At 60.8% G+C, this 55,768-nt stretch carries 55 protein-coding genes, 2 tRNA genes and 3 pseudogenes (1 of these 60 cut by a window edge); 29 read left to right on the plus strand and 31 right to left on the minus strand.

What is annotated here, in order from left to right:
- Positions 1-17: 17 nt before the first annotated feature.
- Entirely contained in the window at positions 18-182 is a 165-nt protein-coding gene (locus UB43_RS29305; RefSeq protein ID WP_082085925.1) for a phage integrase Arm DNA-binding domain-containing protein, read from the minus strand.
- A gap of 40 nt (positions 183-222) precedes the next feature.
- Here UB43_RS29305 and UB43_RS30135 point away from each other — a divergent pair.
- Positions 223-375, plus strand: a pseudogene (locus tag UB43_RS30135) (integrase); the annotation flags it as partial.
- 288 nt (positions 376-663) lie between these two features.
- Here the strand turns inward: UB43_RS30135 and UB43_RS29900 are convergent.
- The gene (locus UB43_RS29900) at positions 664-1,035 is read right to left on the minus strand and encodes a hypothetical protein (protein ID WP_177329826.1); all 372 of its coding nucleotides are present in this window, start codon (positions 1,033-1,035) and stop codon (positions 664-666) included.
- A 355-nt stretch (positions 1,036-1,390) separates the two neighbouring features.
- Between UB43_RS29900 and UB43_RS29315 the strand changes: the two genes are divergently transcribed.
- Positions 1,391-2,179 carry an HNH endonuclease gene (locus tag UB43_RS29315; protein WP_082085926.1) on the plus strand — a complete coding sequence of 263 codons (789 nt, stop codon included), beginning with the start codon at positions 1,391-1,393 and terminating at the stop codon, positions 2,177-2,179.
- Positions 2,180-2,249: 70 nt separating this feature from the next.
- On the plus strand, positions 2,250-3,320 hold the full coding sequence (locus tag UB43_RS27410; protein WP_045217768.1) for a DNA cytosine methyltransferase: 1,071 nt from the start codon (positions 2,250-2,252) through the stop codon (positions 3,318-3,320).
- On the opposite strand, the gene UB43_RS29320 is transcribed toward UB43_RS27410, so the two are convergent.
- The 5 genes from UB43_RS29320 to UB43_RS29700 all read right to left on the minus strand — a co-directional run bounded on the left by UB43_RS29320 (position 3,256) and on the right by UB43_RS29700 (position 8,363).
- Positions 3,256-3,669 (minus strand): very short patch repair endonuclease, encoded by a 414-nt coding sequence (locus tag UB43_RS29320; RefSeq protein ID WP_082085927.1) that lies wholly within the window; start codon positions 3,667-3,669, stop codon positions 3,256-3,258. The genes UB43_RS27410 and UB43_RS29320 overlap by 65 nt on opposite strands.
- 34 nt (positions 3,670-3,703) lie before the next feature.
- Positions 3,704-4,381, minus strand: a complete 678-nt coding sequence (locus tag UB43_RS29690; protein ID WP_156160512.1) for a hypothetical protein — start codon at positions 4,379-4,381, stop codon at positions 3,704-3,706.
- Between the two features lie 13 nt (positions 4,382-4,394).
- Positions 4,395-5,624, minus strand: a complete 1,230-nt coding sequence (locus UB43_RS29695; protein WP_156160513.1) for a hypothetical protein — start codon at positions 5,622-5,624, stop codon at positions 4,395-4,397.
- Positions 5,621-7,804 carry an ATP-binding protein gene (locus UB43_RS29325; RefSeq protein WP_082085928.1) on the minus strand — a complete coding sequence of 728 codons (2,184 nt, stop codon included), beginning with the start codon at positions 7,802-7,804 and terminating at the stop codon, positions 5,621-5,623. Before UB43_RS29325 ends, UB43_RS29695 begins: the two co-directional genes overlap by 4 nt.
- A 418-nt stretch (positions 7,805-8,222) precedes the next feature.
- Positions 8,223-8,363: a hypothetical protein gene (locus UB43_RS29700; RefSeq protein ID WP_156160514.1), complete on the minus strand. Its 141-nt coding sequence runs from the start codon at positions 8,361-8,363 to the stop codon at positions 8,223-8,225.
- Between the two features lie 754 nt (positions 8,364-9,117).
- On the opposite strand from UB43_RS29700, the gene UB43_RS29705 reads away from it, so the two are divergent.
- The gene (locus tag UB43_RS29705) at positions 9,118-9,912 is read left to right on the plus strand and encodes a hypothetical protein (protein ID WP_156160515.1); all 795 of its coding nucleotides are present in this window, start codon (positions 9,118-9,120) and stop codon (positions 9,910-9,912) included.
- Positions 9,913-10,080: 168 nt separating this feature from the next.
- Here the strand turns inward: UB43_RS29705 and UB43_RS29710 are convergent, their stop codons facing one another.
- On the minus strand, positions 10,081-10,446 hold the full coding sequence (locus UB43_RS29710) for a hypothetical protein (protein WP_156160516.1): 366 nt from the start codon (positions 10,444-10,446) through the stop codon (positions 10,081-10,083).
- 1,052 nt (positions 10,447-11,498) lie between these two features.
- Here UB43_RS29710 and UB43_RS27440 point away from each other — a divergent pair.
- The 4 genes and pseudogenes from UB43_RS27440 to UB43_RS27450 all read left to right on the plus strand — a co-directional run.
- Positions 11,499-11,771, plus strand: a complete 273-nt coding sequence (locus UB43_RS27440) for a hypothetical protein (protein WP_045217776.1) — start codon at positions 11,499-11,501, stop codon at positions 11,769-11,771.
- A pseudogene (locus tag UB43_RS30145) lies at positions 11,764-11,895 on the plus strand (Arc family DNA-binding protein); the annotation flags it as partial. The gene UB43_RS27440 and the pseudogene UB43_RS30145, both read left to right, overlap by 8 nt.
- A 22-nt stretch (positions 11,896-11,917) precedes the next feature.
- A complete protein-coding gene (locus tag UB43_RS30390) occupies positions 11,918-12,679 on the plus strand; it encodes a DUF5447 family protein (protein ID WP_373420699.1) in 762 nt (253 codons plus the stop codon).
- Positions 12,630-13,028, plus strand: a pseudogene (locus UB43_RS27450) (integrase); the annotation flags it as partial. The gene UB43_RS30390 and the pseudogene UB43_RS27450, both read left to right, overlap by 50 nt.
- A gap of 86 nt (positions 13,029-13,114) precedes the next feature.
- Here UB43_RS27450 and UB43_RS27455 read toward each other — a convergent pair.
- The 10 genes from UB43_RS27455 to UB43_RS27500 form a co-directional block, all read right to left on the minus strand.
- Positions 13,115-13,191 (minus strand) — tRNA-Pro (locus UB43_RS27455).
- A gap of 85 nt (positions 13,192-13,276) precedes the next feature.
- Positions 13,277-13,633: a MerR family transcriptional regulator gene (locus tag UB43_RS27460; protein ID WP_045217778.1), complete on the minus strand. Its 357-nt coding sequence runs from the start codon at positions 13,631-13,633 to the stop codon at positions 13,277-13,279.
- Positions 13,614-13,916: an integration host factor subunit alpha gene (gene ihfA, locus UB43_RS27465; RefSeq protein WP_003090661.1), complete on the minus strand. Its 303-nt coding sequence runs from the start codon at positions 13,914-13,916 to the stop codon at positions 13,614-13,616. The genes UB43_RS27460 and ihfA overlap by 20 nt, the downstream gene beginning before the upstream one ends.
- Positions 13,917-13,919: 3 nt before the next feature.
- A complete protein-coding gene (pheT, locus tag UB43_RS27470; protein ID WP_045217783.1) occupies positions 13,920-16,298 on the minus strand; it encodes a phenylalanine--tRNA ligase subunit beta in 2,379 nt (792 codons plus the stop codon).
- Between the two features lie 34 nt (positions 16,299-16,332).
- Complete coding sequence (gene pheS / locus UB43_RS27475) at positions 16,333-17,349, minus strand: phenylalanine--tRNA ligase subunit alpha (RefSeq protein ID WP_045217785.1); 1,017 nt, start codon at positions 17,347-17,349, stop codon at positions 16,333-16,335.
- A 97-nt stretch (positions 17,350-17,446) separates the two neighbouring features.
- On the minus strand, positions 17,447-17,803 hold the full coding sequence (gene rplT / locus UB43_RS27480) for a 50S ribosomal protein L20 (RefSeq protein ID WP_045217787.1): 357 nt from the start codon (positions 17,801-17,803) through the stop codon (positions 17,447-17,449).
- A 21-nt stretch (positions 17,804-17,824) separates the two neighbouring features.
- Positions 17,825-18,019, minus strand: coding sequence for a 50S ribosomal protein L35 (gene rpmI / locus UB43_RS27485; RefSeq protein WP_017516491.1), 195 nt, complete (start codon positions 18,017-18,019; stop codon positions 17,825-17,827).
- 60 nt (positions 18,020-18,079) lie between these two features.
- Positions 18,080-18,631 (minus strand): translation initiation factor IF-3, encoded by a 552-nt coding sequence (gene infC / locus UB43_RS27490; RefSeq protein WP_171039364.1) that lies wholly within the window; start codon positions 18,629-18,631, stop codon positions 18,080-18,082.
- The gene (gene thrS / locus UB43_RS27495; RefSeq protein WP_045217789.1) at positions 18,631-20,553 is read right to left on the minus strand and encodes a threonine--tRNA ligase; all 1,923 of its coding nucleotides are present in this window, start codon (positions 20,551-20,553) and stop codon (positions 18,631-18,633) included. The genes infC and thrS overlap by 1 nt, the downstream gene beginning before the upstream one ends.
- Positions 20,554-20,794: 241 nt before the next feature.
- Positions 20,795-21,628: an alpha/beta fold hydrolase gene (locus tag UB43_RS27500; protein WP_045217790.1), complete on the minus strand. Its 834-nt coding sequence runs from the start codon at positions 21,626-21,628 to the stop codon at positions 20,795-20,797.
- Between the two features lie 255 nt (positions 21,629-21,883).
- Here UB43_RS27500 and UB43_RS27505 point away from each other — a divergent pair, with 255 nt between their 5' ends.
- Positions 21,884-22,237, plus strand: coding sequence for a histone-like nucleoid-structuring protein, MvaT/MvaU family (locus UB43_RS27505; protein ID WP_045217791.1), 354 nt, complete (start codon positions 21,884-21,886; stop codon positions 22,235-22,237).
- A gap of 444 nt (positions 22,238-22,681) precedes the next feature.
- The gene (locus UB43_RS27510) at positions 22,682-22,906 is read left to right on the plus strand and encodes a hypothetical protein (protein WP_045217792.1); all 225 of its coding nucleotides are present in this window, start codon (positions 22,682-22,684) and stop codon (positions 22,904-22,906) included.
- Between the two features lie 69 nt (positions 22,907-22,975).
- On the opposite strand, the gene UB43_RS27515 is transcribed toward UB43_RS27510, so the two are convergent.
- A complete protein-coding gene (locus UB43_RS27515; RefSeq protein WP_256205369.1) occupies positions 22,976-23,530 on the minus strand; it encodes a DUF4946 domain-containing protein in 555 nt (184 codons plus the stop codon).
- A gap of 364 nt (positions 23,531-23,894) precedes the next feature.
- Between UB43_RS27515 and UB43_RS29340 the strand changes: the two genes are divergently transcribed.
- Together UB43_RS29340 and UB43_RS27520 are read left to right on the plus strand one after the other, a co-directional pair.
- Positions 23,895-24,083, plus strand: a complete 189-nt coding sequence (locus tag UB43_RS29340) for a hypothetical protein (protein ID WP_082085930.1) — start codon at positions 23,895-23,897, stop codon at positions 24,081-24,083.
- A 184-nt stretch (positions 24,084-24,267) separates the two neighbouring features.
- Positions 24,268-24,582, plus strand: a complete 315-nt coding sequence (locus tag UB43_RS27520) for a hypothetical protein (RefSeq protein ID WP_045217793.1) — start codon at positions 24,268-24,270, stop codon at positions 24,580-24,582.
- Positions 24,583-24,961: 379 nt separating this feature from the next.
- On the opposite strand, the gene UB43_RS27525 is transcribed toward UB43_RS27520, so the two are convergent.
- Positions 24,962-25,038: transfer RNA gene (locus UB43_RS27525), tRNA-Val, on the minus strand.
- A 186-nt stretch (positions 25,039-25,224) separates the two neighbouring features.
- Between UB43_RS27525 and UB43_RS27530 the strand changes: the two genes are divergently transcribed.
- Positions 25,225-26,508, plus strand: a complete 1,284-nt coding sequence (locus tag UB43_RS27530) for an FAD-binding oxidoreductase (protein ID WP_045217794.1) — start codon at positions 25,225-25,227, stop codon at positions 26,506-26,508.
- Between the two features lie 34 nt (positions 26,509-26,542).
- On the opposite strand, the gene UB43_RS27535 is transcribed toward UB43_RS27530, so the two are convergent.
- The 5 genes from UB43_RS27535 to UB43_RS27555 form a co-directional block, all read right to left on the minus strand.
- Positions 26,543-27,502: a formate/nitrite transporter family protein gene (locus UB43_RS27535; protein WP_045217795.1), complete on the minus strand. Its 960-nt coding sequence runs from the start codon at positions 27,500-27,502 to the stop codon at positions 26,543-26,545.
- Between the two features lie 73 nt (positions 27,503-27,575).
- The gene (locus tag UB43_RS27540) at positions 27,576-28,520 is read right to left on the minus strand and encodes a PA2778 family cysteine peptidase (protein WP_045217796.1); all 945 of its coding nucleotides are present in this window, start codon (positions 28,518-28,520) and stop codon (positions 27,576-27,578) included.
- An 11-nt stretch (positions 28,521-28,531) separates the two neighbouring features.
- Positions 28,532-28,927, minus strand: a complete 396-nt coding sequence (locus tag UB43_RS27545; RefSeq protein WP_026078724.1) for a PA2779 family protein — start codon at positions 28,925-28,927, stop codon at positions 28,532-28,534.
- Positions 28,928-29,058: 131 nt separating this feature from the next.
- Positions 29,059-29,544, minus strand: coding sequence for a hypothetical protein (locus tag UB43_RS27550; RefSeq protein ID WP_045217797.1), 486 nt, complete (start codon positions 29,542-29,544; stop codon positions 29,059-29,061).
- Between the two features lie 109 nt (positions 29,545-29,653).
- A complete protein-coding gene (locus UB43_RS27555) occupies positions 29,654-30,418 on the minus strand; it encodes an ABC transporter substrate-binding protein (RefSeq protein ID WP_045217840.1) in 765 nt (254 codons plus the stop codon).
- Here UB43_RS27555 and UB43_RS29715 point away from each other — a divergent pair.
- Positions 30,417-30,572, plus strand: a complete 156-nt coding sequence (locus UB43_RS29715; protein WP_156160517.1) for a hypothetical protein — start codon at positions 30,417-30,419, stop codon at positions 30,570-30,572. The genes UB43_RS27555 and UB43_RS29715 overlap by 2 nt on opposite strands.
- Here UB43_RS29715 and moaA read toward each other — a convergent pair.
- Positions 30,550-31,545, minus strand: coding sequence for a GTP 3',8-cyclase MoaA (moaA, locus tag UB43_RS27560; RefSeq protein ID WP_045217798.1), 996 nt, complete (start codon positions 31,543-31,545; stop codon positions 30,550-30,552). The two genes, UB43_RS29715 and moaA, sit on opposite strands and share 23 nt — an antisense overlap.
- A gap of 212 nt (positions 31,546-31,757) precedes the next feature.
- On the opposite strand from moaA, the gene UB43_RS27565 reads away from it, so the two are divergent.
- Positions 31,758-32,411, plus strand: a complete 654-nt coding sequence (locus tag UB43_RS27565; protein ID WP_045217799.1) for a TetR/AcrR family transcriptional regulator — start codon at positions 31,758-31,760, stop codon at positions 32,409-32,411.
- A 140-nt stretch (positions 32,412-32,551) separates the two neighbouring features.
- Here UB43_RS27565 and UB43_RS27570 read toward each other — a convergent pair whose 3' ends face one another.
- A complete protein-coding gene (locus UB43_RS27570; protein WP_045217800.1) occupies positions 32,552-32,983 on the minus strand; it encodes a heme-binding protein in 432 nt (143 codons plus the stop codon).
- Positions 32,984-33,340: 357 nt separating this feature from the next.
- Between UB43_RS27570 and gcl the strand changes: the two genes are divergently transcribed.
- From gcl to UB43_RS27625, 11 genes are all read left to right on the plus strand, one after another.
- The gene (gcl, locus tag UB43_RS27575; protein ID WP_045217801.1) at positions 33,341-35,116 is read left to right on the plus strand and encodes a glyoxylate carboligase; all 1,776 of its coding nucleotides are present in this window, start codon (positions 33,341-33,343) and stop codon (positions 35,114-35,116) included.
- A gap of 132 nt (positions 35,117-35,248) precedes the next feature.
- Positions 35,249-36,031, plus strand: a complete 783-nt coding sequence (hyi, locus tag UB43_RS27580) for a hydroxypyruvate isomerase (RefSeq protein WP_045217802.1) — start codon at positions 35,249-35,251, stop codon at positions 36,029-36,031.
- Between the two features lie 69 nt (positions 36,032-36,100).
- Positions 36,101-36,991, plus strand: coding sequence for a 2-hydroxy-3-oxopropionate reductase (locus UB43_RS27585; protein WP_045217803.1), 891 nt, complete (start codon positions 36,101-36,103; stop codon positions 36,989-36,991).
- A gap of 196 nt (positions 36,992-37,187) precedes the next feature.
- Complete coding sequence (locus UB43_RS27590) at positions 37,188-38,459, plus strand: glycerate kinase (protein ID WP_045217804.1); 1,272 nt, start codon at positions 37,188-37,190, stop codon at positions 38,457-38,459.
- Positions 38,456-39,886 (plus strand): pyruvate kinase, encoded by a 1,431-nt coding sequence (pyk, locus tag UB43_RS27595; protein WP_045217805.1) that lies wholly within the window; start codon positions 38,456-38,458, stop codon positions 39,884-39,886. Before UB43_RS27590 ends, pyk begins: the two co-directional genes overlap by 4 nt.
- A gap of 513 nt (positions 39,887-40,399) precedes the next feature.
- On the plus strand, positions 40,400-41,317 hold the full coding sequence (locus tag UB43_RS27600) for an urea transporter (RefSeq protein WP_045217806.1): 918 nt from the start codon (positions 40,400-40,402) through the stop codon (positions 41,315-41,317).
- Between the two features lie 33 nt (positions 41,318-41,350).
- Positions 41,351-42,187, plus strand: coding sequence for a diaminopimelate epimerase (gene dapF / locus UB43_RS27605; RefSeq protein WP_045217807.1), 837 nt, complete (start codon positions 41,351-41,353; stop codon positions 42,185-42,187).
- Positions 42,188-42,391: 204 nt separating this feature from the next.
- Complete coding sequence (gene sstT, locus UB43_RS27610) at positions 42,392-43,636, plus strand: serine/threonine transporter SstT (RefSeq protein ID WP_045217808.1); 1,245 nt, start codon at positions 42,392-42,394, stop codon at positions 43,634-43,636.
- A 76-nt stretch (positions 43,637-43,712) separates the two neighbouring features.
- On the plus strand, positions 43,713-44,564 hold the full coding sequence (locus tag UB43_RS27615) for an ion transporter (RefSeq protein WP_045217809.1): 852 nt from the start codon (positions 43,713-43,715) through the stop codon (positions 44,562-44,564).
- A gap of 147 nt (positions 44,565-44,711) precedes the next feature.
- Positions 44,712-46,370, plus strand: coding sequence for a mucoidy inhibitor MuiA family protein (locus UB43_RS27620; RefSeq protein WP_256205370.1), 1,659 nt, complete (start codon positions 44,712-44,714; stop codon positions 46,368-46,370).
- A gap of 201 nt (positions 46,371-46,571) precedes the next feature.
- Positions 46,572-47,570, plus strand: coding sequence for a sulfate ABC transporter substrate-binding protein (locus UB43_RS27625; RefSeq protein ID WP_045217811.1), 999 nt, complete (start codon positions 46,572-46,574; stop codon positions 47,568-47,570).
- Between the two features lie 286 nt (positions 47,571-47,856).
- Here the strand turns inward: UB43_RS27625 and UB43_RS27630 are convergent, their stop codons facing one another.
- Both UB43_RS27630 and UB43_RS27635 read right to left on the minus strand, forming a co-directional pair.
- Entirely contained in the window at positions 47,857-48,960 is a 1,104-nt protein-coding gene (locus UB43_RS27630) for a P1 family peptidase (protein WP_045217812.1), read from the minus strand.
- A gap of 28 nt (positions 48,961-48,988) precedes the next feature.
- Complete coding sequence (locus UB43_RS27635) at positions 48,989-50,353, minus strand: APC family permease (protein WP_045217813.1); 1,365 nt, start codon at positions 50,351-50,353, stop codon at positions 48,989-48,991.
- Positions 50,354-50,562: 209 nt separating this feature from the next.
- Between UB43_RS27635 and UB43_RS27640 the strand changes: the two genes are divergently transcribed.
- Positions 50,563-51,366 carry a helix-turn-helix transcriptional regulator gene (locus UB43_RS27640; protein WP_045217814.1) on the plus strand — a complete coding sequence of 268 codons (804 nt, stop codon included), beginning with the start codon at positions 50,563-50,565 and terminating at the stop codon, positions 51,364-51,366.
- Between the two features lie 96 nt (positions 51,367-51,462).
- On the opposite strand, the gene UB43_RS27645 is transcribed toward UB43_RS27640, so the two are convergent.
- Complete coding sequence (locus UB43_RS27645; protein ID WP_045217815.1) at positions 51,463-52,446, minus strand: FkbM family methyltransferase; 984 nt, start codon at positions 52,444-52,446, stop codon at positions 51,463-51,465.
- A 290-nt stretch (positions 52,447-52,736) separates the two neighbouring features.
- Here UB43_RS27645 and UB43_RS27650 point away from each other — a divergent pair, with 290 nt between their 5' ends.
- Together UB43_RS27650 and UB43_RS27655 are read left to right on the plus strand one after the other, a co-directional pair.
- Positions 52,737-53,321, plus strand: a complete 585-nt coding sequence (locus UB43_RS27650) for an HD domain-containing protein (protein WP_045217816.1) — start codon at positions 52,737-52,739, stop codon at positions 53,319-53,321.
- A gap of 141 nt (positions 53,322-53,462) precedes the next feature.
- Positions 53,463-54,854: an adenylate/guanylate cyclase domain-containing protein gene (locus UB43_RS27655; RefSeq protein WP_045217817.1), complete on the plus strand. Its 1,392-nt coding sequence runs from the start codon at positions 53,463-53,465 to the stop codon at positions 54,852-54,854.
- Positions 54,855-55,191: 337 nt separating this feature from the next.
- Here the strand turns inward: UB43_RS27655 and UB43_RS27660 are convergent, their stop codons facing one another.
- Positions 55,192-55,768, minus strand: partial view of a dicarboxylate/amino acid:cation symporter gene (locus UB43_RS27660; protein ID WP_017516453.1) — the final stretch only. It continues 725 nt past the right edge of the window; the window shows 577 of its 1,302 coding nt (coding positions 726-1,302); its start codon lies beyond the right edge, outside the window — the gene reads right to left on this strand; it ends in the stop codon at positions 55,192-55,194.

Here is a 55,768-nt window from a genome sequence, read left to right on the forward strand (position 1 = left end):
ACGAAACTAGGGGCGATTCAGTCGGCACCCTCCATGAAGGTGGGATTCAGTTGCTTGGCAGCGCCAACTGCCTTGAGGCGATCCTTGCCAAACTGAAACCGCATTCCATCAGCGGCCCGCCTGTATCTATAGGACCCGCGACGGCTATCAAAATAGAGGCTCTGCGGAAGGGATCTATTCACTTTGCTCCTGGAGAGGTGGCATCAGGCGAGATGTATCGGATCGCTGCATCTGTATAAGAAAGCCGGGAAAGACGGCCGGAAGATCGCTGGGCATGCCAGCGCAGAGATGACGAAGAACTATCAGCGGGACCATGCCGAAGTGGTCTGGTCAGATGCGATTCCGGATCTCGATATCAGCGCATTTGCCCGCTAGTTTTGCGTGCATTTTGCGGGAGTTTTGCGAGTGGCCAGAAACGAAAACGACCCAAGCACCGTAAGCACTTGAGCCGCTTAAGAAAATTTGGTCGGGACGGAGTGATTCGAACACTCTACCCCTTGCACCCCATGCAGGGCATGAGACCAAGGCAAGTTATTGATCTACCTAGTGAAATTCACATTTCAACTCTAGACAATATCGCGAATTTTAGACCACTCGCAAACGTGAGACCGGGACTTGTAGAGAGCGTTTTGCGCGCCCTGGAAACTTATGAGGAGTCGCTCTCTAAGCCCCCTCACCCCTTGAGAGGTCGGCCATCATAAGAATTCGTAGGAGATCATCTGCCACATTTCGATACCACTCACTGGGCATATTCCTCCAGATCTCATGCGCCTTCCTGAGCTGACTCATGCATGAGGATTCGGCAAAGACCTCATAGCCCTGCCAGCCATTAAAGAACGCAAGCATTTCGTCACTAATGAAATAGAACTCATCCTGATCCAGACCGTTTTTTTTCGCATCGTCGACGAGAAGCCCATACAGAAATGCAATTTCATCCTGATCATCTCCCCCTCGAGCATTGAGCGACTCTCCCTCCACCGGCTTTCCATTGAATTTTTCATGGAGATACCAGTGGCACTTTCTGCAAAGTGCCACCCCATTTCCGAGCTCGAATCGGCCAGCCGGGTATATCGTCTTACGAAAAATATGATGCGCCTCGACTTGCTGGCCACTTCCACAATTCAAACAGACTCCGCGGTCCCGCATGCGAATGAAGCGACTCCAAAGCGTGAAGCACCAACGCTCAGAACGCCTCATAGTGATCGCATGAAGCAGCCGCGACTTCGCCCGTCTAAGCGACGCGTCGCATGCAGATGATGAGCTCATCTTCCCCCCATAAGGCATCCTTCAACTCCAACCTTCTTGCACCCATTCCGCACCTCGCCGATCCATATTCGACGAGTGCAAACTGCTATTATCGGAGCAGTCAACCTTCCTGCGTACAGCCCCCATGCCCCAAGATGCTCATATCGACCAATCTCACTCAAACAGCTCTCAAGCCAATCCATCCTGGTCTCGTGATGAGCTCATTCTCGCTCTAGACCTATATCTACGTCATCGCAAATCACTACCATCCAAGCAACATGCGGAAGTACAAGAACTATCACAGTTTCTCGGCAAGATGGGATTAGCTCTCGGTATTAGCTCCTCGGCTAGCTTTCGAAACCCGAACGGCGTCTATATGAAGCTGGGGAATTTTTGCCGCTGGGACCCTGACTACACCAGCGAAGGAAAGACGGGGCTCGCCAAAGGAAACAAGGATGAGGAGGTGGTCTGGAAAGAGTTTGCGGGATCACCGGAAAAGCTAGCAGCGGTAGTCGTAGGAATTCGCAGTGCGGTCGATATGGACGACCAATTCGATCATCCGCTGCAAGGTTTCGACGAACCTGAAATTCACGAAGCAGCAGAAGGAAAGGTGCTCACGCGCCTGCATCGCGTGCGAGAACGCTGCCGGAAGCTCGTCGAGCGCAAGAAGAAGCAAGCCCTAGCCAAGCATGGGAAGCTCGCATGCGAAGCCTGTGAGTTCGATTTTCAGACGCAGTACGGAAAGGCAGGCGCTGGCGTGATCGACGTTCACCATATCCAGCCGCTCCATACCTTGCAGCCAGGCCAGAAAACCCGCCTCAATGACCTCGCCCTTTTATGCGCGAACTGTCACCGCATCGTCCATGCCACTAGGCATTGGTTAAGCCTTGAGGAGCTCAAGGCCACCCTTGCGGCAGCCAAAAAGCATGTATAAATTTTCAGTACTCGACCTCGATCTTTTGTCCTGAACCGGATAGAATGACCTCCGTTAGGAGGCTATTCCCATGCATGACATTGACGCCGTTGATCTTTTCTGCGGTGCCGGCGGGCTGACCGCAGGCCTGCTCAAGACCGGCATAAGCGTACGCGCAGGCTACGACATTGATCTCAACTGCGAATACGCCTACAAAACGAACAATGGCGCAGAGTTCGTAGCTGAAAGCGTAGAGATCGCCAAGATTGAGGACGTAGCTGCCTGGTATCGTCCCAACCGAATCAAGCTTCTTGCTGGCTGTGCTCCTTGTCAGCCGTTTTCGACCTACAATCAAGGTCGTGACACAAGCACCGATCGTAAATGGCCTCTCCTATATTCCTTCGAAAAGCTCATCAAAGGCATCAAGCCTGAGCTAGTAACGATGGAAAATGTGCCTGACGTGACCAAACACAAGGTCTACCACGACTTCGTAAAAGCCCTCGAAAACGAGGACTACAGCATCTGGGCGGGAACGATTCACTGCGTGGATTATGGGCTTCCCCAACAGCGTCGCCGGCATGTACTGCTTGCGTCGAAGCTGGGCCCTATCAGCATGATTCCGAAAACCCATGTCGGTGAGCCTGTGACCGTCGAAACAGCGATTGGTCACTTCCCCAGACTTGCGGCGGGAGAGTGCGACCCACGCGATCCGCTACACCGCGCAGCTACACTCAATCCGACCAACCTCGAGCGCATCAAACGCTCGAAACCGGGTGGCACTTGGAAGGATTGGCCGGAGTGGCTGCGAGCCGATTGTCACCGCAAGGCGTCTGGCAAGACCTATCCAAGCGTTTACGGTCGGATGCGCCATGACGAACCGGGACCGACCATGACGACACTGTGCTATGGGTTTGGTAATGGTCGCTTCGGGCACTATGACACCAAGCAGAATCGCGCCATCTCCCTGAGAGAGGCTGCGACCTTGCAATCGTTCCCGGAAACCTATCAATTCATGCCCCCCGAGCAAATTACCTTCAAGGCCGTTGGTCGCATGATTGGAAACGCAGTTCCCGTCCGACTGGGAGAAATTATCGGTCTCAGTATTCAGCGCCATCTCGAAGAGATAGATTCGCTGAAGAAGGCAGAGAAAAGTCCTGCCTGAGCCGTCCCTCAAGACGATTCAAATCCCGCGTCTCACACTCCCAAACGACAAGCACTCTCCAGCCCAGCGCTTCAAGCTGGGCCGTTTTTCTCAAATCTCTTTCGACATTGGCGTAGAACTTTGGCAACCAATAATGCTGCCGAGTCTTGGGCGTGCTTGCGTACCTACAATTAGCATGACGATGCCAAAAACACCCATGAACGAAAATAACCGTTCGATGCCGAGGAAGGACTATATCTGGAGTACCCGGCAAGTCCTTTCCGTGCAAACGAAAGCGCACTCCTAGGCGGTGAAGCAACCTCCGAGTTAACAACTCCGGGCGCGTATTTTTTTGCTTTACAGACTTCATCTTTTGAATGGTGCAGCTAAAAAGCCATCAGCACTCATATAGATGCAGAATACTCTAGAAATGCATCATCCGATCTCAGCAAAAATCTTCGATGAGCAAAACTTTCAACTCTAAGATCTTCCAACGGCTCCCAACCACATGCTGAATGTATCGCATATAGAATCAACTCATGATCGCAATTCGCAAGCATGAAAAACGTAGGAGTACTGGTAGGGAACCACTCAATCGAACCAGGGAGCTCTATATCCACCCCGTTTATGGTCGTCCTTTTTATCTGCTGGACATGAAAGAAAGCGTGTTTATCATAACCCGGAGTACCCTTTGGAAAAACTTCCGGATGCTCGTAGCGAAATCCAAAAGATTTGTCTCCTCCCTCATCAGACTTTAAATATACAACCTCCGCATTTATATGCTCATGCTTCGTAACCACCAAGCGAAGCAATTTTATCCACCCTTCACTGGGCTCCAGATCAACAAGATAATACGGCGTCTCAGAACCCTTTTTCTTTTTTGTCAGAAAATTTATAAGCTTTGCATTCAGAGCGTATGTATGCTCTCCGGAGAAAAATATCTGACTATCATGCGCCTCTGCGTAGTCCTCCATAAATTTTCTGCAACCACTAAGACTTGCATGTAATGCAAATGCTTTAGAGCTCGCTTCGTGCAACTTCCCCAAAAGTTTCACTATTACCTGCGCGACATCCTTATTCATGAGGCACCACTTATTACATTAGCAGATAGGCTTGAGGCTCATAATTAACTTTTTCACCTCCAGCTGATAATTCATCGACAACCCAACGCTCTCTATCGAATGACTGCAGGTCGCTGGGGTAGCTTTTGCAGCTCGACTTATCGACAAAACGCGAAGCATCTTCGCAAAATGCGAGGTTGGGGATGTCTCGTATCGAAAAGTCAACCGGACGCTTGATGCTACCTTTAACCTCTTGCCCCCAATAGGCCGGCCGGCTCACTAGGCATTCTGGGTATACTCGAAACTTCTCTAAATCAGGCACTAAACCATGCACTTCGTGCAAGTCGCATATTTTGCGCCAGGCCGATTCATCCTTGTAATTTTCCAAGACCCAAGGATATCGGGATACTAAATGTGGAGCATCACAGATAAGCTCCTGATTCGGAAGAATTAGCCTCTCTATCCAGTGAGAAAGCACGGCAGCTGCCAAATTCGCAAGATTTCTATTCGGTAACTTTTCAATAATTTTTGCATCTTTCTCTAAGATATTAAAAACACTAATAGGGTTTGGCTGAAGTTTTCCCTCCCCCCGACGTCCTGTGAGGAGGCTTCTGAAGGTTATGCTCTTGTCTGGAAGAAGGCCTAACCTAGCAAGAAGTTCATGGGGGATATATCGAGGAGAATCAAAATCCTCGATATTAAGCTGGAGCGTTTCTATAATGGACTTATCAATATTAGCTTCTATGAAGTTGGAAAGATCTTTAAATCTTACCGGCTCAACAAGAAGATTTGGCCAATGCCAAGGCCTGAACTCAGTGAAGTCAGAAGATCTCCATAGCTCAGCGCTAGTAACATGCTTACTTCCAAGATCTAAATCAGCATATGACGGAGAAGTCCTACGCATTGTCAGATCAAATGAATTTGTACCATACTGATTGACAACGACTATCGGACCGACCAAGGACATCAATCGAGCTGCATACGCGACCTCTGCTCCAGTTGACCAGGCCGATGTTCCCTCTGTATCCAACCCCAGAAGATCATAATCCACGATCAAAAGATCGACTTCATCTAGCTGCGCGACCGTTTTATATTCTCCCTCGCGGGCACTATATCTGCTCTTGTGCAGAGATGAAATGACCTCACTTACCTCGGGAACACTTAACGCTGTAACACTGTGTCCATCGCCACCAATACTTGTGCGCATAGAATCAACCCAAGATTCTGCTCGAGGGGTGTCATCATCCAGTATTACAATATTCATTCGTCACTCCACTCAATTTTAAACGCGGTCTTAAATGGGGGGGCTGGCTCTACAAAGGAGACATGACACTCCAATGAATCAGCCACCATTTTCACTATGGTCAACCCAATTCCCATACCGCCTAACCCTAAGCTTTTCCGTTCTTCTGGTATTTCTAGTCTACGAACAAATGGCTTAAACAGATCAGAGCTATCGTGAAGCCTGACACCAGCGCCCGTATCTTGAATATAAATGGCATGATGTTGCCGCTCAGAAACACTTGTGCATTCAATCTTCCGAACCTTAGACCCAATCATTGCATTAACCGCATTGATGAGGACGTTCTGAAAAATTGCGTTCCATGCAGCAAATGTTGCCTCTGGGAGTTTCAAATCTGCTGGAACCTGAACCTCTACAGAAACGTCTCGCATGACCGCTTCAGAGTTCTTAACAATCTGATCTATAACCTTACATGCGCGATATTTATTTCTTTTTTCGCGATCGTACTCGTTCATCAGCGGGGAGAATAATTTTCTCGCTCTTGTCGTGCGCTCAGCCCACTTATCAAGCGCCTCAACAATTTTCGCTTCATTTATAGACGCGCGCTTTAATTTTAGCTGATCGCGAATGCCATTCAATATAACCAACTCTTTTTGGAGCTCATGCTCCATTGCCAATGCTGCCATACCTGTAGTAGCGAGCGCCGCAAGCAGAACACGCTCTGCATTAAGAGCGTTTTTTCGTTGTTCTTCGAGATCCTGAAGCTCTTGAAAGCGCTCGGATACTATTTCAATTTGCCTTGCAACTGGAGGCGGAGCACTCAAAGCAATCTGAAAGAGTTGTTCTTTAATTTCTGACGTTTTTTCTTCGGTCTCAGGAACCTCTAGAAGCTTTGTAAGCTTCTCCTGCTGTCGTCGCTCGTAAGAGCGCATGGCGTAAAAATCTATTGCCCACCGGACAGTATCGACAAGCTGTTTAAATGCGCCATTGTCGATAAGTCTATCCCGGGTGACCTGGACATTCAGGTAGCTCCCGCGACGAACTTCTCTCTGCGCAGCAACACTTCGCTCATGCGAAGTTGATATTTGGACAAGACCAAATATGCGTCCATTAGTGGGAAGGTCGTTTAACCCACTGGAAACCTGAAATTCCGCGGGAAGCAATGTGGACTTATTTAATCGATGCGAGTGATCGTACTCTAGCCCAAGCCAATCTTGCTCTTCGCCACCATAGAACGGGAGCCTAAAATTGTTATCGTATACGTGAACCCCACCATACCTTCTAAAGTATTTTCTTGCCGCAGTAACCTCTACACCGCCAGACTGTTTTCCAGAAAGCTTAAATACATATATCTTAAATTTTGCAGCATCAAGAAAATTTCCATCTACCTTATATGAAGCCGGGTACGCATCCCCATTCTTGAAAGTAACAGTTACACTAGCCTTATTTCCACTCCTACCGCCTTTCAACTCCCCTTCAATCACTGCTATCCAGTTTTCGAAAGCCTGTTCCATTTGCTCCGAGAAAGTCTCTTCAATCTCCTCCGGAACACCTTGAAGAGATATATTAAATTTATCTTTAGCAGATAAGGAGCGTACAAGCATACTCGGCGGCTGTAGGAACCAGAGCTCTCTAGCTAGATCACGTAACTCCTGACGCCCCCAGACCTGCTTGAGTCCCGTTATTGTTACGCTAGTCCCATGGCGGAACTTCCCACCGATAAGGATATCTGGATCAGCATCACCTACATGCGCACCAGCTTTTATCAGATCACCTGCATCTATATTTTTTGGCCAATCTACAGCTGCATAAAAAGCATTTGATTTTTGCTTTCTTGACACTAGCTCTAGCTGCTCACCTAGAAATTGCACAGATAAACGGCCGATTCCTTTAGAGCCTGTAACGGTACGCCCCCTACTCGTAGTAGTGTTTTGTTGCTTATGTATAGTTCCCACTCTAAGCCAGTAGTCAATAAAGTCCGACGAGCTCATCCCTGTGCCATTGTCTGTCACAGTTATGCTGTCTTCTCCAAATGTAATTACTACTTCAGTGGCATCGGCGTCATAGCTATTCTTCACCAGTTCTGAAAGCGCGACGTGGGGCTTTCCAACTAGGCGTTCGCCTAATTCACGTAGGAGCGCCGCGTCGACCGTGAATTCCTTGAATTCACTTAGATGAGAGCGCAATCGAGGAGTTGCCATTTATCTCAACCTTTTCAATTGGCATGGAACCGTATTTCTAAAATACAGGAGGCCGACGGGGAAAGAAATTCTGAGGCGTAAAGTGGGCTCGTTGCACGTACGCTCCACCTGGCTTTCTGCCTGCTCCTTTGCTTGCAGCAAAGAGTTGCCGGAGGCCAAAAGTCTTTGAGCGCTCGGAAAATGGACCAAGTGAGGTATTGGGCACAGGCTGAGGAGAGTAACGGGGGCAGCCTGGATCGGCATTGCCAAAATACTACTCGGGACCGCCAGTCTTTGCGTCTAGCGTCATCGGTAGGAGCACCCCAGTTGGCTTTCATCTGCACACAGTCCTTTGAGTCGTATCGCACCATCATTGTGCCAGCAGATAGTCCTACTTTCTGAAGGGATGTGGAAGAGGGATTTCATCGACTGCGAGATTTTAGGGCGGACAATCATTGATGGTGGCCTGCTCTTCACGCAGCAAGCGGATTCCATCCGCTGCCTCGACTGCGACTTTTTCCTGACGGCCTTGGACGCCAGCGATGGATACATTGAGTCCTTGCGTGCGCAGCTGGTGCATGAGTTCTTCACCGAGACGCTCGGGTCGATGAGGGTCTCGAAGCCTTCATATACGTTGCGGAACAGATGAACGTTGGCCATGGGAGTGCTCTCGGTGTGTGGTTTGCTCTGAGACTAACTAGCTGCCACGTAGGAAGAGCTTACCCGATGCGGTAGACGCTTCCGGGAAGGATAAGCGGTGTTTTATGTCACGCGGCATCGAAGTCTGCACGCCCCAGGGAGTTGCGATAGCGCTGCATTCGGTAGATATCAAATGCATGGCTAATGCACTGTACAAGTATACAACTCACCCTTCTCAACATCCCGAGACAGCAATCGTCATTGGTCGCAAGGTGAGGCGGGCGGCCAGGGTATTCCGCTATAGCAGCCGCTCAATGATGAGGTGCTGTTACCCCTTCTGAATCAACGCCGTGCTGCCTTCCCTGCCAGCACTATCCGGCGTTGGGTTTGGGCAAATTTTCATTGGCGTCGTTGTACTCGGGACCGGATTGTCCTGCATCGGGCACGATCTTGCCGGTGGCCATCCACAGAGGGTACTCAGGTGCGATCTCGACGCGAACCGTTATATCGTCCTCATTAACGCGCCTCAATCCACACCTAAGCGCGCACCAGAGTTCTCGATTGATGCCGCTTAGCTGCTCCAGCCCCTTGGCTTTGAGGCTCTTCCTCGCAAGGATGCTGAGTAGTCGCTCTCTCATTCCACGCCGAGCCGAAATGTAGTATTTATTGGTAAAAGAACAGGAGCGGAACAAGCAATGGATCATGATTTTGATGTAGTAGAGCAAAAAATTGCCGAGGCCGAATTTTTCCTCAGCAAGATGGCAAAGGCCGGTAGCAGCAAATTTGAATTTGAATGTTACCTCAGCGCCTTTTTGGCTTCGTCGCGAACTTCAACACTTGCTCTGCAACAATTCAAGCATGTAGAGGGCTTCGAGGATTGGTATTCGAAGCATCGGAAAGCTCTAAAAGACAGTTCTATAGCAAAATTCTTCCTGGATCTGCGCAATGCTCATCTGCATGGCGGTCAATACCCCGTTAGAGGGGGTGTCTTCCATCGAGGAACTGCCAGATATGAATTTCGAACAACCGAGTCCCGAGAGCCAGTTCCAAGTTCGGATATCGTTTCCGCTTGCCGGAATTTTTTCATCCTCATTTTGGAAATCGTACACAACAGCTATGTGGATCTTGGCGTTAGAATTGATTCACAGCAGTATTATACTAAAGAGCACTTCTCAACACTGGGACGATCAATTGATGATGCCGAGATCGAAATTTATGGCTGGGTTTGTGAGTCGCTGATTGAGGAGGATTTCGATGAGGATGCTCGCTGGAGTGAGCTTCGCGGAAAAGTGTATGAGTGCTCTATCAACCACCTTTTCTACAGCTACTTAGGAAAGATCACGCCCCAGCCGATCGAACCGGACCACTATGCCGACTTTGCTTATACACCTGAAGAGCGAGGATGGATTCATCCACCGGCTGGCTATTCTTCAGTAGAGGCATATTGGGAAGATTCAGGAATAACAAAGCCAGACTATTACGGCCTATAATTTTTATCGTATCCACCTGATCTACCGAAAGCATAAGCCAGGCCGCGCTCTCGAAAGTACTTCATTGAGCAAATGCATATTTCCATCTCGACATTCGGAATCGATTTTATTGTTAGGCAACCATTGGGGGGGCAACTCAATAACAGCCCCCACAAAAGACATACAACATCACTTCGCCAAAAAAGGACTTGACAGTGCTCCCTGCAATGCAATAAATGTGACTACCACTATTGCAATCTCAGCAACAAAACTCATAAGCACAACATTAAAAAGCACTAGCTTGTGATTCTTCCACACATCCACCCACATCTCCATTACTCCAGCAAATCCTTTCTTTTTACTCCTAGATGGCTGCATTCCCTTCGTGTACGCCTCAAGCGTGTCTTCAATTAATGTTGAAAAATTTGCGCAAAGGGCGGCGATGAAAACAAATAAACAGGCTGCAAACGGAAGCGTTCGCACAACCCCATAGATACTGAGATCAAATTTATTAAAGTTCAATTTACTGCCTGCCACCAGGGCGACAGTCAACATGAGAATTTGCGGAGTCAGATTACGTAGAAAATCTAGAAGTGGCTTCCGCCCCAAACCAAAAAACATATGCACTCCTTCAGTTTATATTATCGGCTACAGCTTCATATCGCCATTATACGGCCACTTTTAAAGTACCTAAAGAAATTACCTCCCTGGACCTCCCTAGGGCATGCCAGCATGAGATAAAAGATGTACTAAGCTTATAAACCAAACACAGAGACCTCAGACAAGCTTCGCACAAAGTTCGACTGGATAGAGCACCTCACAGCTGAGCTCGGCGCTCTATCTACTGTCATGAAAAAGTGAGTCTCGCTTGATCTAGCGTATAAACTCCAGAGTTCGAAATTTTCCTTTGCGCACGAACAAACCCGGCCATCTATCAACAGGTTATTTATTGATTGCGCCTGCAAGTTAATGGCGTGAACTTATTTAGAGCAATATGGTGCTTTCTATTCGAGGCCGTGTTGGTAGGCAAATAAACTTTGAGCCAGACCTTATGCATGGTGCATCCAGCGCCAATAAGAAAATCCTGAAAGTAGAGATCTGCATCTATTCTCTGCGCATCCCCATCACCTTATGCATGTTGTTACAAGCCGTAATCCGTCATTTCGACGTCACTTCTTCCTGGCGGATTTCTCTCGGGCAAACCAACGCCTAGCGACTTTCTCGGTAATCTCTATCCCGCGTCTTGTCCGGCCAAGTTTCGGTGGGCCTCATCGTATGAGGGGCTAGTTTGGCCGCTTTCGGGCGCGACCTCTCCAGTCACCAGCCATAGAGCGTACTGGGGGAAAAGGGCTATCACGGCCTCAATCTCGGCATCTGTAATCCGTGCCTTTCCATTGCGCACGTTTCCCCACCGGTAACGATCAATACCGGTTTCCTTCTCGAACCAGACGCTTGTCCGCTCCTTGTTGAACAAGGTTATAAGGCGATCTTTTATCATGCCCAAATATTCTACTTAGTAGATTGTACTCAGCAGCAATCTAGATGTATGGTTACCTTACTTAGTAGATATTACTCAGTAAGTGTGATTTTTATTATAGGGCAAAACCATGGAAGAGTCTGGAATAGTGGGGTTCACCGTCACAGGTGCGATGGAGAAAGTCACGGACTTCCGCACTGCTCCGTTCTGCTCCCAGGCGGTCTTCGCGCAGATGCTCGGCCTGGAGGACATAACGGAAGACGTGGTGCGTGGCTGGGTTGAAACCAAGACCGTGCCGACCGCCAAGATCGGCCGCCGCCGCGTCATCAACCTCCACAAAATCCGCCGCGACCTCGACCGGGGTAAGTCGATCTTCTGCCAAGGGGATTACGACGATGAATGACGCCCGGTCCTTCTCCCAGTTCAAGCTGCGTATGCCTCCAGCCCTGCGCTCCCAGGTCGAGCAAGCCGCCGAAGCTTCCCTGCGCTCCCTGAACGCCGAACTGGTCTTCCGCCTTCAACAGAGCTTCGAAGGGGAGGTGCCCGCCGATGCTTCCGAGCAAATACCTGCACCGGCCGCATCCATTGGACTGCGACTGCTCTGTCTGCTGGTCCCGTCGCGAGCTGGGGAAAATCAGTCTCTGCCAATCCACACCGTGCACCGAATGCCGCCCTACCGGCTACATACCGTCGAAATCCAATGCTGACCTTTTGCTTGAAGCCGAGCGCAAGGGCTGGATGGGCGGCTCTGCTGCGAAGACCCCCGTCACCGTCAAACCCAAGGTCACCATCCCGGTCAGCGAGATCGGCTCGAAACTGAAGGCCGGCCTTAAGACCAACGCCGGCCAGCTGGCGATGAGCGCCGCCATTTCGGGAGCCATCGCGGGCGTCGGTTGGGTGATGTCGGACGACAACACCAAGATTCAAAAGAAGGACCCCGGCACCGCACCAGAGACCGTCAACACAACGGACGGGACTTACTACTGGAAATACGCGCCCGTCTCGAACTCCGCCGCGTCCACCCCACTGGCCTCATGCGTCATCGTGGGTACTTCGACACTTCATCCTTACCACGGTCACTTCGTCTCGAAGGTCAACGACACGCGGTACACCTGCGCCTACTACGACCAGTTCGACCGGCTGATGGGGCCGTTTAGCTATATCGACCGCTCTGGCACCCATTGTGCGACTGGCTACACCTGGGATGCGGTTACGGCCTCTTGCCTTTCACCGGAGCAGAAAAAGGACCTGAGTGAGTCTGATCCGCTTCCGCGTTACCCGCGAATTGCAGGATGTATTGGATCGCTGTAACGATGGCGTCCCCTCCCCTTTTCTGATTCATCGGCGACCGGATCGGAAGATAGGCCTTGCTGACCGAAAGGAGCATTGGACGAAGATCGATGAGCGCTATCTGTCCAGGGCATTCAAGGAAGCGCGAGACGCTGCAGCCTGCTATTCAGGATGGAAAGACGAAGAGATGCCGGGGTTCCATGAGATCAGGGCCCTGTCGCTGCATTTGTATAAGAAGGCCGGGAAAGATGGCCAGAAGATCGCTGGGCATGCCAGCGCAGAGATGACGAAGAACTATCAGCGGGACCATGCCGAAGTGGTCTGGTCAGATGCGATTCCGGACTTGGATATCAGCGAATTTGCCCGCTAGTTTTGCGCGCATATTGCGCCGGTTTTGCGCAGTCCAGAAATGAAAACGGCCCAAACACTGTAAGTATTTGAGCCGCCTCAAGAATTTGGTCGGGACGGAGTGATTCGAACACTCGACCCCTTGCACCCCATGCAAGTGCGCTACCAGGCTGCGCTACGCCCCGACGTTGCTTTTGAGTTCCCTCAGAAGCGGATCGCACTATACCCCAAGCATTTGCTTTGGAGAAGTGCTTTTTTCATTTTTTTCAGTTACTTGCGCAGCACATGCAGCACATCTTCCAATTCGGCGATCATCTGCCGGATCAGTTGTTTGTACTGGGTGGCGTCATCGCGGGCTTCGTCGCCGGTGAGACGCTGACGGGCGCCGCCGATGGTGAAGCCCTGGTCGTAGAGCAGCGCGCGGATCTGGCGAATCATGAGCACGTCCTGGCGCTGGTAGTAGCGCCGGTTGCCCCTTCGCTTGACCGGGTTGAGTTGCGGGAACTCCTGTTCCCAGTACCGCAGCACGTGCGGCTTGACCGCGCAAAGGTCGCTCACTTCACCGATAGTGAAGTAGCGCTTGCCCGGAATGGGGGGCAGCTCGTCGTTATGACTTGGTTCCAGCATAAGCCTCAACCCTGGCCTTCAGTTTCTGCCCTGGACGAAAGGTGACGACGCGCCGGGCTGTGATCGGGATTTCCTCTCCCGTCTTGGGGTTGCGTCCGGGACGCTGGCGCTTGTCGCGCAGATCGAAGTTGCCGAAACCCGACAACTTCACCTGTTCGTTATGCTCCAGCGCCTGGCGGATCTCTTCAAAGAAGAGCTCCACCAGCTCCTTGGCTTCCCGCTTATTCAGGCCCAGCTCTTCGTACAGACGTTCAGCAATTTCAGCTTTCGTCAGAGCCCCCATACGCTACTTCCTTAACGTGGCGTTGAACCTTTGTTCCAGCGAGGCGACGATATTCTGCGTAGTCGCGTTCACCTCGTCATCATTAAGAGTGCGTGATGGATGCTGCCAGGTCAAGCCAACGGCCAAGCTTTTTCTAAGCGGATCAATACCTTTACCGTGGTAGACGTCAAACAACCTGAGATCTGTCAGCCATTCGCCCGCCGTTTCGCGAATATTTGCCAGCACGAACTCGGCCGGAGTATCCAGATCGACGATCAGGGCCAGGTCACGGCGCACTTCGGGGAAGCGCGACAGTTCGCTGAATTTCGGCAGGCGGCCCTTGGCCACTTCGGCCAGTACCAGCTCGAAGACGTAGACCGGTCGATCCAAGTCTAGCGCCTTGGCCAGTTCCGGGTGCAGAGCGCCCAGGTAGCCTACCAGCACGCCATCACGCTCGATCTTGGCAGTCTGGCCCGGGTGAAGCGCCGGGTGTTCCGCCGGGGAGAAGGTGAAGGCCTCGATGGCGCCGGCGTTACCCAGCAGCGCTTCGACGTCGGCTTTGACGTCGAAGAAGTCGACATTCTCACGACCGTTGGCCCAGCCTTCCGGCTGACGGGCACCGCAAACGACACCGGCGAGCATGTTTTCCTGCACCAGGCCTTCCAGCTGACCGACGAAGCGCAGGCCGCTTTCGAACAGGCGTACGCGGGTCTGCTGACGGTTGAGGTTGTGCTGCAGGGACTTCACCAGACCCGGCCAGAGCGAGGCGCGCATGGCGGCCATGTCGGCGGAGATCGGGTTGGCCAGCATCAGCGGCTCGACACCGGGGTGGAACAACTGGAACAGCTTGGGATCGATGAAGCTGTAGGTGATGGCTTCCTGGTAGTCGCGGGCGACCAGCAGGCGGCGCAGCGCCGGCAGTTCGGCCTGCGACTCGGACTTGGTGTTTGGCGCCAGGCGTGCCTGCGGGTAGCGCACCGGCAGACGGTTGTAGCCGTACAGGCGACCCAGTTCTTCGATCAGGTCAACTTCAATGGAGACGTCGAAGCGATGGCTCGGTACGCCAACGGTCCAGGTATCGGCACCGGCTTTCTGGACGTCGAACTCCAGGGCGGTGAGCAGACGCTCGATCTCGACGTTTTCCAGCGTCATGCCCAGCATCTGGGTAACGCGCTCGGCACGCAGACTGACCGGGGCGACCTTGGGCAGGTCGGCCTCACTGACGGCCTCCACGATCGGGCCAGCTTCGCCGCCGACGATCTGCAACAGCAGTTCGGTGGCACGCTCCATGGCGCGGCGAGCCAGCTGCGAGTCCACGCCACGCTCGAAGCGGTGCGAGGCATCGGTGTGCAGGCCGTAAGAGCGAGCCTTGCCAGCGACGGCGATGTTGTCGAAGAAGGCGCTTTCCAGGAACAGATCACGGGTCTTGGCGCTGACGCCGCTGTGCTCGCCACCCATCACGCCGGCAATGGCCAGAGCGCGCTCGTGGTCGGCAATCACCAGGGTATCGGCACGCAGAGTGACTTCCTGGCCGTCGAGCAGGACGAGCTTCTCGCCCTCCTCCGCCATGCGTACGCGTACGCCGCCTTTGATCTCGTCGAGATCGAAGGCATGCATTGGTTGGCCCAGCTCGATCATCACGTAGTTGGTGATGTCGACGGCGGCGTCAATGCTGCGGATGTCGGAACGGCGCAGGCGCTCGACCATCCACAGAGGGGTCGGCTTGCTCAGGTCGACGTTGCGGACGACGCGACCGAGGTAGCGCGGGCAGGCCTTGGGAGCCAGCAGCTCAACACTGCGCACTTCATCGATCTGCGAAGCAACGGCGCTGACCACGACCGGCTTGACCTCGGCGCCATAAAGCGCGCCGACTTCGCGAGCCAGGCCGGTCAGGGACAGGCAGTCGCCCCGGTTCGGGGTCAGACCAATCTCGATGGAAGCGTCGTCCAGTTCGAGGTAATCGCGGACGTTGGCGCCCACCGGAGCATCCGCGGCGAGCTCCATCAGGCCGGCGTTCTCTTCGCTGATTTCCAGCTCTTTGGCCGAGCAGAGCATGCCGTTGGATTCAACGCCGCGCAGCTTGGCCTTCTTGATCTTGAAGTCACCCGGCAGTTCGGCGCCGATCATGGCGAAGGGGATCTTCAGGCCTGGGCGCACATTGGGCGCGCCGCAGACGACCTGGAAGGTCTCCGAACCGTTGCTGACCTGGCAGACGCGCAGCTTGTCGGCGTCCGGGTGCTGCTCGGTCGACAGCACTTCGCCCACGACTACGCCATTGAACTGGCCAGCAACCGGGATCACGGCATCGACCTCAAGGCCGGCCATGGACAGACGAGCTACCAGCTCGTCACGGGATACCTGCGGGTTTACCCAGCTCCGCAGCCACTGTTCACTGAATTTCATCCTGCTCTCCTAAATGCGTTGACGGTCGTGCGGGCTAGCGGAACTGGCCGAGGAACCGCAGATCGTTGTCGAAGAACAGGCGCAAGTCGTTCACGCCATAGCGCAGCATGGCCAGACGCTCGATACCCATGCCGAAGGCGAAGCCCTGGTACTTCTCGGGATCGATGCCGGACATGCGCAGCACGTCGGGGTGGACCATGCCGCAACCCATGACTTCCAGCCAGCCAGTCTGTTTGCAGACACGGCAGCCTTTGCCGCTGCAAAGCACGCACTGGATGTCGACTTCCGCCGAAGGCTCGGTAAAGGGGAAGAAGGACGGACGGAAGCGGACGGAGAATTCTTTCTCGAAGAAGGCGCGGAGGAATTCTTCGATGGTGCCCTTGAGGTCGGCGAAGCTGACGTCTTCATCGACCAGCAGACCTTCGACCTGGTGGAACATGGGCGAGTGGGTCAGGTCGGAGTCACAGCGGTACACGCGGCCCGGGCAGACAATGCGAATCGGCGGCTTCTGGTTTTCCATGGTGCGGACCTGTACCGGCGAGGTATGGGTGCGCAGCAGCATGTTCGCATTGAAGTAGAAGGTGTCGTGCATGGCACGAGCCGGGTGATGGCCCGGAATGTTGAGCGCTTCGAAGTTGTGGTAGTCGTCTTCGACTTCCGGACCCTCGGCCACTTCATAGCCGATGCGGGTGAAGCACTGCTCGATGCGCTCCTTGGTGCGGGTGACCGGATGCAGACCGCCGGAGGACTGGCCACGGCCCGGCAGGGTCACGTCGATGCGCTCGGCTGCCAGCTTGGCGGCGAGGGCGGCGCCCTCCAGCTCGGCCTTGCGGGCGTTCAGCACATCCTGAACCTTTTCCTTGGCGACGTTGATCAGCGCACCGACCTTGGGGCGCTCTTCGGCCGGCAGGTCGCCCAGGGTCTTCATGACCTGAGTCAGCTCGCCCTTCTTGCCGAGGTAGTAAACCCGGATCTGCTCCAGGGCGTTGACGTCTTCGGTGTTTCGCACGGCGTCCAGGGCCTGCGAGACCAGCGCGTCCAGGTTTTCCATGTACCAACTCCAGATACAAAATAGGGGAAGAGCGGTAAGGCTCTTCCCCTATCGGTGACGTTACGTCCGGACCAAGATCCGGTAACTGTCGCGGGGCTTAAGCCAGGCTGGCTTTCGCTTTTTCGACAATTGCGGTAAACGCCGCTTTTTCGTTCACAGCCAGATCGGCCAGGACCTTACGGTCGATCTCGATGGCAGCTTTTTTCAGGCCAGCGATCAGACGGCTGTAGGACAGACCGTTCAGACGAGCACCAGCGTTGATACGAGCGATCCACAGAGCGCGGAACTGACGCTTGCGCTGACGACGGTCGCGGTAGGCGTATTGGCCTGCTTTGATTACCGCCTGCTTGGCAACACGGAACACGCGCGAACGCGCGCCGTAGTAGCCTTTTGCGAGCTTCAGAATCTTTTTGTGACGACGACGGGCAATTACGCCACGCTTAACACGAGCCATTTATTTATCCTCTACCAGAAATCAACGCAGACGCAGGGAGCGCGCTACACGGCGAACGTCGGAAGCAGCGAGCATCGAAGTGCCGCGCAGCTGACGCTTACGCTTGGTGGTCATTTTGGTCAGGATGTGGCTCTTGAAAGCGTGCTTGTGCTTGATGCCACCAGCAGTCACTTTGAAGCGCTTTTTGGCGCCACTCTTGGTTTTCATCTTTGGCATGTTTGGTACTCCGCATTCGTTAACAACTGATAACCATCAGGCCTGCCAGTGCCCGGGAGGTTATTTACGCTTCTTGGGAGCGATGACCATCATCAGCTGGCGTCCTTCCAGCTTTGGATGCTGTTCCACGGTGCCGATCTCGGCGAGGTCGGTTTCGACCCGCTTCAACAGCTCCATGCCCAGCTCCTGGTGGGCCATCTCACGACCACGGAATCGAAGCGATACCTTGGCCTTGTCCCCTTCATTAAGGAAACGTACCAGGTTGCGTAGTTTTACCTGGTAATCCCCTTCTTCCGTCCCTGGACGAAACTTGATTTCTTTGATCTGTTGCTGGTGCTGGTTTTTCTTCGCAGCAGCGGCTTGCTTCTTCTTCTCGAAGAGGTGCTTGCCGTAGTCCATGATGCGGCAGACAGGGGGCACCGCATCAGCAGAAATTTCCACCAGGTCCAGCTTGGCCTCGTCGGCTAGACGGAGGGCCTCGTCGAGGGAGACCACGCCAATCTGTTGACCGTCAGCACCAATCAGACGCACCTCACGGGCGGTGATGTTTTCGTTGATCGGTGGTTTCGGGAGAGCCCGCTTATCCTGTCTCATTTCACGCTTAATAATGATTACTCCGAGTCTTGGCGACCACGCCGGGAAACCGCCTGAGCGAGCAGCTCAGCGAACTGGGCGACCGGCATCGAGCCGAGGTCTGCCCCTTCGCGCGTACGTACGGCGACGGCCTGCGATTCAACTTCCCTATCACCGATAACCAACAGATAGGGAACCTTGAGCAAAGTATGCTCGCGGATTTTAAAGCCAATTTTCTCGTTTCTCAAGTCAGACTTGGCACGGAATCCGCTTTGCTCGAGCTGACGCACCACTTCTTCGGCCCATTCGCCCTGCTTGTCAGTGATATTCATCACCACCGCCTGGGTCGGTGCGAGCCAGGCCGGGAACAGGCCGGCGTAGTGCTCGATCAGCATGCCGATGAAGCGCTCGAACGAGCCGAGGATCGCGCGGTGCAGCATGACCGGACGGGTACGGCTGTTATCTTCGGCGATATAGCTGGCATCCAGACGCTCCGGCAGGTTCGGATCGTACTGGAGGGTCCCGCACTGCCAGTTACGGCCAAGGCAGTCCTTCAGGGTGAACTCGATCTTCGGGCCGTAGAAGGCACCCTCGCCCGGCTGATATTCCCACTCCAGGCCGGACTCGTTCAGAGCGTCGGCCAGCGCACTTTCGGCCCGATCCCACAGCTCTTCGGAACCGACACGCTTGGCCGGACGAGTGGACAGCTTCATGGAGACATCGCTGAAACCGAAGTCCGAATAGACCTGCAGGGTCAGCTTGATGAAGTCGGCCGCTTCCTTCTTCACCTGTTCTTCGGTGCAGAAGATGTGAGCGTCGTCCTGGGTGAAGCCCCGCACGCGCATGATGCCGTGCAGCGCGCCGGACGGCTCGTTGCGGTGGCAGGCGCCGAATTCGGCGAGACGCAGCGGCAGGTCACGGTAGGACTTCAGGCCCTGGTTGAAAATCTGCACGTGGCACGGGCAGTTCATCGGCTTGACCGCGAAGTCGCGACTTTCCGACGAAGTGGTGAACATATTCTCGGCGTAGTTGGTCCAGTGGCCAGAGCGCTCCCAGAGGATGCGATCGACGACCTGCGGAGTACGGACTTCCACGTAGCCGTGGTCGCGCTGCACTTTGCGCATGTACTGCTCGAGCACCTGATAGACGGTCCAGCCGTTCGGGTGCCAGAAGACCATGCCCGGCGCTTCTTCCTGGAGGTGGAAGAGGTCGAGCTGCTTGCCGATGCGGCGGTGATCGCGCTTCTCGGCTTCCTCGATGCGCTGGATGTAGGCAGCCAGCTGCTTCTTGTCAGCCCAGGCGGTGCCGTAGACGCGCTGTAGCTGCTCGTTCTTCGAGTCGCCGCGCCAGTAGGCGCCGGAAATCTTGGTCAGCTTGAAGGCCTTGAGGAAGCGCGTGTTCGGCACGTGCGGGCCGCGGCACATGTCCACGTACTCCTCGTGGAAGTACAGGCCCATGGCCTTCTCGTCCGGCATGTCGTCGATGAGGCGCAGCTTGTACTCCTCACCACGAGCCTTGAAGGTCTCGATGACTTCGGCACGCGGCGTCATCTTCTTGATGACGTCGTAGTCCTTCTCGATCAGCTCGGCCATGCGCTTTTCAATCGCGGCCATGTCGTCCGGGGTGAAGGGGCGCTCGAAGGCGATGTCGTAATAGAAGCCTTCGTCGATCACCGGGCCGATGACCATCCTGGCGGTCGGGTACAGCTGCTTGACCGCATGGCCCACCAGGTGAGCGCAGGAGTGGCGGATGATTTCCAGCCCGTCCTCGTCCTTCGGGGTAATGATTTGCAGGGTCGCGTCGCTGTCGATGATGTCGCAGGCATCGACCAGACGGCCGTTGACCTTGCCGGCCAGGGTGGCTTTCGCCAGGCCTGCACCAATGGATTGCGCGACCTCGGTCACACTGACCGGATGATCGAAGGAACGCTGACTACCGTCGGGAAGAGTAATGATGGGCATGGCGCCTCCTCTCCTAGTGGTGACCCCTACGAAAGGCCACATGGGTTGGGATGTGCCAGTAAGCGTCGCCCGCCGGGCAGGCCTGCCTCACAGTGGCAGGCGCCTTGTCGGCACCCTGCGCTTTCGCGCGCGGACGTAGATCACTGGAAGAAATCGAAAACCTGATCGCAAACAATAGCGGACAGGGCGCTGGATGTTACTGCAAGTTGCGCAAGCTGACGAGCACAGAGCCTGACTTCGCTCAGTACTGATCGACAAATTCCAGCACAGCGCGATTGAAGGACGCCGGGCGGATCACATTCATGCCGTGGGACGCACCGGGAATCGTCACCGAGCGCGCATCCACAAGCGTCGCCTGCAATGCCTGGATGATTCGCGGAAACGGCTCCGGGCTTTTCGCCCCGCCGATCAGCAATATCGGCAACTGCAACTGCGAGATCTGCTCATGCTTTATAGGCGCGGGATGATCCGCGACCTGCCCAACCAATGTCATGGCATTAGCAGTCGCCATTTCGCGGAATTGCCGGGAAGACCGCGACCAGACCCCTGCACCACTGACAGTATCGACAAAGAGTTGCAGCCCATCTTCCACCGCCCCCGCTCGAATCATCTCCAGCGCCTGCTGACGAAACTGATTGCGCTCCACGGGAGACACCGGCGCCTCGATATTCACCCCGGCGAATACATCATCGGCAAAGTCCCCACCGGGATCGGCGAGCGTCAATGAGAGCAGTTTCTGCGGAGCCGCCAGCGCCACCCGCAGGCAGATATTTCCACCCCGCGAATGCCCCAGCAGATGAACCGGGCCCGGCAACTGATCGAGCAGCGCCAGCAAATCATCGACATGCTGCTGCGTCGTAAAACCCGCCCCCGCGCCATCCCATTGTTCGGGAAAATAGTGGCGCATGCTGGGCACCACCACACAATAACGGGCAGACAACGCCTGGACTTGCCCCTGCCAGTAGCGGAAGTCACAGAGCGACCCATGCACCAGCAGCAGCGGCACGCCCTGCCCGGCAACCTGGCACGTCAGTTCATAATCATTGACTCGGTATTGCACTATCTCGTTATTCATCCAGCACTCGCACGCAACGCACCACAATAAAGCACACAGGTTTCACAGGGATTATTGAACGACGAAAAATCCCGCCGCGCCCCTTCGCCCATGGATTATCCCTCACCGATCAATTAATCGACCAACCCTTCATGCGCCCTTAACATTTAAAGTGTGTTTTCCCAATCGCAACAATTCATATATTCAGTTGACGCGAACAATCATAAGAACACAGAATCGCGCCGTACTAATCACCCTGCATACGGGAGCACCCAGATGTCCAAACTTGCGGAATTCCGCGAAGCCGAGCGCAAACTCCAGGAACAACTCGCCCTGCTCGAGAAACTCAAGAGCGATGGCGGCCTGAAAAAAGAACTGGAGTTCAAGGATCAACTGCAAGCCTTGATGGACCAGTACGGCATGAACCTGCGCAATGTCATCGACATTCTCGACCCACAGACTTCCACCGAGCCGGTCGCAGCACAGCAGCCGCGCCGCACCCGCCAACTGAAGGTCTACAAGAACCCGCACAACGGCGAGACCATCGAGACCAAGGGCGGCAACCACAAGACCCTGAAAGCCTGGAAACAACAATACGGTGGCGACACCGTGGAATCCTGGCTGCAGTAAGACCGATCTTCCGCGGAGCGCTCCCGCTCCGCGGAATTTCTGCCCTCCCTACCGGGGAACTGACCGACGGCTGTATAAAAACTAGCCATCGTTAGCAGAAATCCTTATAATCGCCCCCAGCGAACACCAAACCCAAGGTCGCCCCTCCCAGCACTCCCTACCTGATCCAGGGCAGAAGCTGGGTTCTACAGGGCCACGGCCAGCGCATCCTCCGCATCGATTCCAGAGCACGCCAACCGCGCCAGGAACATTTGCCCGAGCGATCAGCGCCCCACGTCAGACACCCTGCTTTCACCCAACATCGCAGCCTGACGCGAACAGACCCCCAAGTTTCCAATCGCTGCCATATTCCGGTCATACGTTTTCTGCATTCTCAGATCGCACCCGGAGCTTTTGACGATTTCGACGGTCATAGGACCGTTACCTATTTGGAAAGACAAGACAATGAAAACCTCCCTGCAAATCCAGGAGGCGATTCGCACCCTCTCGGCGGCCTTCGCCCCTCTGAACTGCGTCATTCAGGCCAAGCGCAAGCACGGCTTCAGCTTCACCCTGGTGAACGAACACGGCATCGCCAAGCACACCGAACGCCTCTACCCTCAGCAATACCAGGGCGAGGCACCGCTGAGCGCGGTGATCCAGCGAGTGCAGGCCACTATCGCTGCCTGAACCTGAAAACGAAAAAAGCCCCGCATGAGCGGGGCTTTTGCTTTTCTGCCGGCCATATAAAAGCAGCGCTCAATTCAGACTGATGCCCGCCTTCACCGATTCGATCTCCGCCATCAGCGCCGCATAGCGCTCCGATGGTGCCGCATAGGTCAGCGAGTACGCCGCCCCATCACCCAACGCGACCTGCACTGTCTGCTTGAGCACCTCGGTGCCGTTCTGGCTGATGCCGCAATGCACTTCCAGCCCCGCCAGCCCACCCAGCTTCGCATCCAGCGGCTTGCTGCACGCCGCCTGGAACCCCTGGCGCATGAAGTCCTTCTGCAGCGCCTTGCGCATCTCAACGATGACATTCTCGACACTGACCTTGGCGGCAGAGCCGAGCCGACTGCGAGTGACCTCCATGACCAGGTCCTGGGAGCCATCCTCCGCCATGCGCACCCCACGCTGACGAACCACAGGCGCATCAGCCGTCGCATCAGCTGGCGAACGCGAAACCTCCCACCCCTGCGGCCAGATCACCTGCATTTCCGCCAACGCCGGTAGCGGCATCCACAACACGCCGAGCAACAACCAGGATCGCAGACCACCCATCACCACCTCCGAGCACACGCCAAGGGAAACCATAGCAGCCCTCCCTGCAATTCCGCGGGCCAGCCACCCGCCCGAAAGCCAACGAAGGCGACCCTACCGGACCGCCCATCCAGCGCCAAGCGCCACTGACGACGCCTGATGCCCCAACCACTGGAAGGACGCTGGGTCGGAGCTATATTCACAGCGCAGCCGAAGGACCGGCTTGCTCGTACCCCCTGAGTTGCCGTCTTGAAGCCCCGCTCTCTCCAGGTGCGGGGCTTCTCGTTAGCGCCACCAGCACACCCCACTCCATGAATCGCCGGCAATGCATCGGCGCCGACACAATACTTACCTTGCCGATACCAAATTCTTCGAGACACCGGAGCCGCCGGCAGGTCTACTTCGCGCCGATTTTTTCATGTCCTATGGTGTATCGATGTTGTCCAAGCTGACCAAAGCCGCCCTGCTCACCACCTTAGTATTGCTCTCCGGCTGCTGGCCGTTCTTCCCGCCCTTCGGCGGCCCTGGTCGAGGTAGCCACGGCGGTGGCGGCAACCACGGAGACGGCGGCCACGGCGGCGGCCCCGGCTTCGAAAGCCACCGATAGCAAAACGCCCGATGCACTGCATCGGGCGTTTTTTGTTCATGCCATCACCAACAACCTGGACAGGCCTGGCATACGCACGCCCTGAACGAGAAAGGCTTCGTCACACCCCCTGCAGCACGAGCAGAAGACCGCAGCAGGCTCCATACTTAGAGGCAGAATGAAATCGCAGGCTCAGTGAGGCCACATGAAAACGCTCACAGCATTGCTCCTGCTCATGCCTCTTGCCGCCGGCGCCCAAGCCTCCGACTTCTGCACCGGCATCGGCCTGTTCGCCCGCGCGGGAGCCCTGTACCGAAACGAGGGCAAGACCGAACAGCAGGCGATAGCGGCCGTTCACGATGGCAGCGCCAAGCTCGACGCGGATACCCAGGTGGTCGTCAGGTATTTCGTGCGCTTCGGCTACCACGGAGATCAGACACCCGATCAGGCATTTGCCAACGCTGAGCAGAAGTGCCGGCAGTACGAAACCTACAGCGAGCGCAGAAGCGCGATGAATTAGCGACCGCCCAAGCGCCCCCCCCCCCCCCCCCCAGCTCAAAGCCCTTCACCGCCTCGCCAGCACGGAGCAGCCGCAAGACTTGCAGCGGCACCCCACAAGCGCACAGCGGAAAGCGCGAGTTCCGCGCAGCGGGTCCGTGAGCCTGTATAAGAAGGAGAGACTACCGATCGAACACACCCAGGCGCCGCCAGGCGCCGCCAGGCCAAGCCGGCCAGCTAACACCATGAACGACACCGGAACGGGCGATCGAGCACCCGCAGGCGCGCCGCCTTGCGGCTGCAGATCAGGCCGAGCCTTCCCAACACACCGAAAAACGCGCAAAACAAAAAGGGCGACCCTTTCGGGTCGCCCTTTCTGAAATCGCCGAAGCGATTATGTTTGGTAGGCACAATTGGACTCGAACCAACGACCCCCACCATGTCAAGGTGGTGCTCTAACCAACTGAGCTATGTGCCTGTCGTGTGGGGCGCATTCTACGCGATCGTTTTAGAGCGTCAAGCACTTTTTTCAGCTAAGCCACTGAAAAAGTGAATTTTTTTATGTTCGACCGTCCGTAAATTATTTTGCACGGGCACTAGCCGGTCTGATTCGACTCAGGTAGCATCCGCACATCTCGTAAAAAATAACAAACACAGGTGCATTATGCCGCACACCTCCTACCCCTCTTCCTATTACGCAGCTTCGGCCAATCCGGTCCCGGCCCGTCCTGAACTGCAAGGCGAGGTGGAAACCGATGTCTGCGTGATCGGCGCAGGCTACACCGGCCTGTCGACCGCCCTGTTCCTGCTGGAAAACGGTTTCAAGGTCACCGTGCTGGAAGCCGCCAAGGTTGGCTTCGGTGCGTCGGGCCGCAACGGCGGCCAGATCGTCAACAGCTATAGTCGCGACATCGACGTCATCGAACGCACCGTCGGCGCCAAGCAGGCCAAGCTGCTGGGTGACATGGCCTTCGAAGGCGGCCGCATCATTCGCGAGCGTATCGCCAAGTACAACATCCAGTGCGACCTGAAGGACGGCGGCGTGTTCGCGGCCCTCAGCGCCAAGCAGATGGGCCATCTGGAGTCGCAGAAAAAGCTGTGGGAGCGCTTCGGCCACACCCAGCTGGAACTGATGGACGCCAAGCGCATCCGTGAAGTCGTCGGCACCGACAGCTATGTCGGCGGCATGCTCGACATGAGCGGCGGCCACATCCACCCGCTGAACCTCGCCCTGGGCGAAGCCGCAGCCGTGGAATCCCTGGGCGGCGTGATCCACGAGCAGTCCCCTGCCGTGAAGATCGACCGAGGCGCCAACCCGGTCGTGCACACCCCGAAGGGCCGCGTGAAAGCCAAGTTCATCGTGGTGGCCGGTAACGCCTACCTCGGCGGGCTGGTGCCGGAGCTGGCTTCCAAGTCCATGCCGTGCGGCACCCAGGTGATCACCACCGAGCCGCTGAGCGCCGACCTGGCCAAGTCCCTGCTGCCGACCGACTATTGCGTCGAGGACTGCAACTACCTGCTCGACTACTACCGCCTGACCGGCGACAACCGCCTGATCTTCGGCGGTGGCGTGGTCTACGGTGCGCGCGACCCGTCGAACATCGAGGCAATCATTCGTCCGAAGATGCTCAAGGTCTTCCCGCAACTGAAGGACGTGAAGATCGACTTCGCCTGGACCGGCAACTTCCTGCTGACCCTCTCGCGTCTGCCGCAGGTTGGCCGTATCGGCGACAACATCTATTACTCCCAGGGCTGCTCGGGCCACGGCGTGACCTACACCCACCTCGCGGGCAAGCTGCTGGCCGAAGTGCTGCGTGGCCAGGCCGAGCGTTTCGACGCCTTCGCCACCCTGCCGCACTACCCCTTCCCGGGCGGCCGCATGTTCCAGGTTCCGTTCTCCGCGATCGGTGCCTGGTACTACACCATGCGCGACAAGCTGGGCATCTGACGCCTCGCTTCACACCGCACGAAAAAACGGCGCCTCAGGGCGCCGTTTTTCTTTTCGGGGACTTCTCCGGCGACGACGTATCACTGCGCACCTGGGCATGGCTCATCAACGCGAAGATCAGACTGCCGCCGACGATATTGCCCAGCAGCGTCGGCAAGGCGAAATCGATGACGAATGGCGCCAACCCCACTTCCCCGGCGAACATCAGGTAGCCCACCTCGCAGGTGCCGACCACGATGTGGCTGAAGCTGCCCAGCGCCATCAGGTAGGTGACCAGGAAGATGATCCACACCTTGGCGTTCTCCGCCGCCGGCACCAGCCAGACCATGGTGGCGATCATCCAGCCGGAAACGATGCCCTTGGAAAACATCTGCCAATGGTCGTTCTCCATGACCTCGCGACCGATCTCCAGGAAAGCCTGATCCGCCTTGGTGTCGAAGATCGGCAGGTGCAGCATGCCGTAGGCGAACAGCAGCGCGCCGACGATATTGCCCAGCAGTACCACCGACCACAGGCGCAGCAACTGGCCGAACTTCTCCAGCGTGGGCTCGCTCATCACCGGCAGCACTGCCGTCAGGGTGTTCTCGGTGAACAGTTGCTGGCGCGCGAGGATGATCGCCAGGAAGCCCACCGGATAGCCAAGGCTGCTGGTGATCACCGCCATGTCGTGGTCCGGCAGACGCGCGCGGAACAACCCCATGGCCATCAGCGACAGCCCGATGGTCAGCCCGGCAGCCAGTGCCGACCACCAGAGCGCCGCCAGGGTGCGCTCCAGTTCGTGATTGCCCTGCAGGCGGATGACTTCGTGCAGCACCAGCGGGCGGGGCGGCTGACTCTTCTCGACCTTGCGGCGCTCTTCGGCCGAGAGCTCGTCGGCCGTATCGCTACCAGCCCTGGCGCTGCGGGAAGCATTGCGAGGCGCCGCCTTCTTGGTGCTCGACGCGCTCTGCTTGGCACGGGCGCCGCTGCGTGCCGGTGGTTTTTCGCTGGCCATGCCAAGCACCTCGCTGGAACATTGCCGGGTCAGGCCACGCCCTCCCCGCCTGGGTTCAGGAAACCTGTGCGCCTCAGTTCACCGGGCAGGCCGGCACCGCCTGGCAACTGTCACCTGCCGCGGCCGCACTGCCAATCTTCTGCGAGAAGCGCGCATCGTCCGGCGCCAGGCGTCGCGCACAACTCGCCGCTGCGCCGGCCTGCTGCGCACAACCGCGCTCACCCAGCACGTTGGCCAGGTTGAACCAGCCAGCCGCAAACGCTGGCTTCGCACCAACACTGCGGCGCAGCGCATCCTCGGCATCGCCGAGACTGCCGTCGGTGTAGCGCGCGTTGGCCAGGGCGAACCAGCCGAGCGACTCCTGCGGCCAGGCCCTGGTCGCAGTGCGGTAGGCCTGCTCCGCCAATGCCGGCTGGCCGGTTTCTTCCAGGTCGTGGGCCGCTCTCAACCAGGCCGTCGGCTCCGCCGTCGCCGGCAGGCGATCGGCCGGCACGGTCAGTACCGCCCAGCGCTGGCTGCGCTTCCAGGTCACGTCAAAGGCGGTGAAGTCGATCACCAGGCGCTCGGTGATGCCCGAGCGGAGGATCAGTTCATGGCGATTGCGGTCGAAGCCGACCACCACCGCGAAGTGCCAGACCGGTAGCCAGTCCAGCCCCTGGTTTTGCAGGATCAGCACCGGATTGCCCGCCGCCACTTCGCTGAGGATGTTCTCCAGGCGCGGCTTGAGCGGATAGACCAGCATGCCCTTCTCCCGCGCCGCCGCCACCAGCTCCACCTGCAGGCTGCCCTCGCGTCCGGGGATAAACACCCGGTCCTTCAGCTCCCGCGGCGTCACCCGCACGCCACGCTGATTGAGCATGGTCGCCAGCGCAGCCGGGCCGCACTGAAATTCCTGTTGCGGGAAGAACTGCACATCACTCAGTTCCACCCGCTCCGGCAACGCCTCCACGCTCGATGGCAACGTCGGCGACTGCGCGCAGCCACCGAGTGCCACGGCCGCCGCAAACGCGGCGGCCATGGCCCAGCGCTTCAACGCTGGCACCTCACGAAGGTGAAGATATGGGTGATACAGAGCAGGTCGGTGATCACGAAGATCAGCAGGAACAACAGGATGATGCCGATGATGCCGCCAGCGGGGGCCTGGTCCAGCTGCTGGTTGAACTGCGCCAGCTCTTCATTGGACAGGCTCTTGATGCGCTGCTCGACCTTGCTGCGCTCGACGCCCATGGACTGCAGCTTTTTCTGCACGCCCTGGTCATCGAGCATCTTCAACAACTGTTCGCGGTCGACCTGTTGCTGCTGTGCCTGCAGCACTTCGCCGGTGCCAACCATGGCGGCCTGAGCCAACGGGACTTCCGCAACAACACCCAACTGCGCGAACACCAGGACTGCTGCAAGGCTCTTTACCCGTCTTGTTATGGTCATTCTGGGTCACCTCATCATGGACTGCATGCACTGAGCAGGAGGTGCAGGCCGCTCGCACGCGAGACAACCGACCGTGACGCTCCCGCCATGTCGGCGGCAACCGCAGGGCCGCTATCTAGTCTGATGCCGACTCAGGAAAAGAGTTCGAAGCGTATTTGGCGCCAGTCGGCGTCCAGATGGCCCAGGTACAGGCAGGCATGACCGCGGGGAAAGAGAATGTGCTCCGGACCGATGCCCGGACCTTCGAGGCGCAGCAGGCGCCCCCAGGGATGATGGCTGATGCGCCCGCGCACATCCTCGACGGTCCCGCCGCGCCACCAGTGGATAGCGGCCTCGGCATCCTCGACCTCTTCAGGCTGCTCGATGCGCACCGGCTCATCGCGCCAGCCGATCACCCGCTGCGGGTCGAAACCGGCCTGCCGCGCCAGCGGCAACGGCGTGATCCACTGTGCGCCGTCCCGCTCCTCGAGCGACACGGCCAGCGGACACCACTGCGGCTGCTCCAGCGCCCAGAGCAGGTCGCCATCGATCGCCAACGAAGGCGCTGGCTGGGCCTGGATGCGGAAACCGGGGCAGACCAGCACACCCTCGCGCAGGGGAATGCGGAGTTCGCTCATGCCGGCTCCGGCAGGGAATGGCAGCGAAGGAAGAACAAAGCGCGGCGCACTTCATCCTCCCTACGGCTGGCGCGCAAACGGCAGCGGCGATTCTAGGGAAGAAGGCGGCTCACGGCGACTTCTGTTTCGCTTTCTGGCGCTCGAGGAAATCCACTTTCCACTGCTCGACGCCCAGGTGCTCGGAATCGAGACTCGCCTCGACGCCGTACTTCGCCTTGATCGCGGCCACCTCCCCGGCGTGGTCGACGAGGAAGCGATCGAAGCGCTCGACCAGCTCGCCCTGCTTCAGCGTGGACAGGTGGAAGGCGCCCCGCGTGTGTGGCAGCGAAGGATCGAACACCAGCGCCCCCGGTTTCGCACGGATGTTGTCCAGGTAAAAAGTGGCGACCACTACGTTGAAGTAGGCGCCATCGGCCTGCTTCTTCAGCGCGGCATGGATCATCTGCTTGAGGTCGGCGCTGGGCGCGAGGGCAATCTGCCCGGACTGCACCGGCTGCTCATAACCGCGCGGCGTCCAGCCATCCACCAGCGCCAGCCGCTTCAAGGCACCGACACCCTGCCCCAGCCGCTCCGGCGCCACCAGCACGCCGTCGACGTACTCGGTCACCGGCTGGCTGTAGCGCAGGGTTTTCCCGGCTTTCTGCTCGGGCGCCCAAGCGGGGTTGTCCGGGTACTTGAGATCGACCTGGCCGGACAGCAACGCCGGCAGCAGCGCATCCACCGGCAGCGGGCGATATTCCAGGGTGATCCCGCTGGTGCCGGCGAACAGGTCCAGCACCTCGCGGGCGAAGCCCTGGTAATTGCCCTGCGCATCGGTGCTGTAGTGCGGGGCGAACGCGAGGTTCTCGACGCCGACGACGTAGGTCTGCGCCATGGCGGCACTTGAAACACCGCTGGAAAAAATGCTGGCGAGCGCGCAGCAGAATGCCTTGAGCTTCAAACGACTCTCCTTGTTGCCTGTTGTTTTTGTTCTGTCCGGCGGGCCGGGCGCCCGTCGTGGCGAACTCAGCCGCCGGTCATGCTCATGAAGCGCAGCACCTGCACCTGCTGATCGGCTTCGAAATGATGGCGTTCGGGCTTGAGCTGCAGCGCCTGCATCAATGCTTCGCGCAGGCGTGCGCCGTCGCCGGGGTGCTCGCGCAGCAGCTGGCGCAGGTCCAGCGCGCCTTCATGGCCGAGGCACAGCACCAGCTTGCCTTCGGCGGTCACCCGCACCCGGTTGCAGTCGCCGCAGAAGTTGTGGCTGTGCGGGGAGATGAAGCCGATCCGGCTGGCGTATCCGTCGATGCGGTAGTAACGCGACGGACCGCCACTGCGCTCCGGCGTGGGCAGCAGCTGCCAGCGCTCGGCGAGCTGCGCGCGGACTTCGTCGCTACTGCACAGGGTCTGCTTGCGCTCGTGGCTGCTGACGCTGCCCAGCGGCATCTCCTCGATGAAGCTGATGTCGATGCCCTTCTCCAGGGCGAAGGCCACCAGGTCGCAGACTTCGTCGTCGTTGCGACCCTTCTGCACCACGGCATTGAGCTTGATGCGCTCGAAGCCGGCATCGCGGGCGGCGTCGATACCGTCAAGCACCTGCTCCAGCTTGTCGGAGCGAGTGAAGGCGGCGAAGCGTTCGCGACGCAGCGAATCGAGGCTGATGTTCAGACGGCGCACGCCGGCAGCACGCAGCTCGGCCGCACGTTCACGCAGTTGCGAACCATTGGTGGTGATCGACAGATCGTCCAGTTCCGGGCGTGCGCCCAGTCTTGCCAGCAGGCCGGTCAGGCCCTTGCGCACCAGCGGCTCGCCGCCGGTGATGCGGATGCGCTTCACGCCCAGGCCAATGAAGGCGTCCGCGACGGCTTCCAGCTCTTCCAGGCTCAACACCTGGTCGCGCGGCAGGAACTGCATGTCTTCGCTCATGCAGTAGGTGCAGCGGAAGTCGCAGCGGTCGGTGACCGACAGGCGCAGGTAAGTGATGCGTCGACCGAAGGGGTCGACCAACTGGGAATCGGACATGGGCAGTGGGCAGTTCCGGATGGCAGGTGCCGAACGAAAGTGCGCTAGAAATACCCTAGAACGCCGTCGCTGTACACACAAAACCGACTCGAGAGTCAGGAAACTGCACGTCAGTCCCCACGACAGCCCCGAGTTGAGGGGCTCAAGAGCCCGGTGCTACCATGCCCGGCTCTGTTCTGTGACAACAGCAATAAAAGAAAGAAGACCAGCCAATGACCAGCATCCGCGAGCGTAACCGTCGCCTCATCCTTCGCGCCGCCAGCGAAGAATTCGCCGAGAAGGGTTTCGCGGCGACCAAGACCAGCGACATCGCCGCTCGCGCCGGGCTGCCCAAGCCCAACGTCTACTACTACTTCCAGTCCAAGGAAAACCTCTACCGCTGCGTGCTGGAAAGCGTGGTGGAGCCGCTGCTGCAGGCTTCCGCGCCGTTCCGCGAGGACGACGAGCCGAGCGAGGCGCTACGCGCCTACATCCGTTCCAAGGTGAAGATCTCCCAGGAACTGCCGCACGCCTCCAAGGTATTCGCCAGCGAGTTGATGCACGGTGCACCGCACCTGCCCAAGGAATACCTGGATGAGTTGAACGCCCAGGCGCAGCGCAACATCGCCTGCCTGCAGAGCTGGATCGACCGCGGCCTGCTCGCGCCGGTGGACCCGCATCACCTGCTGTTCACCATCTGGGCGGCGACCCAGACCTACGCCGACTTCGACTGGCAGATCTCCATGGTCACCGGCAAGACCAGCCTGAGCGACGCGGACTTCGAGGCGGCCACTGACACCATTACCCGCCTGGTGCTGCGCGGCACCGCGCCGGACAACGGCGCCGAGCCCAAGCCGCAGGGGCGTTTGCGGCCGTTGTCGATCTGAAGCCAGAAATGTAGGAGCGAGCTTGCTCGCGAACCCGCTTTACACCTGATACATCCGGCGCATTTGGCGGTTCGCGAGCAAGCTCGCTCCTACAAATTCGGCCAGGCGCGCGACGAACGCGCGCCCTTCCCTATCTTCGATCAGCCCGCGTCAGCGACCAGGCCCAGCGCCTGCACGCCACGGATCGCGCATTGCTCGTCGATGTCCGAGGCATCGCCACTGACGCCGATGGCACCTATCACTTCGTTGGCCGAATTGCGGATCAGCACGCCACCCGGCGCCGGCACCACGTTGCCTTGCGCCAGGGTATTCACCGCGGCGATGAACGACGGTCGCTGCTGAGCGTCCGCCGCCAGCACGCGCGACGACTTGCCCAGCGCCACCGCGCCCCACGCCTTGCCGATGGCGATCTGCGGGCGAAGCATGCTCGCGCCGTCCTCGCGCTGCAGGCTCAGCAGGTGTCCGCCAGCATCCAGCACGGCGATGGTCAGCGGCGCGGTGGACAGCTCGCGGCTGGCCACCAGGGCGTGACGGGTGATGTCCAGTGCGGTTTCCAGGCTCAGGGTGGTCATGAGGTTTTCCTCTTCAAGTTGATAAGACAGATCAAGGTGGATAAGCCGGGGCAACGCCGCGCGCAGAGATCAAAGCTGCGCACACGCGTATCAGAAATCTGTACGCAATCTAGTAGCCGAAGGTCTCACCCAAAGCAACCTAAAAGGACAATTCACATCTATTTTTGTATACATTTTTTCAAACGATAGTTTGACCCTGCGTTCAGCTTTTTCGTGAAAGCCCCGAAATAGAAGGCTTTCCATGGAAAATGACCACTCAGTCCCCCGTATACAACCCGTCTTGACCTTCGTCGAATTGCCTGCCTAGAATCGCCTCAACTTTTGTACACAATCAGTATAAGAACCGAGGAACAAAATATGGCCAGAATGAGAGCAATCGAGGCTGCCGTACTCGTCATGCGTCGCGAAGGCGTGGATACCGCCTTCGGCGTACCGGGCGCCGCCATCAACCCCATGTATGCGGCCATGAAGAAACTCGGTGGCATCGATCACGTCCTGGCCCGCCACGTGGAAGGCGCCTCGCACATGGCCGAGGGCTACACCCGCACCAACGCCGGCAACATCGGCGTGTGCATCGGCACCTCCGGCCCCGCCGGCACCGACATGGTCACCGGCCTGTACTCGGCCTCCGCCGACTCCATCCCGATCCTCTGCATCACCGGCCAGGCTCCCCGTGCGCGCATGCACAAGGAAGACTTCCAGGCGGTGGACATCACCAGCATCGTCAAGCCGGTCACCAAGTGGGCGACCACCGTGCTGGAGCCGGGCCAGGTGCCCTACGCCTTCCAGAAGGCCTTCTTCGAAATGCGCAGCGGCCGTCCCGGCCCGGTGCTGATCGACCTGCCGTTCGACGTGCAGATGGCCGAGATCGAATTCGACATCGACGCCTACGAACCGCTGCCGGTCAACAAGCCCAAGGCAAGCCGCGCCCAGGCGGAGAAAGCCCTGGCCCTGTTCAATGACGCCGAGCGCCCGCTGATCTGCGCTGGCGGCGGCATCATCAACGCCGACGCATCCGACAAACTCGTGGCATTCGCCGAGCTGACCGGCGTGCCGGTGGTCCCAACCCTGATGGGCTGGGGCACCATCCCCGACGATCACCCGCTGATGGCCGGCATGTGCGGTCTGCAGACCTCGCACCGCTACGGCAACGCCACCGTCCTGGAATCGGACATGGTGCTGGGTATCGGCAACCGCTGGGCCAACCGTCACACCGGCTCGGTCGACGTCTACACCGCAGGCCGCAAGTTCGTCCACGTGGACATCGAACCGACCCAGATCGGCCGCGTGTTCACCCCGGACCTGGGCATCGTTTCCGACGCCGGTTCCGCCCTGGACGTGTTCCTCGAAGTGGCCCGCGAGTGGAAAGCCGCCGGCAAGCTGAAGGACCGCAGCGCCTGGGTCGAAGCCTGCCGCGAGCGCAAGCGCACCCTGCAGCGCAAGACCCACTTCGACAACGTGCCGGTCAAGCCGCAGCGCGTCTACGAAGAGATGAACGAGTTCTTCGGCAAGGACACCTGCTACGTCAGTACCATCGGTCTGTCGCAGATCGCCGGCGCGCAGTTCCTGCACGTCTACAAGCCGCGCCACTGGATCAACTGCGGCCAGGCCGGCCCGCTGGGCTGGACCATTCCGGCAGCGCTGGGCGTGGTCAAGGCCGATCCGAGCCGCCAGGTCGTCGCGCTGTCGGGCGACTATGACTTCCAGTTCATGATCGAAGAGCTGGCCGCCGGCGCGCAGTTCAACCTGCCGTACATCCACGTGCTGGTGAACAACTCCTACCTGGGTCTGATCCGTCAGGCACAGCGCGGCTTCGACATCGACTACTGCGTGCAGCTGGCGTTCGAAAACGTCAACGCGCCGGAGCTCAACGGTTATGGCGTCGACCACGTCGCCGTGGTGGAAGGCCTGGGTTGCAAGGCGATCCGCGTGACCGACCCGAACCAGATCGGCGCGGCCTTCGCCCAGGCTCGCGAGCTGATGCAGCAGCACCGTGTACCGGTGGTGGTCGAGGTCATCCTGGAGCGTGTGACCAACATCTCCATGGGCACCGAGATCAACGCGGTCAACGAGTTCGAAGAGCTGGCGCTGAAAGGCATCGATGCGCCTACCGCCATCTCGCTGCTGGACTGATAGAACCGAACGACTCCTCCCTCCGGGGAGGAGCTGGGGGTGGACATTTCCTGGCGGGGAGTCCCCCACCCCCTGCTCTCTTTCAAGAAGAAGCCGAGCACCACGCACCACCCGTTCAACAGGAGTGACCCCATGCCCCGTTTCTGCGCCAACCTGTCCATGCTGTTCACCGAGGTGGACTTCCTCGATCGCTTCGAAGCCGCCGCACGCGCCGGTTTCAGCGGCGTCGAGTACCTTTTCCCGTATGACGTCGAGGCCGAGGTGATCAAGGCCCGCCTGGACGCCAACCAGCTCGAGCAAGTGCTGTTCAACCTGCCCGCCGGCGACTGGTCGAAAGGCGAGCGCGGCATCGCCTGCCACCCGGACCGCGTCGAGGAATTCCGCGCCGGTGTCGACAAGGCCATCGCCTACGCCAAGGTCCTGGGCAACACCCAGGTCAACTGCCTGGCCGGCATCCGTCCGCAGGGCCATGACTGCGCGACCATCGAGAACACCTTCCTGAACAACCTGGAGTACGCGGCCGGCAAGCTCGAAGCCGCGGGCATCAAGCTGGTCATGGAAATGATCAACACCATCGACATTCCCGGCTTCTACCTGCAGACCACCCAGCAGGCCCAGGACATCCGCGAGAAGGTCGGCAGCGCCAACCTGTTCCTGCAGTACGACATCTACCACATGCAGATCATGGAAGGTGACCTGGCGCGGACCATCGAGAAGAACCTCGCCTCGATCAACCACGTGCAGCTGGCCGATAACCCCGGCCGCCACGAACCAGGCACCGGCGAGATCAACTACCGCTTCCTGTTCGACCACCTGGACCGCATCGGTTACCGCGGCTGGGTCGGCTGCGAATACAAGCCCAAGACCACCACCGAAGCCGGCCTCGGCTGGCTGAAGAGCCACAACGTCATCTGATTCGCCGGCCGGCGCGGTGGGTACGCACCGCGCCAGCCAGCCTAACAAGAACAACCAGGAGAGTTCCTCATGGCCAAAATCGGATTCATCGGCACCGGCATCATGGGCCTGCCCATGGCACTGAACCTGCAGAAAGCGGGTCACCAGATCTTCGTTTCCACCCACCACGATGCCGCTCCGGCCGAGCTGGCCAGCGGCGGCGCCGTCGCCCTGGCCAACCCGAAGGAAGTCGCCCAGGAAGCCGAGTTCATCATCGTGATGGTCCCGGACACCCCGCAGGTCGAAGACGTGCTGTTCCGCAAGGACGGCATCGCCGAGGGCGTGGGCCCGAACAAGGTGGTGATCGACATGAGCTCGATCTCCCCCACTGCCACCAAGACCTTCGCCGAGAAGATCAAGGCCACCGGCGCACAGTACCTGGACGCCCCGGTTTCCGGCGGTGAAGTCGGCGCCAAGGCCGCTTCGCTGAGCATCATGGTCGGCGGCTGCCCGAACACCTTCGAACGCGCCCTGCCGCTGTTCCAGGCCATGGGCAAGAACATCACCCGCGTCGGCGGCAATGGCGATGGCCAGACCGCCAAGGTGGCCAACCAGATCATCGTCGCCCTGAACATCCAGGCCGTCGCCGAAGCCCTGCTGTTCGCCGCCAAGAATGGCGCGGACCCGGCCAAGGTGCGTGAAGCGCTGATGGGTGGCTTCGCCTCCTCGCGCATCCTCGAAGTGCACGGCGACCGCATGGTCAAGGGCACCTTCGATCCGGGCTTCCGCATCAGCCTGCACCAGAAGGACCTCAACCTGGCCCTGGCCGGCGCACGCGAACTGGGCCTGAACCTGCCCAACACCGCCAACGCCCAGCAAGTGTTCAGCACCTGCGCGGCCATCGGCGGCAGCAACTGGGACCACTCCGGCCTGATCAAGGGCCTGGAGCACATGGCCAACTTCTCCATCCGCAAGGACTGAAGAAGCGCCAGCCAGAGCAAGGTGACGGGCGAGGTTATGGGAGTGGCGTCGCCCGCCATGCTGCAAAGCGACTCGAACACCCGGCCGGTGGGAATCACGGCCTTGCCGGCCGGGGCGTTCGAATCCATCGCTGAGTCTCCTTTGCCAAGGAGATTGAGCCATGGATACACCACAACAAGAATCACGGGAGCCTGTCATGAGCCTGGACCCACGCGCCTTCCTGCGCGAGCTGTTCGACACCGCCATTGCCGCCGCGCACCCGGCCCAGGTACTGGCGCAGCACCTGCCCACCGATAAAGGTGGCCGCACCATCGTCATCGGCGCCGGCAAGGCCGCCGGAGCCATGGCCGAAGTCGCCGAGAAGCACTGGAATGGTGACGTCCAGGGGCTCGTGGTCGCGCCTTACGGCTACGGAGCGCAGTGCCGCAGCATCGAAGTGGTGGAAGCCTCGCACCCAGTGCCGGACGACGCTGGCGAGCGCGTTGCCCGTCGCGTACTGGAACTGATCAGCGGCCTGTCCGAAAACGACCGGGTGATCTTCCTGCTCTCCGGCGGCGGCTCTGCCCTGCTCGCCCTGCCGGCCGAAGGTATCAGCCTCGATGACAAGCGCAGCGTGAACAAGGCGCTGCTGAAATCCGGCGCCGCCATCAGCGAAATGAACTGCGTGCGCAAGCACCTCTCCGCCATCAAGGGCGGTCGCCTGGCCCGCGCCTGCTGGCCGGCCAGCGTGTACACCTACGCGATTTCCGACGTGCCCGGCGACGAGGCCACGGTGATCGCCTCGGGCCCCACCGTGGGCGACCCGACCACCTCGGCCGACGCGCTGGCGATCCTCAAGCGCTACGCCATCGAAGTCCCGGCGAACGTGCGCGCCTGGCTGGAAGACCCGCGCTCGGAAACGGTAAAGCCCGGTGACGAATGCCTGTCGCGCAGCCACTTCAAGCTGATCGCCACGCCCCAGCATGCCATCGACGCGGTGGCGGCCAAGGCTGAAGCCGCCGGCATCCCGACACTGATCCTGGGCGACCTGGAAGGCGAGTCCCGCGAGGTGGCCAAGGTCCACGCCGGCATCGCCCGGCAGGTCCGCAAGCATGGCCAGCCGCTGAAGGCGCCGTGCCTGATCCTCTCCGGTGGCGAGACCACCGTGACCGTGCGCGGCAATGGCCGCGGCGGACGCAATGCCGAGTTTCTCCTCAGCCTCACCGCCGACCTGAAAGGTGAACCGAACATCTGGGCCCTGGCGGGGGACACCGACGGCATCGACGGCATGGAAAGCAACGCCGGTGCCCTGATGAGCCCCTGCAGCTACAGCCGCGCCCTCAAGGCCGGCCTGAACCCGCTGCACGAGCTCGACAACAACAACGGCTACGGCTTCTTCGCCGAACTGGGCGATTTGGTAGTCACCAAGCCGACTCGCACCAACGTCAACGACTTCCGCGCCATCCTGGTCCTCGAGAACGACAAATGACTCCTGACAAGAAAGTAAAAATCCTCGCGACCCTGGGCCCAGCGATCAAAAGCCGCGACGACATCCGAGCCCTGGTGGAAGCCGGCGCCAATCTGTTCCGCCTGAACTTCAGCCACGGCGAGTACAGCGACCACGCCCAGCGTTTCGCCTGGGTGCGCGAAGTGGAAGCCGAACTGAACTACCCCATCGGCATCCTCATGGACCTGCAAGGGCCGAAGCTGCGCGTGGGCCGTTTCGCCGAGGGCGCAGTCCAGCTGGAGAAGGGCCAGACCTTCACCCTCGACCTCAACGACGCACCGGGCGATGCCCAGCGCGTCATGCTGCCCCACCCGGAAATCATCCAGGCGCTGGAACCGGGCATGAGCCTGCTGCTCGACGACGGCAAGATTCGCCTGCAGGTGCTCAATGCCCACAGCGATGCCATCGAGACCCGCGTGATGAACAGCGGCGAGCTGTCCGACCGCAAGGGCGTCAACGTCCCCGAAGCCGTGCTCAAGCTCAGCCCGCTGACCGCCAAGGACCGCCGCGACCTTACGTTCGGCCTGGAGCTGGGCGTGGACTGGGTGGCGCTGTCCTTCGTGCAGCGTCCCGAAGACATCGAGGAAGCCCGCGCGCTGATCGGCGACAAGGCCTTCCTCATGGCCAAGATCGAGAAGCCTTCGGCGGTGCAGTCCATCGAAGCCATCGCCCGCCTGTCCGACGCGATCATGGTCGCCCGTGGCGACCTGGGCGTGGAGATGCCGGCTGAAAGCGTGCCGGGCATCCAGAAGCGCATCATCCAGGTCTGCCGCCAGCTCGGCCGCCCGGTGGTGGTGGCGACGCAGATGCTCGAATCCATGCGTTTCTCCCCGGCGCCAACCCGCGCCGAAGTGACCGACGTGGCCAACGCCGTGAGCGAAGGTGCCGACTGCGTGATGCTCAGCGCCGAGAGCGCCTCGGGCCAGTACCCGCGTGAAGCGGTGGAGATGATGGCGAAGATCATCCGCCAGGTCGAAGCCGAGCCGGATTACCAGGCGACGCTGGAGATCAACCGCCCGGAGCCGGACGCCACCGTGTCCGACGCCATCAGCTGCGCGATCCGCCGGATCAGCCGCATCCTGCCGGTGGCCGTGCTGGTGAACTACACCGAGTCCGGCGCCTCGACCCTGCGCGCCTCCCGCGAGCGGCCCAAGGCACCGATCCTCAGCCTGACGCCGCAACTCAAATCCGCCCGCCGCCTGACCGTGGCCTGGGGCGTCCATTCGGTGGTCAACGCGCAACTCGCCCACGTCGACGAGATCTGCTCCACCGCCCTGGACATCGCCCTGGCCCAGCGCATGGCGCGCCGTGGCGACACCGTGGTGATCACCGCCGGCGTGCCCTTCGGCCAGCCGGGCAGCACCAACATGCTGCGGATCGAGACGGTGGCGCCGGCGCTGGAAGTTTGATGCAAGCCTGAGAGTCCCTCTCCCCAACCCTCTCCCTGAAGGGAGAGGGGGCAGTTCGGCGCCGCCAGTGACTCCGGTGTTCCGCCTTCTGCCGCTCAAGCCCCCTCTCCCGCTTGCGGGAGAGGGCTGGGGAGAGGGCAACCGAGTTCAGGAGCCACGCCAACGCGCGTGCCTCCGCACCGAGTCACTCCCGGACGGACGGGGCCGGGAATACGGGGCCGCGTCCCCGTCCGTCCGGGTTTGACCTTGCTACTGAGTGCTTCAGCAGCAGAAACATGAACACCGAATGCTTGTCGGTCCATGGCCCCCACGCAGCAACTCCCAATGCTGGCCATGGAACTTTGAGGCTGTTGGCGGCGATCCCGCCGGCAGCCTCTTTTCTTTTTCCAACCCCGTGGCGCGGCCCCGTATGGCGGCGTCACAGAATGCTCACGCACTGCTCGTCGATGGGGCCACGATGCCCCACACCTACCGAAGCGCTGCGGAGCCCCATTTAACCTGCCCTGTACCCCCATGCACCTGAATCCCCAATCCTGGAAACATCAGCTCCGCACCCGGCTGATCGGCTTCGGCCAGATCTACCTGCAGGCTGACGCACGCTTCGGCCTGATCCTGCTGCTGACCATCGCCTGGTCCGCGCCGCACCTGCTGCCCGGCGCCTTGCTGGGCGCCCTGCTCGGCCCGCTCACCGCGCGCTTCGTGCGCGAGCCGCAAGCGGACATCGACGCCGGCCTGCACGACTACAACCCGATCCTCATCGGCCTGCTGCTGCCCTTCCTGTTCCAGTGGTCGCTGGGGCTGGTGATGCTGACCATCGCCGCCATCCTCACCAGCGTCGCCGTGCAGGCCGTGCTGCTGCGGCAGTCGCGCCGGCGCTTCGGCGTGCCGGCCTATACCTCGGCCTTCGTGCTGCTGGGCTGGGTGTCCAGCGCGCTGGGCAAGGCCATCGGCCTGGCGCCGGCGGCCGGTGCCGCCTGCCTGTCGTGTGGTGCGGTGAGCCCACTGCTGGATTCCTCCGCACTGGGCTTCGGCGAAGTGATCTTCCTCGGCGAACCACTGGCCGGCCTGACCATCGCCCTCGGCCTGTTGCTGGCGGATCGCCGCGCCGCCTTCTGGGCACTGGCCGGCGCCGTCGGCGCACTGGCCGTGGCGCCGCTGTTCGAGCTGCCGCCCGCCTCAGCGCAGGCCGGCCTGCTCGGCCTGAACGGCGCGCTGGCCGGTATCGCCCTGTCGCTGCGCTTTCGCAGCCCCCTGGCACCACTGTGCGGCATCCTCCTGGCGGTGCTGCTGCAACCGGCTTTCGCCCTCGTCGGCCTGCCCGCGTTCACTGCACCCTTCATTCTCGCCTGCTGGCTGGTGATCCTCGGCCAGCGCGCGCTGGAAGCGCTGCTGCACGATCCGCAAAGGGAAAACAGCGGCCCGCGTGTATAGTCGGGGGCCCTCTTCCGGCGACGGATCGCACCGATGAACTTCGTGAAATACCAGGCCCTGGGCAACGACTACCTCGTCTATGCCGGTGACGCACCGTTCGCCCTGACCTCCGAGCAAATCGGCCGCGTCTGCGACCGCCACCACGGCATCGGTTCCGACGGCATCCTGGTGGCGAACCACACGGATGCCGCCTTCGGTCTGCGCATCCTCAACCCCGACGGCTCCGAGGCGGAGAAGAGCGGCAACGGCCTGCGCATCTTCTCCCGCTACCTGTGGGATTGCGGGCTGGTCGCCGGGCAGCCGTTCGACATCGTCACCGCCGGCGGTACCGTCACCAGCCAGGTGTTCGACGAGGGCCGCAGCGTGGAGGTGTCCATGGGCCGCGCCGAGTTCGCCTGCGCGAAGATTCCGCTGCTGATCGACGCACCCGAGGCGCTGAACCATGCGCTGGAAGTCGACGGCGAATCGCTGAAGATCAACGCCGTTTCCATGGGCAATCCGCACTGCGTGGTTTTCGTCGAGCAGACCAGCCGCGAGCTGGCCTGCCGCCTCGGTCCGCTGCTGGAAAATCACCCGCTGTTCCCCCGCCGTACCAACGTGCAGTTCGTCCAGTGGCTGTCCCGCGATGCGCTGCGCGTCGAGATCTGGGAGCGCGGTGCCGGCTACACGCTGTCCTCGGGCACCAGCAGCTGCGCCGCCGCTTCAGTGGCGCGCCGGCTGGGCCTGTGTGACGAGCAGATTGACCTGCGACTCGCCGGCGGCCTACTGAAAATCCGCGTCGAAGACGACTTCCAGGTGACCATGCGCGGCGCCGTGCAGCGGGTCGCCGGCCTCGACCTGGACCCGGAAGCCTTCGCCGACCTCGGCTGATTCCTCGGTTATTCTCGGCGCGACCGGCATGGATCAATGCCGGTCCGTACGCGGCCGTCCAGACTGCGACCTGACACCTGCCGAAGCAAACCTGACCGATCAATCGACGGGTAACCGCGCATTTCCCGGCATCAGACGGCATAATCCGCGCCCTTTCGCGCCCGGCCCGCCGGGGCGATCCCACTTCCTGCAGCGAAAGATGTCATGACGCTTCCAACTCCCACCCTCCTGCAGCGGCTCAAACGCACCAGCCTGGTCCTGCGGATCTTCATCGGCATGCTCTGCGGCATCGCCCTCGCCGTGCTCTGGCCGCAAGGCGCGGCGGCGGTCGGCCTGCTCGGCAAGCTGTTCATCTCCGCCCTGAAGGCCGTGGCGCCAGTGCTCGTGCTGGTGCTGGTGATGGCCTCCATCGCCAACCACAAGCAGGGCCAGCGCACCCACATCCGGCCGATCCTGCTGCTCTACCTGCTCGGCACTTTCTCGGCCGCCCTGGTCGCGGTGATCGCCAGCTTCACCTTCCCTTCCACCCTGGTATTGAGCGCACCGACCAGCGAGCTGGCGCCGCCCGGCGGTATCGGCGAAGTCATGCGCTCGTTGCTGTTCAGCGTCACCACCAACCCGGTGAAGGCACTGCTGGAGGCGGACTTCATCGCCATCCTGGCCTGGGCCATCGGCCTGGGGATTGCCCTGCGCCACGCCCGCCAGACCACCCGCGACCTGCTCGATGACATGGCCAACGGCGTGACCCTGATCGTCCGCGTGGTCATCGCCTTCGCCCCGCTGGGCATCTTCGGCCTGGTGGCCGGCACCATTGCCGAATCCGGCTTCGATGCGCTGATCGGCTACCTGCACCTGCTGGCCGTGCTGCTGGGCTGCATGCTGTTCGTGGCGCTGGTGGTGAACCCGCTGATCGTCTTCGCCAAGATCCGTCGCAACCCGTACCCGCTGGTCCTGCTGTGCCTGCGCGAGAGCGGCATCACCGCCTTCTTCACCCGCAGCTCGGCGGCCAATATCCCGGTCAACCTGCAACTGTGCGAACGCCTGGGCCTGCACGAGGACACCTACTCGGTGTCGATCCCGCTGGGCGCGACCATCAACATGGCCGGCGCCGCCATCACCATCAGCGTGCTGACCCTGGCGGCGGTGCACACCCTGGGGATAGCCGTGGACCTGCCCACTGCCATCCTGCTCAGCGTGGTCGCCTCGATCTGCGCCTGCGGCGCTTCCGGCGTGGCCGGCGGCTCGCTGCTGCTGATCCCGCTGGCCTGCGGCCTGTTCGGCATCTCCAGCGAAGTGGCGATGCAGGTGGTGGCGGTCGGCTTCATCATCGGCATCCTCCAGGACTCGGCCGAGACCGCGCTGAACTCCTCCACCGACGTGCTGTTCACCGCTGCGGCGTGCATCGCCGAGGGCGACGTGGACGAGCAGCAGGCGACCGAGCGAGCCTGATCCTCCCGGCGGGGCGGCACCAGCCGCCCCGCCGCATATCGGCTAAGGTGACTGAACCCGTTCCGCGGATTCATCCATGGCCGACACCCAAAGCTGGCGCCAGCGCCTTTACGTCATCATCTTCCAGTCCGACACCATCGCCGGACGACGCTTCGACAGTGCGCTGCTGGTGTTCATCCTCGCCAGCCTGCTGGTGGCCTTCCTCGACAGCGTCGGACGCATCCACCAGCAATTCGGCAGCCTGCTCAGCGGTGTCGAATGGTTCATCAGCGGGCTGTTCCTGATCGAGTACCTGCTGCGCCTGTACTGCTCGCCCAAGCCCCTGCGCTATGCCTTGAGCTTCTACGGGCTGATCGATCTGCTGGCGGTGCTGCCCGGCGTCATCGCGCTGTTCTACCCCGACGCCCAGTACCTGCTGGTGGTGCGCGTGGTACGGCTGCTGCGCATCTTCCGCATCCTCAAGCTGCGCCAGTACCTGCGCCAGGCCGACTTCCTGCTCACCGCGCTGCGCGGTAGCCGGCAGAAGATCACCGTGTTCTTCGTCTCGGTGATGAGCCTGGTGACGGTGTTCGGCTCACTGATGTACGTGGTCGAAGGCCCCGAGCACGGCTTCACCAGCATCCCGCGCGGCATCTACTGGGCGATCGTCACGCTCACCACCGTGGGCTTCGGCGACATCACCCCGAAGACGCCGCTGGGCCAGGCCATCGCCAGCCTGGTGATGCTCACCGGCTACTCGATCATCGCCGTGCCCACCGGCATCTTCAGCGCCGAGCTGCACAACGCCATGCGCCCGGAGCGCCCGCCAGGGCAACTGGACAAGCCCTGCCCGGCCTGCGCCAAGGCCAACCACGAGGCCGAAGCGGCGTTCTGCTCGCGCTGCGGCAATCCACTGTTCCCCCGAACGGACGACGCCGTCCCACGCTGACCGCTGTTAACCGCTCGTCGCTCATGGCGGCAACACTTCACCCGCACTCAACCCGTTTCCACCGCCCCCTTCGTCACAAGCAGCATGGACGGACGCCATGGTGGCGTTCCGCAGCGCCGGCCGCCTTCCAGGCCGCGAGGTGAGCACATGCCCTTTCGATTCCACCCACTGATCCTCGCCATGGCCGGCACGCTGGCCAGCCCTTCGCTGCTGGCCGCGGCGCAGGTGGCCGACAGCCGCATCAGCGCGGTGACCGTCTACACCGACCGCGCCATCGTCACCCGCACCGCCACCCTGCAGCTGCCCGCCGGCCAGCACGAGATCGCCCTGGAGCAGTTGCCCCTGCGCATCGACGACAACAGCCTGCAGGCCTCGCTCAGCGCCAGCGCTGCCGCGACCCTGCTCGACGTCAGCAGCGCGCCGCAGGTATCGCCGCCTTCGGAGGACAATCGCCTGCAACAGCTGGACGCGCAATTGCGCGACATCGAGCGGCAGGAACGCGAGATCAGCGACCGTGGCAGCGTGCTGGAAAACCAGAAGCAGTTCCTCGCCGACATCCAGGCCAGCAGCACCAAGCCGGGCAAGAACCAGGCACTGCCGAGCATCGACGAACTGAAGAACCTGCTGCAGATGAGCGAGGGCAACCTGGGCCGCATCCTCGACGAGCAACGCAAGCTCGACCAGCAGGGCGAGGAACTGCAACAGCGCAAGCAGGAGCTGGAGAGCCAGCGCAGCCACCTGGCCGGCGACGGCACCCACTACAAGCGAGCCATCCTCCGCGTGGCGCTGGAGAAGCCCGCGCAGGTCCGCCTGCAGCTCAGCTACACGCTCTACGACGCCTCCTGGCGCCCGGCCTACGACGCCCGCCTGCGCGACGGCGAAGACAAGATCGAGATGACCTACCAGGGCATCGTCCGGCAGAGCAGCGGCGAGGACTGGACCGACGTCGACCTCACCCTGTCCACCGCCCGCCCCAACCTGGGCAGCAGCGTGCCGGCGCTGTCGCCATGGATCGTCGATACCGCCATGGACCGCCGCAAAATGCTCGACTCCAGCGCCATGCCCGCGCCCGCCGCACCGATGATGGCGATGGAGGCAAAGAAGGCCCAGCGCTTCGCCGCCGACGAGATGGCCGCGGCCGGCTCGCTGGAAGAGATGCCCGTGGCCGTCGCCGAAGTCAGCGGTGCCACCACCAGCGCCTCCTTCCATATTCCGACCCGCGCCACGCTGAACAGCGATGGCAGCTCGCAGAAGGTGTCCATCGCCCAGTTCAAACTGCCGGCAACCTTCCGCTACCTGGCCACGCCGTCGCTGCGCGAAGCCGCGTACCTGCAGGCCGACACCCGCAATGCCAGCGACTACCCGCTGTTGCCCGGCACGCTCAATACCTACCTGGGCAACACCTTCGTCGCCAGCGGCCAGCTGCGCGCGGTGATGCCGGGCGAGACCTTCGAGCTGGCCCTGGGCGGCGACGAGGCGATGTCGATCAAGCGCAAGCTGGTCAACCGCTACACCGACTACACCGGCCTCACCGGCGGTCGCAAGCGCGTCACCTACGAGTTTCGCATCGACGCGCAGAACAACCACAAGACCGAGCAGCGCCTGCAGTTCAAGGACCAGTTGCCGGTCTCGCGCAACGAGCAGATCAAGGTCGCCTTGCTGGAGCCAGAAGGCCAGGAGGCCAAGCGCGAAGACGATGGCAAGCTGCTGTGGGACTGGCAGCTGAAACCGGGCGAGAAGCGCAGCACTACCTTCAAGTTCAGCGTCGAGTACCCCAAGGAGCTGGAAGTCAGCGGGCTGGAATGATGACTGCCGGAGCAGTCATTGCCCGGCCGGCCTGCTAGGCTGCCGGGCAACTGTCCACTTCGTGGCATGCGCAGTAGCGCGGCGCAGAAAAGCTTCGCGGGAAGAGGGTCCCCGCATAAGCAAATAGCCTTTAAGTATTTAAGTGCCATATAACCTGTCGGCATAATCGACACCCAACAACACTGCCAAAAGGAACTGCTCGTGAAACGTCTGTTCAGCGCCTCGCTGCTGGCCGCCGGCCTTGCCCTGGCCTCCGCCGCCCAGGCCGCCCAACCCCTGCTCAACGTCTCCTACGACGTGATGCGTGACTTCTACAAGGACTACAACGCCGCCTTCCAGAAACACTGGCAGGCCGACAAAGGCGAGAAGATCACCATCCAGATGTCCCACGGCGGTTCCAGCAAGCAGGCCCGCGCCGTGATCGACGGCCTGCCGGCCGACGTCATCACCATGAACCAGGCCACCGACATCGACGCCCTGGCCGACAATGGCGGCCTGGTGCCCAAGGACTGGGCGACCCGCCTGCCGAACAACAGCGCGCCTTTCACCTCCGCCACCGTGTTCATCGTGCGCAAGGGCAACCCGAAAGGCCTGAAGGACTGGGACGACCTGGTGAAGCCGGGTATCCAGGTCGTGGTGCCGAACCCGAAGACCTCGGGCAACGGCCGCTACACCTACCTCTCCGCCTGGGGCTACGCGCAGAAGCACGGCGCGGATGAAGCCAAGGCCAAGGAATTCGTCGCCCAGCTGTTCAAGAACGTTCCGGTGCTGGATACCGGCGGCCGCGCAGCGACCACCACCTTCATGCAGAACCAGATCGGCGACGTGCTGGTGACCTTCGAGAACGAAGCCGAGATGATCGCCCGCGAGTTCGGCCGTGGCGGCTTCGAAGTGGTCTACCCGAGCGTCTCCGCCGAAGCCGAGCCGCCGGTGGCCGTGGTCGACAAGGTGGTCGACAAGAAAGGCACCCGCGCCGAAGCCGAGGCCTATCTGAAGTACCTGTGGTCCGACGAGGGCCAGACCATCGCGGCGAACAACTACCTGCGCCCGCGCAACCCCGAAGTGCTGGCCAAGTTCTCCGACCGCTTCCCGAAGGTGGACTTCTTCTCCGTGGTGAAGACCTTCGGCGACTGGCGCACCGTGCAGAAGACCCACTTCGCCGACGGTGGCGTGTTCGACCAGATCTACACCCCGAACTGATCGGGGAGCCGTGCCGCCAGAGATGGGCGCGGCGTAGGAGCGGACGCTGTCCGCGATGGCTCCCGCGCGATACGGACCTATCGCGGACGCAGTCCGCTCCTACCCAAACGAAGAAGCCGGAGCTGCCCAGCAGCTCCGGCTTTTTTCATGGCACGGCTTAACTTGTAGGAGCGAGCTTGCTCGCGAACCCGCCCAACGCCAGAGCGGCCGGAAATCCCGTTCGCGAGCAAGAACCAGGCGTCCCCCTCGCTCCTACAGGGGACACCCAGCCACCGAGCACCGCTGGTTAGCGCTCCCCCTTCCAACCGACCTCGCGCAACGCCGCCAGCAAGCGCTCCCCACTCAGCGCCGGCACCAGCACGCCGTCATCGGTGCGCATGTCCTTGCCGGCCAGCAGCACGTTGACGATGGCCTCCTCCACCGCCTCCGCCGCCGCGGCGAACAGTGGCGAGATGTGGTCGTTGTTGACCATCTCCAGCGCCGTGGCGAACGGCAGGTTCTTGCGCCCGTAGTCCGCCGGCGGCAGGTCGCGGATGCCGGTGGCGAAGGCGAGGAAAATGTCGCCGCTGGAATCGTCGGTCCCGCCGCCGGTGCGGGCGATCCCCAGCGAGGCGCGTTGCGCCAGGCGCTGGCACTGGTGCGGCAGCAGTGGCGCGTCGGTGGCGAGGATCACCACGATGGAGCCCATACCCGGCGTCCCCTGTTCGGCAAAGGGCGACGGCAAGTCGCCCAGGTGGCGGCCGACCGGGTAGCCATCCACCCGCAGCTCACAACGCTGGCCGTGGTTGGCCTGCACCAGTGCGCCCACGGTCCAGCCGCCCTGCTCCGCCGGCAGCTTGCGCGAAGAGGTGCCGATGCCGCCCTTGAACTCATGGCAGATCATCCCCGTGCCGCCGCCCACCGGGCCTTCCCGCACCGGGCCGGACTCGGCCGCGGCCAGCGCCTCGCACACCTGCTCGGCACCGACGTGCTGGCCCCAGATGTCGTTGAGCAGCCCGTCGTAGGTCTCCATCACCACCGGCATGCACCAGTAGACGGACGGGTCTGCCAACTCGGCATGCTCGGCGGCGATCAGCGCATCGCGCACCACGCCCACGCTGTGGGTATTGGTGATGGCGATGGGCGTGGTCAGCAGGCCCGCCTCGCGAATCCACTCCAGCCCCGTGGCGTCGCCATTGCCGTTGAGCACATGGCAGCCGGCAAAGCAGGGTTGCTGGCGTGCCGCCGCCTCGCGCGGCTGGACCACCGTGACCCCGGTGCGTACGGCGCGACCCTCGCGCTCGCCGATCAGGGTGCTGTGGCCGACACGGATGCCGGGAACATCCGTGATGGCGTTGAACTCGCCGGGCGTGCCCAGGCCGAGGGTGATGCCGAGTTGACGAGCGCGCATGCTGTCTCCTTGGTTGTCGAGCAGGGTTTCAGAGCTTCTGGAAGGCCGGGCTGAGCTTGCCGTAGGTGCTGTAGAGAATCACCGACACGGCCAGTATCCCGACAATGATCATGACGTCCCGCGAGGAAGCGTCCATCAGCAGGTTGAGCAACAGGTAGCCGGCGCCGACCACCGCCAGCATCGCCGGCAACGGCCACAGCGGCATGCGGTACGGGTGCTCACGGTCGCGGCGCAGCACGCGGCTGAACAGCGCGCAGAGCGCCACCACCAGGTAGACCATCACCAGCAGCAGGACCGTGAAGGAGGTCAGCTCTTCCAGGTTCGAGCTGAAGCTCAGCGCCGCCGAGGGCACCCCGAGGAACAGCGTGGCGATCCACGGCGACTCCCAGCGCGGATGGATACGGGTGAAGGCGCGGTTCATAAACGGCGTCCACAACTCGTCGCGGCCGCTGCTGAAGATCACCCGGCCGACCTGGATGACGATGGCGACGATGGCGTTGAACACCGAGAGGAAGATGCCGGCGCTGACCAGCCGCGACAGCGTTTCGTTGCCGTGGGCGGTGAGCAGGTAACCGACCGGGTCGGGGCTGGCGATCATGTCCTGCAGCGAAGGCGCGCCCAGCAGCAGTGCGGTCAGCGGGACGATCTCGATCGCCACCACCAGCACCAGCGACCAGATCACCGCGCGGTGCACATTGCGCCCGCCGCACTTCATGTCCTCGGCCAGCAGCACCGCGCCGCCGAAACCGTTGTAGGAGAACAGCGCGGTCCCCACGGCGCCGATCACCAGCGCCCAGGGCGCGGCGGCCAGTATCCCGCCGTCGATGTGCTGCGGCTGCACCAGCACGCTCACCGGCTGGCTGACGTGGCCGAAACCGAGCACCACGATCACCAGCAGCGCCGCCACTTCGCAGAGCAGGAACACGCCGGTGATCCAGGCGTTCACGCGGATGTTGAGGATGCCCAGCACGTAGCTGGCGGCGACTATCACCAGGGCGACGGTCTGGGTGTCGAAATTCGTCCCCAGGGCGTTGTTGAGGTAGGTCGCCGCGCCCGTCGCCAGTACCGGCGGGATGAACAGCAGCGAGACCAGCACGGTGAGGAAGGTGGCGTAGCCGGCAAGGCCGCCGAACACGCGCTTGGCGTAGACATACTCGCCGCCAGCGGAACTGTGGGCCCGGCCCAGCTCCGCATAACACCAGGCGAACATCAGGGCCAGGAACCCGGCGAAGACGAACGCCAGGAAGGCGCCGCTGCCGGCCTGCTGGATGGCGAAGGGAGCGATGACGAAAACGGAGCTGGCGGGGGTGACCGCCGAGACGGTGATGGCGACTACGTCGAGCACGCCCAGGCTGGGCTTGAGCGCGCTCGCTGGCGCAGGGGAAGCGCTCATATCGTTGTTTCCTCGTGTTGTTATTGGTGGCTGAGGCAGGAACGAAGACCTTGATGCGCCCTCTGAGCGGGGCGCTGCGTGGGGTGCAGTCTGGGCATGGCGAGAGGGGCGGCCAATCACCATTTGGGGTTACGCCCCCTTGACGGCGACGGGTTAAAAGGAGGAAACCGTGGGCCGACTCCTCCGCCCCTCTCAGAGAATCCCCCCGGATGCACAACCTGTTCCGCGAAGTCGGCATGCACGCCAACCTCGGCCGCGCCATCGAGCAGATCGGCCAGCCGCGCTTCTGGAAGCAACTGGTCCTGCTGCTGCACCAGTGGTTGCCGTTCGATAACGCCCTGGCGATGTTCTACCCGGCCAGCGGCACTCCGGTGGCGCTGGAGGAATACGATGCCGAGCCCACCGCCGGGCCGGCAGCCATGGCCATCTACCTCGATGGTCTGTTCCAGCTCGACCCGTTCTACCAGGCCTGCCGCGAAGGCGTGTCCAGCGGGCTGTACCGGCTGGAGGAAATCGCCCCGGACCAGTTCCGCCAGAGCGAGTACTTCCTCAGCTACTTCCACGACAACGTGCTGGAGGACGAGGTGCAGTTCATCCTGCAACTGCCCGGCCAGGGCGCGCTGTCGCTTTCACTGGGTATGCGCAGGCTGTTCGACGGCGAGCAGACCGGCCTGCTGGCGATGCTCTGTCCCTGGGTACTGGCCTTGATGCAGCAGCACTGGCAGCAACGCAGCCAGCGACTGCTGCCAGGCGCCAGCGACGGCGTGGCAGTGCAGGTACGTGACGCCCTGAGCCACTTCGGTGCGGGTGTGCTGTCCGAGCGCGAGCTGGAGATCGCCCGGCTGATCCTCCGGGGTTACTCCTCCAAGGCCATGGCCGAGCGCCTGGCGATCTCCCCGGAGACCATCAAGGTCCACCGCCGCCACCTCTACAACAAGCTCGACATTTCCTCGCAGCCGGAGCTGTTCTCGCTGTTTCTGCAGTCGCTGGGGCACGACCCGCAGAACCCATGACCCGCCAGGCAGCGGCCAAACAGCGCCGCTACCACACCTTACCGAGGGCATCGGCCGAACGAGCAGCCGGTGCGCCCCTCGGTTTCAGCGCAGGGCCTAACGTCGCAAGGCGGAAAGTACCTTTCTCAACGGCTCAGTGGCGCGCCAGCTGGTCGAGCCCTTCAGCAGGGCCAGCTCCTCCAGCAACCGTCGGTTCTCGCGCTGCAACTGGTGCTGCGCGTCTTGAACCCGCTCCAGTTCCGCGCGCAGTGAGATTTCCACCGACGACTCCAGAAGTTGCTGAGGTGCCGCAGGCATGCTGCTCTGGTAAGGCACCGTGCCGGCCGAGCGAGACAGTTCGGCGAACTTGTCGGCCATCTCCCGAGGAACCAGAAAGAAGTCCCAGCACAGATAGTCCACGGCCTCGAGCCAGTCCGAGCGCTGATCCAGCCGGTTCAGGAAGATATCGAACAAGACGTAATCGTTGTCTGCCGCCAGGTCATACAAGGTCCCGGCGGTATGCCCATAGGCCTTGAACGCCAGCGAGCCATACTCGATGGAGAAGATCGGGCGCAGGCGTGACAGAGCGTCGGTGGCTCCACGCAGGCAGTCTATCTCCGCCCCTTCGATATCGATCTTGATATAGGCAACCGATTCCAGCTGCCGGGTGTAGTTGTCCAGGCAATCGACATTGACCTGGATGAGCGTCGGCTTGGCCAGCTCTGGTGCATTGAATACCCGCTGAACGAGGCCGCTCTCTTCCGGCGTTCCCTGGGCATAGGTGAAACTGAACGTCCCGACCTTGTCAGACAGAGCGAGGTTGTGGAGTTGCAGATTGACGACAGGCAGGTCGGCGGACAACTGCTCGAAAGCAAAGGGCAAGGGCTCGAATGCTATTGCCTTGCCCTCGGTACCAATGCACTGCAGCAGCGGTTTCAGGTGCCGGCCGCGATGGGCGCCGATATCGATGACGACATCGCCCGGCCGCACAATTTGCCTGTAGATATGCTCGAGTATCTGCTCGAATTCCAGGGTAAGAATCCCACGGGCCACCAGGTTGGCTACCCCTTCCATCTTCGCTCGCATAGGCACGCTTTCCATGAGCCCCCCTGTCCGCTTGAACCCAGTCGAGATTGGCAAACTCGATACAGAGTAGACACATGACGAGCGACTGCCATCTGGTCCGACAGGCGTCAGATGATCTCGCTCACGCGACAGGGCTTGCCGTCTCCGCGCCCGAAGCCCGCTTCCGTCGCATGAATACCGCACCATTCGCGCCCATCGGGACACCCCGCTGGCGCTGCACGGACACTACCGCGCGCGCCTCAGGCTTCTAGACTGGACCCGTGCCATCCAGACAAGCCATGACAATCACAAGAGAGCACAGCCTGATGAACGCACGCGCCAACTTCACCCACATGGAAGACGGCAGCGCCGAGGACTGGGCGATCATCGCCAAGGACTTCGGCCAGTACGCCGCGCTTCTGCCCGACCGGATCATGACCCACCTGCGCCTGCTCGACGGCGACTTCGGCGGCTTCCCGGTGGACCGCCTGACCCACTCGCTGCAGACCGCCACCCTGGCCCACCGCGACGGCCGCGACGAGGAGTACGTGGTCTGCGCCCTGCTCCACGACATCGGCGACACCCTCGGCTCGTTCAACCACGCCGACATCGCGGCGGCCATCCTCAAGCCGTTCGTCAGCGACGAGAACCTGTGGATGATCGAGAAGCACGCGATCTTCCAGGGCTACTACTTCTTCCATCACCTGGGCCTGGACCGGCACCTGCGCGAGCAGTTCAAGGACCACACGCAGTTCGAGCAGACCATCGAGTTCTGTGCGCGCTACGACGCCGCCGCCTTCGATCCGGACGGCGAAGTGCTGCCCCTGGAGTTCTTCGAACCCATGCTGCGCCGGGTCTTCGCCCAGCCGCGCCGCTCGATCTACCAGAAGCCCGACGGCACGATGGCCTGAGGGTCCCGAAGCGACCGGCGGTCCGCGACGAAGAGTGGCGAACCGCCGCTGGCCCGGGGGCTGCGCATGGAATAAGATTCCTCCCAAAATCAGACGCGCAATCGGCCACGAGCCTACGCGCACCAGGGAAGTTTCTTGCGCATGAAGCCTAATGTTCTCGAGCGCTCCAGCAGTCCGCTCACACCCGCCCCTCTGCGCGAATACCATTCCCGCGTGCTGGCTTATATCGCCATCGCCGCGACCATCACCGCCGGCACCTTCGCCAGGTACTTCGGCTACGAGATCCTCTGGATGATCCCGTACGCCCTGCTCTACCCGCACCTGGCCCAACAGATCAGCCGCCGCTTCAAGCGCGACAACCCGCAACGCACCCGCCTGGTGCTGCTGTTCATCGACGCCCTGCACGCCGGCATCGCCACCACGCTGCTGGGCTTCTCCGAGGTCCCCAGCCTGATGCTGGTGCTGATCCTCGCGTTCTCCGCGCTGATCATCGGCGGCCTGCGCTCCCTGGGCCTGGCGCTGCTGGTGGCGCTGAGCGCCGCGGTACTCAGCGCCGCGCTGATCGCCCCGGCCTACAAGGGCCAGACGCCGAGCATCGTCGCGCTGGTCAGCGTGCTGTTCTCCACCCTGTACATCTGCATCACCGCCTTCTTCGTGCACCAGCAGGGGCTGCGCCTGGCCCAGGCCCGCTCGGACATCACCCTGGAGCAGGAAAAGGCCGCGCGCCTGGCCAGCAACCTGGCCAAGTACCTGTCGCCGCAGGTGTGGGAATCGATCTTCAGCGGCAAGCGCACGGTGCGCCTGGAAACCCAGCGCAAGAAGCTCACGGTGTTCTTCTCCGACATCAAGGGCTTCACCGAGCTGTCCGAGGAACTCGAGGCCGAAGCCCTCACCGACATGCTCAACAACTACCTCAACGAGATGTCGAAGATCGCCCTGAAGTACGGCGGCACCATCGACAAGTTCGTCGGCGACTGCGTGATGGTGTTCTTCGGCGACCCGGCCACCCAGGGCGCGAAGAAGGACGCCGTGGCCGCCGTGTCCATGGCCGTGGCCATGCGCAAGCACATGAAGGTCATGCGCCAGCAGTGGCGCGCCCAGGGCATCACCAAGCCGCTGGAAGTGCGCATGGGCCTGAACACCGGCTACTGCACCGTGGGCAACTTCGGCGCCGACACGCGCATGGACTACACCATCATCGGCCGCGAAGTGAACCTCGCCAGCCGCCTGGAAAGCGCGGCCGAAGCCGGCGAGATCCTCATCAGCCACGAGACCTACTCGCTGGTCAAAGACGTGCTGATGTGCCGCGACAAGGGCCAGATCGCCGTGAAGGGCTTCAGCAAGCCGGTGCAGATCTACCAGGTGGTCGACTTCCGCCGCGACCTGGGCTCCAACCCCAGCTTTGTCGAGCATGAAGTGCCGGGCTTCTCCATGTACCTGGACACCAACAACGTGCAGAACTACGACAAGGAACGGGTCATCCAGGCGCTGCAGCAGGCGGCGGAGAAGCTCAAGGACAAGATCATTCTCTGACTCCTTTGCGCTTCTTCAGCGCACGCTTTTGCGTGCGCCCTTCTCGTTGATACACACCCTCCGGCCAATCGCGGACAGAGTCCGCTCCTACGCGCGCCGGCAGTTCCTGTGCAAAGCCCAGTATCCCCTGCACGCGGCCAAGGCACAGTTGTAGGAGCGAGCTTGCTCGCGAACCCGCCCACCTCCAAAGCTGCCGGGAAACCGTTCGCGAGCAAGCTCGCTCCTACGAAGAGCCGCGGCTTTTCACCCGCCCATAAAAAAGCCCGCTCAAATGAGCGGGCTGGAAAGGCTCCGGCGCTTCACGTTCACCGGGCCGAATTGCTCGTTGGGAAACCCGTCAGGAGGGCTGCAGCTCCGCGGAATTGCCCGGGCCGGCGGCCAGTTCGGCGGACAAGGTCTTCTCGTCCAGCTGCTTGCACCACTTGGCGACCACGATGGTGGCCACGCCGTTGCCGACCAGGTTGGTCAGGGCGCGGGCTTCGGACATGAAGCGGTCGATACCCAGGATCAGCGCCAGGCCGGCAACCGGCAGGTGGCCGACGGCAGACAGGGTGGCAGCCAGCACGATGAAGCCCGAACCGGTGACACCGGCGGCGCCCTTGGAGGCGATCAGCAGCACGACCAGCAGGGTCAGCTGGTGGGTGATGTCCATCGGGGTGTCGGTCGCCTGGGCAATGAACACGGCGGCCATGGTCAGGTAGATCGAGGTGCCGTCCAGGTTGAACGAGTAGCCGGTCGGGATCACCAGGCCGACGACGCTCTTGTCGGCGCCCAGCTTCTCCATCTTGGCGATCATGCGCGGCAGGGCCGATTCGGAGGACGAGGTGCCCAGCACGATCAGCAGTTCTTCGCGGATGTAGGAGATGAAGCGCAGGATGCTGAAGCCGTGGGCGCGGGCGATGCCGCCCAGCACG

This window comes from Pseudomonas sp. 21, assembly GCF_000955805.1.
Classification (GTDB): Bacteria; Pseudomonadota; Gammaproteobacteria; order Pseudomonadales; family Pseudomonadaceae; genus Pseudomonas.

What these genes read in the sequence shown, in the direction of transcription:
- UB43_RS29315 (WP_082085926.1), top strand. Translation starts at nt 1,391, where the DNA reads ATGCCCCAAGATGCTCATATCGACCAATCTCACTCAAACAGCTCTCAA.
- UB43_RS27410 (WP_045217768.1), top strand. Translation starts at nt 2,250, where the DNA reads ATGCATGACATTGACGCCGTTGATCTTTTCTGCGGTGCCGGCGGGCTG.
- UB43_RS29320 (WP_082085927.1), bottom strand. Translation starts at nt 3,669, where the DNA reads ATGAAGTCTGTAAAGCAAAAAAATACGCGCCCGGAGTTGTTAACTCGG.
- UB43_RS29690 (WP_156160512.1), bottom strand. Translation starts at nt 4,381, where the DNA reads ATGAATAAGGATGTCGCGCAGGTAATAGTGAAACTTTTGGGGAAGTTG.
- UB43_RS29695 (WP_156160513.1), bottom strand. Translation starts at nt 5,624, where the DNA reads ATGAATATTGTAATACTGGATGATGACACCCCTCGAGCAGAATCTTGG.
- UB43_RS29325 (WP_082085928.1), bottom strand. Translation starts at nt 7,804, where the DNA reads ATGGCAACTCCTCGATTGCGCTCTCATCTAAGTGAATTCAAGGAATTC.
- UB43_RS29700 (WP_156160514.1), bottom strand. Translation starts at nt 8,363, where the DNA reads ATGCACCAGCTGCGCACGCAAGGACTCAATGTATCCATCGCTGGCGTC.
- UB43_RS29705 (WP_156160515.1), top strand. Translation starts at nt 9,118, where the DNA reads ATGGATCATGATTTTGATGTAGTAGAGCAAAAAATTGCCGAGGCCGAA.
- UB43_RS29710 (WP_156160516.1), bottom strand. Translation starts at nt 10,446, where the DNA reads ATGTTGACTGTCGCCCTGGTGGCAGGCAGTAAATTGAACTTTAATAAA.
- UB43_RS27440 (WP_045217776.1), top strand. Translation starts at nt 11,499, where the DNA reads ATGGAAGAGTCTGGAATAGTGGGGTTCACCGTCACAGGTGCGATGGAG.
- UB43_RS30390 (WP_373420699.1), top strand. Translation starts at nt 11,918, where the DNA reads ATGCTTCCGAGCAAATACCTGCACCGGCCGCATCCATTGGACTGCGAC.
- UB43_RS27460 (WP_045217778.1), bottom strand. Translation starts at nt 13,633, where the DNA reads ATGCTGGAACCAAGTCATAACGACGAGCTGCCCCCCATTCCGGGCAAG.
- ihfA (WP_003090661.1), bottom strand. Translation starts at nt 13,916, where the DNA reads ATGGGGGCTCTGACGAAAGCTGAAATTGCTGAACGTCTGTACGAAGAG.
- pheT (WP_045217783.1), bottom strand. Translation starts at nt 16,298, where the DNA reads ATGAAATTCAGTGAACAGTGGCTGCGGAGCTGGGTAAACCCGCAGGTA.
- pheS (WP_045217785.1), bottom strand. Translation starts at nt 17,349, where the DNA reads ATGGAAAACCTGGACGCGCTGGTCTCGCAGGCCCTGGACGCCGTGCGA.
- rplT (WP_045217787.1), bottom strand. Translation starts at nt 17,803, where the DNA reads ATGGCTCGTGTTAAGCGTGGCGTAATTGCCCGTCGTCGTCACAAAAAG.
- rpmI (WP_017516491.1), bottom strand. Translation starts at nt 18,019, where the DNA reads ATGCCAAAGATGAAAACCAAGAGTGGCGCCAAAAAGCGCTTCAAAGTG.
- thrS (WP_045217789.1), bottom strand. Translation starts at nt 20,553, where the DNA reads ATGCCCATCATTACTCTTCCCGACGGTAGTCAGCGTTCCTTCGATCAT.
- UB43_RS27500 (WP_045217790.1), bottom strand. Translation starts at nt 21,628, where the DNA reads ATGAATAACGAGATAGTGCAATACCGAGTCAATGATTATGAACTGACG.
- UB43_RS27505 (WP_045217791.1), top strand. Translation starts at nt 21,884, where the DNA reads ATGTCCAAACTTGCGGAATTCCGCGAAGCCGAGCGCAAACTCCAGGAA.
- UB43_RS27510 (WP_045217792.1), top strand. Translation starts at nt 22,682, where the DNA reads ATGAAAACCTCCCTGCAAATCCAGGAGGCGATTCGCACCCTCTCGGCG.
- UB43_RS27515 (WP_256205369.1), bottom strand. Translation starts at nt 23,530, where the DNA reads ATGGTTTCCCTTGGCGTGTGCTCGGAGGTGGTGATGGGTGGTCTGCGA.
- UB43_RS29340 (WP_082085930.1), top strand. Translation starts at nt 23,895, where the DNA reads ATGTCCTATGGTGTATCGATGTTGTCCAAGCTGACCAAAGCCGCCCTG.
- UB43_RS27520 (WP_045217793.1), top strand. Translation starts at nt 24,268, where the DNA reads ATGAAAACGCTCACAGCATTGCTCCTGCTCATGCCTCTTGCCGCCGGC.
- UB43_RS27530 (WP_045217794.1), top strand. Translation starts at nt 25,225, where the DNA reads ATGCCGCACACCTCCTACCCCTCTTCCTATTACGCAGCTTCGGCCAAT.
- UB43_RS27535 (WP_045217795.1), bottom strand. Translation starts at nt 27,502, where the DNA reads ATGGCCAGCGAAAAACCACCGGCACGCAGCGGCGCCCGTGCCAAGCAG.
- UB43_RS27540 (WP_045217796.1), bottom strand. Translation starts at nt 28,520, where the DNA reads ATGGCCGCCGCGTTTGCGGCGGCCGTGGCACTCGGTGGCTGCGCGCAG.
- UB43_RS27545 (WP_026078724.1), bottom strand. Translation starts at nt 28,927, where the DNA reads ATGACCATAACAAGACGGGTAAAGAGCCTTGCAGCAGTCCTGGTGTTC.
- UB43_RS27550 (WP_045217797.1), bottom strand. Translation starts at nt 29,544, where the DNA reads ATGAGCGAACTCCGCATTCCCCTGCGCGAGGGTGTGCTGGTCTGCCCC.
- UB43_RS29715 (WP_156160517.1), top strand. Translation starts at nt 30,417, where the DNA reads ATGGCGGCACTTGAAACACCGCTGGAAAAAATGCTGGCGAGCGCGCAG.
- UB43_RS27555 (WP_045217840.1), bottom strand. Translation starts at nt 30,418, where the DNA reads ATGGCGCAGACCTACGTCGTCGGCGTCGAGAACCTCGCGTTCGCCCCG.
- moaA (WP_045217798.1), bottom strand. Translation starts at nt 31,545, where the DNA reads ATGTCCGATTCCCAGTTGGTCGACCCCTTCGGTCGACGCATCACTTAC.
- UB43_RS27565 (WP_045217799.1), top strand. Translation starts at nt 31,758, where the DNA reads ATGACCAGCATCCGCGAGCGTAACCGTCGCCTCATCCTTCGCGCCGCC.
- UB43_RS27570 (WP_045217800.1), bottom strand. Translation starts at nt 32,983, where the DNA reads ATGACCACCCTGAGCCTGGAAACCGCACTGGACATCACCCGTCACGCC.
- gcl (WP_045217801.1), top strand. Translation starts at nt 33,341, where the DNA reads ATGGCCAGAATGAGAGCAATCGAGGCTGCCGTACTCGTCATGCGTCGC.
- hyi (WP_045217802.1), top strand. Translation starts at nt 35,249, where the DNA reads ATGCCCCGTTTCTGCGCCAACCTGTCCATGCTGTTCACCGAGGTGGAC.
- UB43_RS27585 (WP_045217803.1), top strand. Translation starts at nt 36,101, where the DNA reads ATGGCCAAAATCGGATTCATCGGCACCGGCATCATGGGCCTGCCCATG.
- UB43_RS27590 (WP_045217804.1), top strand. Translation starts at nt 37,188, where the DNA reads ATGAGCCTGGACCCACGCGCCTTCCTGCGCGAGCTGTTCGACACCGCC.
- pyk (WP_045217805.1), top strand. Translation starts at nt 38,456, where the DNA reads ATGACTCCTGACAAGAAAGTAAAAATCCTCGCGACCCTGGGCCCAGCG.
- UB43_RS27600 (WP_045217806.1), top strand. Translation starts at nt 40,400, where the DNA reads ATGCACCTGAATCCCCAATCCTGGAAACATCAGCTCCGCACCCGGCTG.
- dapF (WP_045217807.1), top strand. Translation starts at nt 41,351, where the DNA reads ATGAACTTCGTGAAATACCAGGCCCTGGGCAACGACTACCTCGTCTAT.
- sstT (WP_045217808.1), top strand. Translation starts at nt 42,392, where the DNA reads ATGACGCTTCCAACTCCCACCCTCCTGCAGCGGCTCAAACGCACCAGC.
- UB43_RS27615 (WP_045217809.1), top strand. Translation starts at nt 43,713, where the DNA reads ATGGCCGACACCCAAAGCTGGCGCCAGCGCCTTTACGTCATCATCTTC.
- UB43_RS27620 (WP_256205370.1), top strand. Translation starts at nt 44,712, where the DNA reads ATGCCCTTTCGATTCCACCCACTGATCCTCGCCATGGCCGGCACGCTG.
- UB43_RS27630 (WP_045217812.1), bottom strand. Translation starts at nt 48,960, where the DNA reads ATGCGCGCTCGTCAACTCGGCATCACCCTCGGCCTGGGCACGCCCGGC.
- UB43_RS27635 (WP_045217813.1), bottom strand. Translation starts at nt 50,353, where the DNA reads ATGAGCGCTTCCCCTGCGCCAGCGAGCGCGCTCAAGCCCAGCCTGGGC.
- UB43_RS27640 (WP_045217814.1), top strand. Translation starts at nt 50,563, where the DNA reads ATGCACAACCTGTTCCGCGAAGTCGGCATGCACGCCAACCTCGGCCGC.
- UB43_RS27645 (WP_045217815.1), bottom strand. Translation starts at nt 52,446, where the DNA reads ATGGAAAGCGTGCCTATGCGAGCGAAGATGGAAGGGGTAGCCAACCTG.
- UB43_RS27650 (WP_045217816.1), top strand. Translation starts at nt 52,737, where the DNA reads ATGAACGCACGCGCCAACTTCACCCACATGGAAGACGGCAGCGCCGAG.
- UB43_RS27655 (WP_045217817.1), top strand. Translation starts at nt 53,463, where the DNA reads ATGAAGCCTAATGTTCTCGAGCGCTCCAGCAGTCCGCTCACACCCGCC.